At 70.0% G+C, this 56906-nt stretch carries 53 protein-coding genes, 1 tRNA gene and 1 pseudogene (1 of these 55 running past the window's edge); 36 read left to right on the forward strand and 19 right to left on the reverse strand.

The window, feature by feature from the left end; all coding sequences use genetic code 11:
• Positions 1-94: 94 nt before the first annotated feature.
• Genes AV521_RS35250 through AV521_RS35260 form a run of 3 tightly spaced genes read right to left on the reverse strand, consistent with a single transcriptional unit; the run spans position 95 to position 2648 of the window.
• Entirely contained in the window at positions 95-1258 is a 1164-nt protein-coding gene (locus AV521_RS35250; RefSeq protein ID WP_076094437.1) for an oxygenase MpaB family protein, read from the reverse strand.
• A gap of 60 nt (positions 1259-1318) precedes the next feature.
• Positions 1319-2371, reverse strand: a complete 1053-nt coding sequence (locus AV521_RS35255; RefSeq protein ID WP_076094439.1) for a polyprenyl synthetase family protein — start codon at positions 2369-2371, stop codon at positions 1319-1321.
• Positions 2364-2648, reverse strand: coding sequence for a polyprenyl synthetase (locus tag AV521_RS35260; RefSeq protein ID WP_076094441.1), 285 nt, complete (start codon positions 2646-2648; stop codon positions 2364-2366). The genes AV521_RS35255 and AV521_RS35260 overlap by 8 nt, the downstream gene beginning before the upstream one ends.
• A 279-nt stretch (positions 2649-2927) precedes the next feature.
• Between AV521_RS35260 and AV521_RS35265 the strand changes: the two genes are divergently transcribed.
• Positions 2928-3515, forward strand: a complete 588-nt coding sequence (locus AV521_RS35265) for a class I SAM-dependent methyltransferase (protein WP_179023628.1) — start codon at positions 2928-2930, stop codon at positions 3513-3515.
• An 18-nt stretch (positions 3516-3533) separates the two neighbouring features.
• Here the strand turns inward: AV521_RS35265 and AV521_RS35270 are convergent, their stop codons facing one another.
• The 3 genes from AV521_RS35270 to AV521_RS35280 all read right to left on the reverse strand — a co-directional run bounded on the left by AV521_RS35270 (position 3534) and on the right by AV521_RS35280 (position 5398).
• Complete coding sequence (locus tag AV521_RS35270) at positions 3534-4376, reverse strand: DUF6454 family protein (protein WP_079249553.1); 843 nt, start codon at positions 4374-4376, stop codon at positions 3534-3536.
• 59 nt (positions 4377-4435) lie between these two features.
• Positions 4436-4711 (reverse strand): hypothetical protein, encoded by a 276-nt coding sequence (locus AV521_RS51450; protein WP_256725794.1) that lies wholly within the window; start codon positions 4709-4711, stop codon positions 4436-4438.
• 613 nt (positions 4712-5324) lie between these two features.
• Positions 5325-5398: transfer RNA gene (locus AV521_RS35280), tRNA-Gly, on the reverse strand.
• Between the two features lie 611 nt (positions 5399-6009).
• Between AV521_RS35280 and dcd the strand changes: the two genes are divergently transcribed.
• Both dcd and AV521_RS35290 read left to right on the forward strand, forming a co-directional pair.
• Positions 6010-6585 (forward strand): dCTP deaminase, encoded by a 576-nt coding sequence (gene dcd, locus AV521_RS35285; RefSeq protein ID WP_076094448.1) that lies wholly within the window; start codon positions 6010-6012, stop codon positions 6583-6585.
• Positions 6586-6598: 13 nt separating this feature from the next.
• Complete coding sequence (locus tag AV521_RS35290; protein WP_076094449.1) at positions 6599-7117, forward strand: phosphoribosyltransferase; 519 nt, start codon at positions 6599-6601, stop codon at positions 7115-7117.
• Between the two features lie 215 nt (positions 7118-7332).
• Here AV521_RS35290 and AV521_RS48835 read toward each other — a convergent pair whose 3' ends face one another.
• The 4 genes from AV521_RS48835 to AV521_RS35305 form a co-directional block, all read right to left on the reverse strand.
• On the reverse strand, positions 7333-7635 hold the full coding sequence (locus tag AV521_RS48835; RefSeq protein WP_143658702.1) for a hypothetical protein: 303 nt from the start codon (positions 7633-7635) through the stop codon (positions 7333-7335).
• 735 nt (positions 7636-8370) lie between these two features.
• Positions 8371-8754, reverse strand: coding sequence for a hypothetical protein (locus AV521_RS35295; RefSeq protein WP_076094451.1), 384 nt, complete (start codon positions 8752-8754; stop codon positions 8371-8373).
• Positions 8755-8876: 122 nt separating this feature from the next.
• Complete coding sequence (locus AV521_RS35300) at positions 8877-10340, reverse strand: recombinase family protein (protein WP_256725795.1); 1464 nt, start codon at positions 10338-10340, stop codon at positions 8877-8879.
• 213 nt (positions 10341-10553) lie between these two features.
• Positions 10554-11639: a Yip1 family protein gene (locus AV521_RS35305; RefSeq protein WP_179023630.1), complete on the reverse strand. Its 1086-nt coding sequence runs from the start codon at positions 11637-11639 to the stop codon at positions 10554-10556.
• A 227-nt stretch (positions 11640-11866) separates the two neighbouring features.
• On the opposite strand from AV521_RS35305, the gene AV521_RS35310 reads away from it, so the two are divergent.
• From AV521_RS35310 to AV521_RS35325, 4 genes and pseudogenes are all read left to right on the forward strand, one after another.
• Positions 11867-12190, forward strand: coding sequence for an antibiotic biosynthesis monooxygenase (locus tag AV521_RS35310; RefSeq protein WP_076094456.1), 324 nt, complete (start codon positions 11867-11869; stop codon positions 12188-12190).
• Positions 12191-12549: 359 nt separating this feature from the next.
• The gene (locus AV521_RS52905) at positions 12550-12909 is read left to right on the forward strand and encodes a hypothetical protein (RefSeq protein ID WP_079249554.1); all 360 of its coding nucleotides are present in this window, start codon (positions 12550-12552) and stop codon (positions 12907-12909) included.
• An 876-nt stretch (positions 12910-13785) separates the two neighbouring features.
• Positions 13786-14196: pseudogene (locus AV521_RS52910) on the forward strand (serine protease); the annotation flags it as partial.
• 370 nt (positions 14197-14566) lie between these two features.
• The gene (locus AV521_RS35325; protein WP_076094460.1) at positions 14567-14932 is read left to right on the forward strand and encodes a hypothetical protein; all 366 of its coding nucleotides are present in this window, start codon (positions 14567-14569) and stop codon (positions 14930-14932) included.
• A gap of 215 nt (positions 14933-15147) precedes the next feature.
• On the opposite strand, the gene AV521_RS35330 is transcribed toward AV521_RS35325, so the two are convergent.
• Positions 15148-17430, reverse strand: a complete 2283-nt coding sequence (locus AV521_RS35330; RefSeq protein WP_076094462.1) for a (Fe-S)-binding protein — start codon at positions 17428-17430, stop codon at positions 15148-15150.
• A gap of 187 nt (positions 17431-17617) precedes the next feature.
• Here AV521_RS35330 and AV521_RS35335 point away from each other — a divergent pair, with 187 nt between their 5' ends.
• The 5 genes from AV521_RS35335 to AV521_RS35355 all read left to right on the forward strand — a co-directional run bounded on the left by AV521_RS35335 (position 17618) and on the right by AV521_RS35355 (position 22897).
• Positions 17618-18637 (forward strand): MraY family glycosyltransferase, encoded by a 1020-nt coding sequence (locus AV521_RS35335; RefSeq protein WP_076094464.1) that lies wholly within the window; start codon positions 17618-17620, stop codon positions 18635-18637.
• A 94-nt stretch (positions 18638-18731) separates the two neighbouring features.
• Positions 18732-20576: a molecular chaperone DnaK gene (gene dnaK / locus AV521_RS35340; RefSeq protein WP_076094466.1), complete on the forward strand. Its 1845-nt coding sequence runs from the start codon at positions 18732-18734 to the stop codon at positions 20574-20576.
• Positions 20573-21244, forward strand: coding sequence for a nucleotide exchange factor GrpE (gene grpE, locus AV521_RS35345; RefSeq protein WP_076094468.1), 672 nt, complete (start codon positions 20573-20575; stop codon positions 21242-21244). Before dnaK ends, grpE begins: the two co-directional genes overlap by 4 nt.
• A 33-nt stretch (positions 21245-21277) precedes the next feature.
• Positions 21278-22447: a molecular chaperone DnaJ gene (gene dnaJ, locus AV521_RS35350; protein ID WP_076094470.1), complete on the forward strand. Its 1170-nt coding sequence runs from the start codon at positions 21278-21280 to the stop codon at positions 22445-22447.
• Between the two features lie 3 nt (positions 22448-22450).
• Complete coding sequence (locus tag AV521_RS35355) at positions 22451-22897, forward strand: heat shock protein transcriptional repressor HspR (RefSeq protein WP_023547970.1); 447 nt, start codon at positions 22451-22453, stop codon at positions 22895-22897.
• Between the two features lie 181 nt (positions 22898-23078).
• Here the strand turns inward: AV521_RS35355 and AV521_RS51460 are convergent, their stop codons facing one another.
• Positions 23079-23282 carry a type IV toxin-antitoxin system AbiEi family antitoxin domain-containing protein gene (locus AV521_RS51460; RefSeq protein WP_256725797.1) on the reverse strand — a complete coding sequence of 68 codons (204 nt, stop codon included), beginning with the start codon at positions 23280-23282 and terminating at the stop codon, positions 23079-23081.
• A 701-nt stretch (positions 23283-23983) separates the two neighbouring features.
• On the opposite strand from AV521_RS51460, the gene AV521_RS35365 reads away from it, so the two are divergent.
• Both AV521_RS35365 and AV521_RS35370 read left to right on the forward strand, forming a co-directional pair.
• Positions 23984-25090 carry a sugar ABC transporter substrate-binding protein gene (locus tag AV521_RS35365; RefSeq protein ID WP_076094472.1) on the forward strand — a complete coding sequence of 369 codons (1107 nt, stop codon included), beginning with the start codon at positions 23984-23986 and terminating at the stop codon, positions 25088-25090.
• Between the two features lie 333 nt (positions 25091-25423).
• Positions 25424-26470, forward strand: coding sequence for a LuxR C-terminal-related transcriptional regulator (locus AV521_RS35370; protein ID WP_076094473.1), 1047 nt, complete (start codon positions 25424-25426; stop codon positions 26468-26470).
• Here AV521_RS35370 and AV521_RS35375 read toward each other — a convergent pair.
• Both AV521_RS35375 and AV521_RS35380 read right to left on the reverse strand, forming a co-directional pair.
• Positions 26433-27431, reverse strand: coding sequence for a helix-turn-helix transcriptional regulator (locus AV521_RS35375; protein WP_076094475.1), 999 nt, complete (start codon positions 27429-27431; stop codon positions 26433-26435). The two genes, AV521_RS35370 and AV521_RS35375, sit on opposite strands and share 38 nt — an antisense overlap.
• 61 nt (positions 27432-27492) lie before the next feature.
• Positions 27493-28476 (reverse strand): helix-turn-helix transcriptional regulator, encoded by a 984-nt coding sequence (locus AV521_RS35380; protein ID WP_076094477.1) that lies wholly within the window; start codon positions 28474-28476, stop codon positions 27493-27495.
• 143 nt (positions 28477-28619) lie between these two features.
• On the opposite strand from AV521_RS35380, the gene AV521_RS35385 reads away from it, so the two are divergent.
• Together AV521_RS35385 and AV521_RS35390 are read left to right on the forward strand one after the other, a co-directional pair.
• Positions 28620-28844, forward strand: coding sequence for a hypothetical protein (locus AV521_RS35385; protein ID WP_079249558.1), 225 nt, complete (start codon positions 28620-28622; stop codon positions 28842-28844).
• Complete coding sequence (locus tag AV521_RS35390; protein ID WP_076094480.1) at positions 28841-29176, forward strand: hypothetical protein; 336 nt, start codon at positions 28841-28843, stop codon at positions 29174-29176. Before AV521_RS35385 ends, AV521_RS35390 begins: the two co-directional genes overlap by 4 nt.
• A gap of 147 nt (positions 29177-29323) precedes the next feature.
• On the opposite strand, the gene AV521_RS35395 is transcribed toward AV521_RS35390, so the two are convergent.
• Positions 29324-29716 (reverse strand): pyridoxamine 5'-phosphate oxidase family protein, encoded by a 393-nt coding sequence (locus tag AV521_RS35395; RefSeq protein ID WP_076094482.1) that lies wholly within the window; start codon positions 29714-29716, stop codon positions 29324-29326.
• A 117-nt stretch (positions 29717-29833) separates the two neighbouring features.
• Between AV521_RS35395 and clpB the strand changes: the two genes are divergently transcribed.
• Both clpB and AV521_RS35405 read left to right on the forward strand, forming a co-directional pair.
• Positions 29834-32431 carry an ATP-dependent chaperone ClpB gene (clpB, locus tag AV521_RS35400; RefSeq protein WP_076094484.1) on the forward strand — a complete coding sequence of 866 codons (2598 nt, stop codon included), beginning with the start codon at positions 29834-29836 and terminating at the stop codon, positions 32429-32431.
• Between the two features lie 137 nt (positions 32432-32568).
• The gene (locus tag AV521_RS35405; RefSeq protein ID WP_076094486.1) at positions 32569-33123 is read left to right on the forward strand and encodes a YbjN domain-containing protein; all 555 of its coding nucleotides are present in this window, start codon (positions 32569-32571) and stop codon (positions 33121-33123) included.
• A 30-nt stretch (positions 33124-33153) separates the two neighbouring features.
• Here AV521_RS35405 and AV521_RS35410 read toward each other — a convergent pair whose 3' ends face one another.
• From AV521_RS35410 to AV521_RS49625, 3 genes are all read right to left on the reverse strand, one after another.
• A complete protein-coding gene (locus tag AV521_RS35410; protein ID WP_371917091.1) occupies positions 33154-34329 on the reverse strand; it encodes a hypothetical protein in 1176 nt (391 codons plus the stop codon).
• 166 nt (positions 34330-34495) lie between these two features.
• The gene (locus AV521_RS35415; RefSeq protein WP_076094488.1) at positions 34496-35680 is read right to left on the reverse strand and encodes a pyridoxal phosphate-dependent aminotransferase; all 1185 of its coding nucleotides are present in this window, start codon (positions 35678-35680) and stop codon (positions 34496-34498) included.
• A 66-nt stretch (positions 35681-35746) separates the two neighbouring features.
• Positions 35747-35998, reverse strand: coding sequence for a hypothetical protein (locus AV521_RS49625; protein ID WP_179023632.1), 252 nt, complete (start codon positions 35996-35998; stop codon positions 35747-35749).
• A gap of 465 nt (positions 35999-36463) precedes the next feature.
• Between AV521_RS49625 and AV521_RS35425 the strand changes: the two genes are divergently transcribed.
• The 18 genes from AV521_RS35425 to AV521_RS35510 all read left to right on the forward strand — a co-directional run bounded on the left by AV521_RS35425 (position 36464) and on the right by AV521_RS35510 (position 56336).
• Positions 36464-37045 (forward strand): DUF2617 family protein, encoded by a 582-nt coding sequence (locus AV521_RS35425; protein WP_256725798.1) that lies wholly within the window; start codon positions 36464-36466, stop codon positions 37043-37045.
• Between the two features lie 98 nt (positions 37046-37143).
• Positions 37144-38781 carry a polyamine aminopropyltransferase gene (locus AV521_RS35430; protein ID WP_076094490.1) on the forward strand — a complete coding sequence of 546 codons (1638 nt, stop codon included), beginning with the start codon at positions 37144-37146 and terminating at the stop codon, positions 38779-38781.
• A 65-nt stretch (positions 38782-38846) separates the two neighbouring features.
• Positions 38847-39650 carry an SRPBCC family protein gene (locus tag AV521_RS35435; protein WP_076094492.1) on the forward strand — a complete coding sequence of 268 codons (804 nt, stop codon included), beginning with the start codon at positions 38847-38849 and terminating at the stop codon, positions 39648-39650.
• A 33-nt stretch (positions 39651-39683) separates the two neighbouring features.
• On the forward strand, positions 39684-40490 hold the full coding sequence (locus AV521_RS35440) for an aldose epimerase (protein WP_076094494.1): 807 nt from the start codon (positions 39684-39686) through the stop codon (positions 40488-40490).
• A 230-nt stretch (positions 40491-40720) separates the two neighbouring features.
• Positions 40721-41269: an orotate phosphoribosyltransferase gene (pyrE, locus tag AV521_RS35445; protein WP_076094497.1), complete on the forward strand. Its 549-nt coding sequence runs from the start codon at positions 40721-40723 to the stop codon at positions 41267-41269.
• Between the two features lie 143 nt (positions 41270-41412).
• A complete protein-coding gene (fbaA, locus tag AV521_RS35450; protein WP_076094499.1) occupies positions 41413-42444 on the forward strand; it encodes a class II fructose-bisphosphate aldolase in 1032 nt (343 codons plus the stop codon).
• 88 nt (positions 42445-42532) lie between these two features.
• Positions 42533-44023 (forward strand): MFS transporter, encoded by a 1491-nt coding sequence (locus AV521_RS35455; RefSeq protein WP_076094623.1) that lies wholly within the window; start codon positions 42533-42535, stop codon positions 44021-44023.
• Positions 44024-44151: 128 nt separating this feature from the next.
• Positions 44152-44565, forward strand: coding sequence for a DUF3151 domain-containing protein (locus tag AV521_RS35460; RefSeq protein ID WP_076094500.1), 414 nt, complete (start codon positions 44152-44154; stop codon positions 44563-44565).
• Between the two features lie 155 nt (positions 44566-44720).
• Complete coding sequence (locus AV521_RS35465) at positions 44721-45605, forward strand: tryptophan 2,3-dioxygenase family protein (protein WP_076094502.1); 885 nt, start codon at positions 44721-44723, stop codon at positions 45603-45605.
• Positions 45598-46782 carry a kynureninase gene (kynU, locus tag AV521_RS35470; RefSeq protein ID WP_076094504.1) on the forward strand — a complete coding sequence of 395 codons (1185 nt, stop codon included), beginning with the start codon at positions 45598-45600 and terminating at the stop codon, positions 46780-46782. The genes AV521_RS35465 and kynU overlap by 8 nt, the downstream gene beginning before the upstream one ends.
• 193 nt (positions 46783-46975) lie before the next feature.
• Positions 46976-47935, forward strand: coding sequence for a S9 family peptidase (locus AV521_RS35475; protein WP_076094506.1), 960 nt, complete (start codon positions 46976-46978; stop codon positions 47933-47935).
• Between the two features lie 400 nt (positions 47936-48335).
• Positions 48336-49319, forward strand: coding sequence for an alpha/beta hydrolase (locus AV521_RS35480; protein ID WP_076094625.1), 984 nt, complete (start codon positions 48336-48338; stop codon positions 49317-49319).
• Positions 49312-50604, forward strand: a complete 1293-nt coding sequence (locus AV521_RS35485) for an acyltransferase (RefSeq protein ID WP_076094508.1) — start codon at positions 49312-49314, stop codon at positions 50602-50604. The genes AV521_RS35480 and AV521_RS35485 overlap by 8 nt, the downstream gene beginning before the upstream one ends.
• Positions 50605-50617: 13 nt before the next feature.
• A complete protein-coding gene (locus tag AV521_RS35490; protein WP_079249557.1) occupies positions 50618-52093 on the forward strand; it encodes a sensor histidine kinase in 1476 nt (491 codons plus the stop codon).
• A gap of 81 nt (positions 52094-52174) precedes the next feature.
• Positions 52175-52855, forward strand: coding sequence for a response regulator transcription factor (locus AV521_RS35495; RefSeq protein WP_076094510.1), 681 nt, complete (start codon positions 52175-52177; stop codon positions 52853-52855).
• Positions 52856-52982: 127 nt separating this feature from the next.
• Positions 52983-54338, forward strand: a complete 1356-nt coding sequence (locus tag AV521_RS35500; RefSeq protein WP_076094629.1) for a sensor histidine kinase — start codon at positions 52983-52985, stop codon at positions 54336-54338.
• A complete protein-coding gene (locus AV521_RS35505) occupies positions 54335-55000 on the forward strand; it encodes a response regulator transcription factor (RefSeq protein WP_076094511.1) in 666 nt (221 codons plus the stop codon). Before AV521_RS35500 ends, AV521_RS35505 begins: the two co-directional genes overlap by 4 nt.
• 112 nt (positions 55001-55112) lie before the next feature.
• Complete coding sequence (locus AV521_RS35510; protein WP_076094513.1) at positions 55113-56336, forward strand: cytochrome P450; 1224 nt, start codon at positions 55113-55115, stop codon at positions 56334-56336.
• A gap of 12 nt (positions 56337-56348) precedes the next feature.
• Here AV521_RS35510 and AV521_RS35515 read toward each other — a convergent pair whose 3' ends face one another.
• A protein-coding gene (locus tag AV521_RS35515) for an ABC transporter permease (protein ID WP_076094515.1) crosses the window boundary here: on the reverse strand, positions 56349-56906 show its final stretch. The gene runs 1014 nt beyond the window's last position; 558 of the gene's 1572 nt are visible here — the last part of the coding sequence; its start codon lies off the right edge, out of view — the gene reads right to left on this strand; it ends in the stop codon at positions 56349-56351.

Genomic DNA, 56906 nt, shown 5'->3' on the forward strand with positions numbered 1-56906 from the left:
GTGATCATCGCACGACCTTGATCCACTTCTGAAACACGCCCTAGGGGCGCGCGGCTCGTAGGCGCCGTCATGCTCGCCTTCTGCAGCGGCACCGTCAGGGCGCGACGGTGGGTGCGGGAGGAGTCCAGCGATGGGTGGGGGGCACGTTGCCGCTGATGCCGAAGTCCTTCTTCAGCTGTTCGGGGATGGCGTAGTGCATGACGCGGCCGCGGGTGAGGGAGGACAGCTCGAAGACGGTGGTGAGGTGGCCGAGGCGGTCCAGAGCCCAGGCGCCCAGCGGTGAGCTGTCCTCGATGGTCTCCAGCACGCCGAGCAGGCTGGGCAGGATCTTGACCACGCTGTCCCAGCCGGTGCGGGGGACCCGGAGCCAGTCGGCGCAGGTGTCGCCGACGAGATAGCGGAGGAGGGCGGAGACGATGGGGTCGAAGAAGGTGCCGGGGACGACCTCCTCGTAGAGGTCGATCAGCTGTCGTGTCAGATGGGCGCCCTCTTCCGAAGGGCCCATGTGGCGGATCATGTACAGGTCGAGGAACTGCCGGGCCTCGTCCAGGGTTTTGGGCACGGCGCCCTGGTCGACCCCGAGGATGGCGCCGACCACGCGCCATGCGTAGAAGTACGCTTCGGCGCCTTCGGTGGACATGTGGATCCCGAGCCGGTGCAGGCTGTCCAGGACGAGGAGGGAGAAGAACATCTGCCCGCCGATCATGTCCTCCTGGCAGATCGGCGTCCCCATGGCCTCGGTGTCCCAGCGGTTCTCGCGCTTGAGGTGGTGGCGGATGGAGGCATGCAGGAGACGGACCTTCTGCGCGGCGGGGATGAAGCGGCTGCCTGCTTCGAAGGCACCGGGCTGCATCAGGTAGACGGTGAACTGGCCTGTCTCCGCCATCCGCTTGGACGGGTAGTTCAGCCCGTGCGTGGCGGACAGCAGCTTCGCGACGTGCGGCACGACGTAGCAGGCGGGCATGGAGGCGAAGGACAGAGCGGTGGAGATGTGCACGTTGTTGTCGATGAAGAACAGCCGGGCCTTCTCCATCTCGCCCCAGTCCACCCAGGACGGGGGCACGCTGGTGGTCTGGAGGTACTCGCGGGCGACCTCGGGCAGTCCATCGGGCAGGGGTGAGCCGGCGGTGGAGACGTAGCGCATCAGGGTGTTGAACTTGCCGACCTCCCCCCGCTCGAACAGTGTGGCCACGACGGCGTCGGCTAGTTCGTCGCCGGACTGGCGCAGGGCGTTCATCGAGGCTTCGGTGTAGGTCATGTGAGCAGTCCTCCTCGACAGGCTGCACGGGGTGTGCGGGGGCCGTTGCGCGGAGCGGGGTCAGTTGCGGCGGTCGGTGGCGGAGTGGGCCAGAGCGGTCAGCGCCCTCCGCGCTTGCTGAGACGTGTCGAGCCCGCCCAGGCGGCCGACGGCTTCCCGCACTCGGGAGGCGATCATGTTTTCCACTTGTTCCGGGGCCTTGACCGCGACCATCAGCTCGCGTACGTCCCGCAGGTGCTTCTCGTCGAGGTCACGGCGCCCCAGCACGCCGGCCAGACGCTCACGCTGTGCGGGAAGGGCGGCCTGCCAGGTCATGGCCAGCAGCGCGGTGGGCCGGTGGCCGCGGATGTCGTCCAGGCTGGCCTTGCCCGTGCGCTCCGGTTCGCCGAAGAGGCCCAGCAGATCGTCGCGCAGCTGGAATGCCTCCCCCAGCGGAAGCCCGTACGCGGACAGGGCGGCCCGCAGCTCCGGGGAGGCGCCCGCGAGCAGGGCACCGATGAGCAGGGGCTGCTCGACGGTGTACTTGGCCGTCTTGTAGCGGACGACCTTCAGGGACACGTCCGGGTCCGGGTGGGCGCCCGTGCTCAGGATCTCCAGGCATTCGCCCGCGATCAGTTCCCGCGCGAGTTCCGCCCACATCGGCCTGGCCCTGGCCAGGTAGGCGCCGGGAAGGCCACTGGCGGCGAACAACTGCCCCGCCAGCGCCATCAGGTGATCCCCGACCAGCATGGCCAGCGAGCGGGCGGCAGCGCGCGCCTGTGGACGCCCGGTGAGGGCGGCCTGCAGGGAGACGTGAACGGTGGGCAGGTGATGACGCAGTGGGCTGTCGTCGATGATGTCGTCGTGGACGATCGCCGCGGCATGGACGAGCTCCATGGAGGCAGCCGCACGCATCAGGGCGTCGCTGTCGGGCTGGCCGGCCGCACGCCACCCCCAGTAGCAGAATGCCGCCCTCAGGCGCTTGCCGTGCCGCGCGGCCACCTGCAACTGCTCGGCGACCGGCTGCAGAGCGTCGTCGATCGCGAGAAGCTGTTCGGCTTCGCCTGTCAGGAAGTCGTCCAGAAGGGCGTCGATACGGTCTTTGAATCCGGCCGGATCCCAGCGGTCAGACATCGCTGGCGGACGCCGCCTGCCGGGCCACAGCGTGCTGGGCCAGCACCTCCAGGTGGGCCGGGGGAGCAGATGCGATGCGATCCAGGGCGATACGGCCGCGGGCCATCAGGTCCCGCTGCGCATCCCGTGCGAGTTCGGGCCCGTCAGACCGGCGCAGCAGTTGCTGCATGGTTCCGGCGGCCGAGCCGATGGTGCTCACTGCCAGGTCCGCCAGACCCGCGACGAGCAGGACCGCCTGCTCGTCCAGACCCCGGCCGCTTTTCGGAGTGGATGTCATACCGATCCCCCTGCGTTGTCGGTCAGATGCGGCACACGCCGGCTCGCTGCGCTGCCGATCACAGGATGACCGTGTGATCACTCCGCTTTGCCCGAATTACCGCATCGAGTGATCACATGAACGGGTTTGCGATCCGAGCCCGGCCGACCGTAGGCCAGACAGCTCCGGCGGTCGGCGAGCCGGGACAGGTCTCGACTGATCTTGTTCCAGGCGGCTGATCCGATGCCGGGTAACGGCCGGCGGTTTGTGCTGTGTTCACTCGGGGGTAGCTCTCGGGCCATGCGTGACTTAGTGCGGGAGCAGTACTACCGGCATCGTGCCCCGGTCTACGACGAGACCAGCTATCGCGGGGACGAGATGGTGAACGCCGGACTGGACCGGGAGACGGCCGAGATCGGGAAGCTGCTCAACACCCTGCCGGAGGGGCGGGTGGTGGATGTCGCCTGCGGGACGGGCGTGTGGACCCAGTTCCTGCGCGGCGACGTCGTCGCCCTGGACCAGAGTGCGGAGATGCTTCAGCTGACGCACGCCCGGGTGCCGCAGGCCCGGAGAGTGCAGGGCCTGTTTCCGCCGCTGCCGTTTGCTACCGGTGGCCTGGACCGCATCGTCACGGGCAACTTCTACGGGCTGCTCAGACCGCCTGAGCGGGCCGTCTTCCTCGCCGAAGCGCGGCGTACGGCCCGCGAGCTGATCGTGATCGACCTGCGCAGTGACGGCGACCTGCACGAGGAGCAGACGGAGCTGCGGACCGTCGACGGGGCCACCTACCCGATCTTCCGGCGTCGCTTCACCCCCGAGAGCCTGAGCATGGAGCTGGACGGTGAACTGATCTACCGCGGGCGCTACTTCCTGGCCGTACGGGCGTGACCAGCACGGCCCGAAAGGTCATGCAAGCGGTGTCTCCAGCGTGAGCAGATGAGAGTCGCCCGCCGCTTCGCCGTCGTCGGGTGCGGCGAACATCCGTAGGGTGCTGCCGTCGATCTCCAGATGGACCGCGTTGTAAGTGACGACACGGCCGGCCGGAGACAGGGTCGTCACCGGAGCCTCGTGCTCGATCCGGCCCGACTTGACGTCCACGACAGCGATACCGCCGAGACTGAAGACGCCAGTGCCCGCGAGCGGGTACTCCGCGATACCGGTGCACACCATGTGACCGCCGCCGGCCGTGACGCAGGTCTGGTAGTCGACGAAGTGGCTCTTGTTGTCGACCCGATGGACGAGCCGCCCTTCGGCGGTGAAAGTGAGCAGCCGCCTGGATCCCCACGTCACGGCGTGCAGCAGGCCGGTCTCGCGGTCGCGGACGATGCCCCCGATGTGGTCGTCGAAGCGGAACGCCTCGGTGACGGCCAGAGTGCCGGGATCCACGCGGTAGACGATGGAGCGGGAGTCGGGCCGGTACTCAGCGGTCGGCACCCAGAGGGAATCACCGTCGAAGTCGATGCCGCCGGGGTGGTAGACCGTGTCCTCGCCCACGGTGACGTGACCCAGCGCCGCGCCCTCGGCGCTCGTGACGAACACATGCCCGACGCCACGACCGGGCGTGCGGTCGTAGCCGTCCACGGGCTTGTCGTACGGCCTTGTCGCTTCGATGATCTCGGCGGTCGACACGTAGAGCCGGTGATCGTGACCGCGGGTGATGCCCTGGGGGTGATGGGCGGCGAAGTCGAACGGCACCTTGCCCTGCACCGTCCAGACGGTGCTCCGGGAGAGCTGTCGCACGGCTGTCACAACGGCCTCGTTCGAGTCGTCGCGCCCAGTGACGGCAATAGGAGAGTCGTATGGATCACTCATGATTCGTCAACGACCCCTTCGCGGGGGTGTAACGGGGCTCCCTTCACATTCGGCAGGCTCTCCATGGAAGGGAGGAGGCGGGGCCGCGCCACTGTGAGGCCGGAGCCGTGCTGACGGTATTCCTCCACGGGAATGGACTCGACTCCGTTTGGCAGGCCGTCGAGGTGGTCGATTTCGTGGCGGATGAGGAGGGCGACGGCGGAGGCGTCGTCGGGCGGCAGGACGACGGCCGCTGCGCGGGCGATGCCGATCTGCGGGGCGGCGATACCCATGCCCTTGGCGAAGGGGTGTACCTGGCCGATGCGCTCGATGGACGACGCCGAGGTCTCGCATGCGCTGGCTGGGCCGCACCTCGATCACCTGAGTCATGGAGGTCTCGGCGTACTCGATCCACACGGATTCACCAGCGTAGAGCGGGAATCGTCCCCGTTCGTTGTCGAACAGCAGCCAGACTTCCTTGCCCTCTGCTGCCGGCTCAGGTTGTCGCGGCTCAGTGGGTGCACGGCGGACGAGACCACGCCCGCGCCCCGCCCGAAAGAGCCAGTGCATCAGGGCATCACAGGAGTGCTCTGAGGCGTCTGGCTTCAAGGACACCGTCGTCGGTGAGGGCAACCTCGGAGTTCTCACCCGTCAGGACACGCTAGACCCGGACCAGTCCCCGTTGTTCCAGCTGGAGGGCGAGGATCAGACGCGCGAGGTTGGCGTGCGTCTGACGCACTGCATCCTGGCTCGTCCTCGCCGCGCGCGGACCCGCGCGCGAAAGTGGCGTTCGGTAGCCCTTGTGGCTGCCGCCTGGTCTCGGCTTAGGGCACGAAGAGGGCACGCCACCCCCGAATTGGACTAGACAACAAACAAACCCCAGGCCACCGACCTGGGGTTTCTCTCTGGAGCGGGTGACGAGAATCGAACTCGCGCTCTCAGCTTGGGAAGCTGATGTTCTACCATTAAACTACACCCGCGTAAGTACGGACATGATCCTCGCGGAGTCCTTGTCCGGACCTTGCTCACTGTACATCATCGCAGACCCCTGGTGCCCGGACCCTCGGGGGCTGAGTCTGTTTCAGGGGCGGGATCCGGCTGCGGGCGGGGCGAGTTGGGGCGTACCGTGGAGGCCTGGCGGAGGGGTCGGGTGAGGCCGGAGTGCCGCCTGGAAGGCCCTCTCTTTAATCCCGTAATGTGGCTTTTGTCGTCAGGGCGTGGGTAGGCCCGACGAGGCTCTTGGGGAAGGGACTTAAGGGACTTGATGGAACGCACCGTCGTCCGCTGCGCGGACGGGCACGTCTTCAGCACCGCTTCGTTCCCGATGCAGCAGGCCGATCGGCTCGGCCCCGGCCGGCTCATGAGGTGTCCCCGGTGTGCCCGGCTCCGCAGTGTGGTGCCGGTCGCCCTGGAGAAGCGCTAGCGGGCGGAGGCCGTGGCGGACACAGACAGGCCGCAGCGGTGACACCGGTAACAGAAGCAAGCAGGCTTGCGCAGGCAAGCAGCCGTAACACCGGCAGGCAGCGGTAACGCAGGCGCGCGGAGCCGTCACGATTGTCACGGCTCCGCGCGCCTTGCGTATCCTCGCTACGTGCTTCTCTCAGACAAGGACATCCGGGCCGAGATCGACGCCGGGCGGGTACGGATCGATCCCTATGACGAAACCATGGTGCAGCCGTCGAGCATCGACGTACGACTGGACCGGTACTTCCGGGTGTTCGAGAACCACCGGTACCCGCACATCGACCCCTCGGTCGAGCAGCCCGATCTGACCCGGCTGGTCGAGCCGGACGGGGACGAGCCGTTCATTCTGCATCCCGGGGAGTTCGTGCTCGCCTCCACGTACGAGGTGATCTCGCTTCCCGATGATCTCGCCTCGCGGCTCGAAGGGAAGTCCTCGCTCGGGCGGCTCGGGCTGGTCACCCACTCCACCGCCGGGTTCATCGACCCCGGCTTCAGCGGGCACGTCACCCTTGAGCTGTCCAATCTCGCCACGCTCCCGATCAAGCTCTGGCCGGGGATGAAGATCGGCCAGCTGTGCATGTTCCGGCTGACCTCGCCCGCCGAGTTCCCCTACGGCAGTGAGCGCTACGGCTCCCGCTACCAGGGGCAGCGCGGGCCGACCGCCTCGCGGTCCTTCGTCAATTTCCATCGGACCCAGGTATGAGGACGACAGCGGCATGAGTGACACGCAGGGCGTGCGGGAGAACCTGACCTACGAGGCGTTCGGCGCCGCCATCCGCGAGCTGGCGCAGACCGTCGCCGACGACGGGTACGAACCCGACATCGTGCTCAGCATCGCCCGGGGCGGCGTGTTCGTCGCGGGTGGGCTCGCGTACGCCCTCGACTGCAAGAACATCCATCTGGTGAACGTCGAGTTCTACACCGGGGTGGGGACCACCCTGGAAATGCCGGTCATGCTCGCGCCCGTCCCCAACGTGATCGACTTCTCCGACAAGAAGGTGCTGATCACCGATGACGTCGCCGACACCGGCAAGACGCTCAAGCTCGTGCGCGACTTCTGCCTGGACACCGTCGCCGAGGTGCGCTCCGCGGTGATCTATGAGAAGTCCCACTCCCTCGTGAAGTGCGAGTACGTCTGGAAGCGGACCGACGACTGGATCAACTTCCCGTGGTCTGTGTTGCCTCCATGCCGTAAGTCTGGCACGCCGATCACGCCGTCGAAAGATGCTCTCTGACGCTCGTCTGGCACTGGCCCGATCTGGCCTCGGCGCCCCGTTGCCGCCTTGTGTGTGGAGGCGTCGGGCAGATGCAAACGTCTAAGCTCGTGAGATTGTGTCCTGCCGTTGCAACGCGGTGCAGACTTCTCACAATTGGGGCCCCGGCACGCATCCGATCGTAACGTTTACTGAACTCCACAATGAATGGCGGTGTCCGACTGCCTACCGTCGCGCTACTTATCGCTAGGGCTGAATTCCCAGGTGGCGTGAACTGAGATGGTGCCGCGTTCTATAGAATTTCGCAGGGCTTGAATGGCGCTGACGATATCTTTTCCTGCGCCTTCAACCCCCGCACTCCATCGGCGCCCCTGATCGGGGTTGTCAGTGATGCCTTCCACCTTGACGTCCCGAACTCCCGCCTCCCAGATTGCATTTTGCAGATCTTTTTCAACCTGAATAAGCTCGTTGGGATCCGATGTGACGACATGAATCTCGGCGTTCCATCCCCCTGTGAGTACGTCACCGCCAGTGCACATCATTACCCCTTCGCGACAACCGTTCCCAGGATGATGGAGACTTCAGCGATTAGGCAAGCAATGGCCGCCTCGTATAGGAGATTAAACCTTGTTATCTTGCGGCCATTCGCGGTCAGTCGGCCATAGAGTGCTCGCACAGAGCGCTCATCGATGACACGTCTGCCAGCATTCCAGCGGTCAGCGTTGAGCATGTCCTCCAAGTCTGGCCCATGCCACACCTTCACGGGCCACAGGATGGCCATGACGAGGCCCACTTGTAGCGCAATTACAGCCCAAAGCGCGATGGATACCGCCCTAGGGAACGCCGGTGCGGACTTCCCTCCAAGTAGTCCTACAGTTGACGCGAATGTCACAACGAACGCGGATATGACGGATAGTCCACTAGCTCTATTTCTCAGATTTCCGATCGTTGCATCTTGTTCGGAGAAATATCTCATGGCCGTTTCGTGGGCCAACTCCACATACTCGCGTGAAGGGTCAACTGGAGCGCCCATAGGGAATCATCTCCAGGGCAATAGCGCTGCATCTAAGGAGATAGCGCGTGGTCGCTTGCGGATCCGTTTGGGCGACTAGCGGATGGCCAGACGCTGAGCGCCAAGTGACGCTTTAAGCATGGCGCTCAGTTGCATGCGATGCAACTCGGGAAAAGTCACGCCTCGATTCCTCCGGCCAGCCATGAGAAGACTGGATCCTGTTGATATTGAAGCGGAGTCCTACCTAGCTACATGACGCCGCTCAGAATGGCAGCTCCGGCCTGGCGGTTCCTCGCTTGATCGTCATGACCTGCTCGTGGAAGTCGCGTGAGGCGGCTTCGCGGGGGTATCGGGACCTGAGTTCGTTGTCCAGTTCGTCAGCGACTAAAAGCAGGGACGGGAGGGACTTGCGGTCGGCTTCCAGGGCCTTGATGCCCATGCCGATGGCCTCTTCGATCTCGCCCATGCGGGCGGCGGCCACTCCGAGTGTGAGGCGGGCTTCTGCGGCGCGCATGGGTGAGATCTCAGTGCCATCCGGGCCGGTGCTGATACGGATCATCGATCGGGCGTGGGCTGCGGCGCGCTCGTCGTATCCGAGGAGTCGGTAGGCGTCCATCTCGTAGAAGTAGAATGGATCAAGAAGCATCTTGCGCGGGCTCCGGCACGGGACAGGGCGTGGGTAGAACGCGCTCGGCGGCTGCACCGAAGGATCACATGGCAACAGGCCCCGGGCGCTCCGGGGCCTCTCGGCGTTTCTGTGGTCCGACGTCACTCCCGCCAGACAGGCTCGATCAGATCAGGATCGAAGATCCGCTTTCCCCTACCTGCCGGGTGGATGATCACCGCCGACAGGCTGTGAAGGATGATCTCCTGTTGGCGCTCGATGGGGAGATCGAAGAACTCCTCTTCCGTCAGGTCCTCGGTGCGGCCCTTCGCCTCCCTCTGCTTCTGTTCCTTGTAGAACCGGGACCGCTCAAGCTTCAGTTCGTCTCGGAGTCGCTCCTTGGCAGGCAGCAACTGCAAGAGCATCGAAACGCTGATCTGCTTCGTGTTCTCCGCTGTAAGGAGTTGGCGGATGTCGGCGTTCACCTCCTCCAACTCCTGCTCTCGTGGCCACCGCTGATCCTCGGGCGCATCGGAACCTGCGGCCTTCTCACGCTTCTCCTCAAGCACCAACCGGACGATGTGTTTGTCCACGGGCTGACCCACGCGCCCGACCTTGCCGCACCCGCCGTTGACCACTGAGCACTGGTAGCTGTACTTCGATGCCTTGGAGCCGGGCTGCCACTTGCGGTTGAGCTGTCCCCGGATCTTGGTCTTGCACAGTCCGCATCGCGCGATGCCGGAGAGGAGGTACTTGCGGGCGAGTGACTGTCCGGGCCGCTGCTGCTTGCGCTCGGCAATCGTTGCGCACACCGCCTCCCACTCCTCGACGGTGTTGATCGGCTCCCAGTCACCCATGACGGGCTGTCCGTCGTCGCCGTACAGAATCTCGCCGTGATACGTCCGGTAGCCGACCAACCGGGGGTTGGTGAGGATGTGCTCGACGTGGTGGTGGGCCATGCGCTTGGTGCCCTCGCGCGGGTTCCCCAGCCCCTGTTCCTGCCACCGCGTTCGAATTGTTCCGATGCGGACTCCGGCCAGCACTTCCCGCTGTGCTGCCCGGATCGCCTTCGCGGCCTCGGGGTCGACCTTGCTCCGATCGTCCCTGCGCCAACCGTACGGCGCCGGACCGCCGCTGTCCTTTCCCTGCTGGGCCAACTCCAGGTGCTTGCGCCTGATCCGGCGTGAGGCGTCATGGGAAGACTTGTTGGCGAACGCCACCATGATCCGGGCCATGGTGCGGCCGTCCGGCGTCCCCAGGTTCACGTCATTGGTGACCGTCGCGAACTCCAGTCGTGGCCGCTCGTCGAAGATCTCGATCAGTCGCTCAAGGTCGCGCGGCTGGCGGGCGAGACGGTCGAGGTCGTACGCCACGATCCCGTCGATGAGCCCGGCGCGGAGATCCTTCAGCATCAGCTCGAACTCGTCGCGCACCACGTTGCGCTTGAACGCGGACACGTCGTTGTCCTCGTAGACCTTCACGGCCTGCCAGGAACGGAGATCGGCGAGACGCTCGCAGTCCGCTTGCTGCCGGGCGACGCCTAACGCCTCGCCCTCGTCGTCCCGCGAGATGCGGGTGTAGATCCCCACCTTGCGCGCCACTGTCGGGCCCTCCCCTAGCTGCGCCATGCTGCGACGATGGGGAAAGAGCCTACTATCCTCATTCAGTTCAATCAGCTTCGAGCGTCAAGCCGCCCGTCGTGAAGCGGGCCGGGCAGGTTCTCGACGCCTGATCCCGACCCTGATCCTGACCTTGGTCGTTCCTGTTCCGGGTACGGAAAAGGGCCCCGGCTTCCTCGCCGGGGCCCTCTCGTGTGCCGGTCACGAGGACCGGTCCGCGTACTAGAACGTGCCCAGCTTCACTATCGACAGCAGCGCGATCAGCTGGATCGCGGACGCGCCCAGCGCCTTCGGCCAGGGCAGGTCGTGGGAGCGGGAGACCATCAGGGCCAGCAGGGCGCCCGCGCCGATCCAGGTGGCCCAGCCGAGGAGCTGGACGAAGCTCGCGTCGCCGCCGAAGAACATGGCGACGACCAGGCGCGGCGCGTCCGTCAGGGATGTGATGAGCATGGACAGGCCGACCGTCGGCTGCCAGGCGCCGTCGCCGCCGAGCTGGCGGGCCAGGGTGTGCGTGACCACGCCCAGGATGAACAGGCCGAACACCATCACGACCGCCGTGATCAGGACGATCGGCACCGCGTTGGAGAGCGTCGCGCCGATCGCGTCCTTGCGGGCGCCGTCGAAGCCGAAGACGGCGAGCAGGCCGTAGAGGAAGGTGGTGATGAGCGCCGGGGCCCACATCGTGTAGTCCCGCATGCGCAGGAAGGTCTGGTTCGGGGAGAAGATGATCCCCTTCAGCAGTTCCTTCCAGTGCAGCGGCGGGCCCAGTGGAGCCGCGGGCGCCGCGGTCGAACCGGCCTGGTAGGTCGAGCCCTGGGTGTAGCCGGCGGCCTCGTCGACCGAGAACGCCTGGGTGTGGCCCGGGTTGTTGGCCGCGTACGGGTCCTGCCCCGGGGCGCCGGCCGGGTAGCCGCCGTCGTCGCCGAAGTACTCCGGTCCGTCGTCGGCCGGGCCCGGATGACCGTACGACTGCCCGGGCCGGCCGTACGGCTGTCCCTGCTCCGGGTACGACGGCTGCTGCCCCCGGTGCGGGTACGACTGCTGCGGGTACGGCCGCTGCGGCGCCTGCGGGTAGCCGCGCGAGGGCCCCGTGGGCTGCCCGTACGACGGTCCCGCGGGCTGTCCCTGCTGCGGTCCGCGCCGGCCGTACGACGGTCCCTGCGGCGCCTGCTGTCCTTGGGGGGTGCGGTTGTCCCGGCCCCCGCGTCCGATCCTGAATCCAGCCACGTCATCGAACGTACCTGGTCCCGGAGAGTGACGTGCGGGCCCCGGGCGTGCGGGCCCGGCTTTGCGGCCGACCTGTGACATCCCCTAAGGGACTGTCAGGGACAGGGTTCGGGGTTCCTCAGGGGGCTCCCCGGGTTTGGGGCCGCCGTGCCGCCCTGGGAGCCGACCGTTCTGTCCGCGGCCGGGGTTCCCGAGCCCCGAGGTGCCGCTTCGCGCGCCCACGCGGTGGAGAGCTCCGCGGCCCACCGCCACGTCACTCCACCACGTCACTCACGCTCTCCTGATCACCCTTGCGGCAGGATGGGGCCATGAGCGTAGTCAAGATCAACGTACTGACCGTCCCGGCCGAGCAGCGGGAGACGCTGGAGAAGCGGTTCGCGCACCGGGCCCACGCCGTGGAGAGCTCCGACGGCTTCGAGTGGTTCGAACTTCTCCGCCCCGTCGACGGCACCGACAACTACCTCGTCTACACGCGGTGGCGCGACGAGGAGTCCTTCCAGGCTTGGCTTGAGGGCCCCATGAAGGCGGCGCACCAGGGCGGTGAGAGCGGCGAGAAGCCGAAGCCCGCAGCCACGGGTTCGACCTTGTGGTCCTTCGAGGTCGTCCAGCAGGCCGAGCCCAAGAACGCGTAGGGAACCTGCTCGGGGGCGCCTGCATCTCCCTGTCCGGGAGGCAGGAGCGGAGGCGCCCGGCCTCCGCAGGGTGGCCTCACCAGGGGGATGTTCGCATGACACGGCGGACTGCAGCGGTCTCGGCGATCAGTCTGACGGTGGTTCTGGCTGTTGCGGGCTGTGGTGGGGGCAGTGACCACGTTGCCGCAAAGCCGACAACCGGACCGTCACGGACGTCCGCGCCACCGACGACCACCAAACCGTCACAGACGCCGGCGTCCCCGTCGGCAGGCGCCTCACGAGCGACCGCCTGCCGAAGCGAGCAGCTGCGCTGGAGGCTGACCCGCCTCGCCGGCACGTCGGACAAAGCACCGGCGGCCATGCTGAGTGCCACCAATCCCGGCACCACAGCCTGCGCCTTCGACGGCAACCCGGATCTCAACGTGTATGTGGGCAAGGGGGCGTCGGTCTCGTCGGTGCCGAAGACCACCAAGCCGATCCGGCTGGTGCTGAACCACGGCCACGGGGTCGAATTCCCGCTCTTCTACGAGACCTCCGCCTCTCCCCACGGGAGCTGCTTCATTCCGGCCGACAACAACCCCCGTATCGATGTGCGGGTACCGCACCCCGCGAGCGGCGACTACGGCGCCTTCGTGGAGATGCGCGACGTGCATGGCCGACCCGTGCCCGCGCAGGTGTGCGGGATCACCATCCACCTGGGCTCGCCTCGGTCGCGGTAGGGCGCCGGAGCGGATTGTGGGGATGGGGTGTGCATCCTTTACCAGATGTACACATCCTGACGAACCGTGCGATCATGGGGGCAATGACCGTTGACCACGGTCGAGTTGATGCCGCCTCTCGGCGGCACGGGGGAACGCATCGGGGGGTGCGCTGTGATGTGGACCGGCTCGTTCGAGGTGGCCGCACCCGCTCAGGGTGGGTAATCGCCGTCCGGGCACGCCCAGTTGCCGCCTGGGGCCTGACCGTCCTCGGTCCCGCTTCAGCCCCGCTCCAGTCCCAGGCCGGGTCTCGCACGACTGACAGCTCTGGTCGATATGACGCAGTCGCGCCTCGCGCTGCGTGACGGCCCTTCTTCTCGCGCATGTCCGCAAGCCGGCCCGACCAGCCCGCTCGACATGCCTGATCCGGAGTCAATGCACTTGCTCACCAGACGAATACGTTTCACCGCCGCCGCCACACTGTGCAGCGCACTGCTGCTGGGCCACGCGGCAACGGCACAGGCCGCCACACCGGCCCCGGCCGCGACGCCCGGCGGATCCGCGGCAGCCAAGCCGGCACCCACCGGCAAGACCGCCTCCGCGCCGCGGCTCTCGACGTCCACCACGCCGTCGCCGTCCAGCAAGGACAAGGGCAAGGACACCGGTACCGATACCGGTACCGGCAAGGGCACCGCCAACGCCAACTGGACAGTTCAGGACGCCATCCGGTTCTGGACGCCCGAGCGCATGGCCTCCGCCACCGACCCCTCGGGCCGGGCCGCCCGGCCGCAGGGCTGGACGGCACCGCGCAAGACGCGCTCGGGCGTGGCCGCTGTCGACGGTGACCACTTCGAGGGCATCAAGTCCGTCGGCATCCTCTTCCACACGGACAAGGGCATGAAGGCCCACTCCTGCACGGCGAGCGTGGTGCAGAGCGGAGGGCACAACCTCATTCTCACCGCGGGGCACTGCGTCGGTGGCAACGCGGCGTTCGTCCCCATGTACGACTCCGCCAAGACGGCGAGCGCGCAGCAGTTCGGCGTGTGGCCGGTCAAGGAGTGGTTCCGTGACTCGCAGTACGCCGCGGACCGGAGCGCCAACTCCGATCTGGACTTCGCCTTCGCGAGCCTGAAGGACAACGGCGGCCGGAACGTCCAGGACGTCGTGGGCGCCAACACCCTCGCCCGTACACCGGGGTTCGTCAACCAGGTGACCGTCGTCGGCTACCCGATGGTGGCGCACAACGCGCAGGACCGCGCGTTCCGCTGCGCGAACGTATGGACGACTCCGCTGCCGGCCTACAACCAGATGCAGATCGACTGCGCCGGCATGTGGGGCGGGGTCTCCGGCGGACCGTGGTTCTCCAAGCTCGACCCCTCGGGCGACACCGGCGAGATCATCGGCAATGTGGGCGGCTTCCTGCGGGGCGGCCCCGATGTGGACCCCGGGGATCCGCTGTACAACCGGATCACCTACAGCCCCCTGCACGGCGACCGGTTCTTCCAGGACTACGACGACGCCCAGCAGGGCCTGCACGCCGATCGCGGCCCCTACCTCCAGCCGTCCCTGCCCTACTCGATGGGCAGTGGCACGACGTGGGAGCACGCCAAGCTGATGGCCGCCGGCGACTTCGACGGCACCGGCNNGGTCCGACGGCGAACTCACCCTCTACACCAACGTGGGCGCCGGAAGCTTCGGGCAGGAGCACAGGCTCAAGGCCGCCAACTCCACATGGACCCGCGCCACGTTGCTGACCGCCGGCGAGTTCTCCGGCAACCAGAAGTGGGACCTGATGGTGCGGTGGTCGGACGGCGAGCTCGACAACTACGTCGGCACCAGCGCCTCCGCCCTCGGCGCCGAGGCGCGCATCCAGAACCCCAACGGGCTGGGGACCCACAACGCGGTGATGACCACCGGCAACTTCACGGCCGATCACCGTACCGACGACCTGGTCGTCCGCTGGTCCGACGGCGAGACGACGATGTACGCCGACACCGGCAAGAACACCCTGGGCACCGAACAGAACCTGGTTCCCCACGCCTGAGGCCATCCGGAAGCACGCGTACGGCGCCCCGTCGCCGGACGGCCCTGCGAGGGCGGTCCGGATTCTTCGGCGGGGCGCTTCGCCGCGAAGAACCCGAGCCCGACTACGCGCCGGACACCCTGCCCGGCGGCCGCAGTGGCTGGACTGAGCCCGCTCGTACGACGGCGCCCCCTGCCTGTGCGAAGCAGGGGGCGCCGTACGTCAGGGAGCCGTTGTCACTTCACCGGCTCGGGCTCCGGCTCGTTCTCGGCCTCGGTCTCGCCCGCCGGGTCGAGCGGGGTCTTCACCGAGTCGAGGAGCAGCTGGGCGACGTCCACGACCTGGATGGACTCCTTGGCCTTGCCGTCGTTCTTCTTGCCGTTCACGGAGTCCGTGAGCATGACCAGGCAGAACGGGCAGGCGGTGGAGACGATGTCCGGGTTGAGGGAGAGGGCCTCGTCGACGCGCTCGTTGTTGATGCGCTTGCCGATCCGTTCCTCCATCCACATCCGGGCGCCGCCGGCGCCGCAGCAGAAGCCGCGCTCCTTGTGGCGGTGCATCTCCTCGTTCCTGAGGCCCGGGACCTTGCCGATGATCTCGCGCGGGGGCGTGTAGATCTTGTTGTGGCGGCCCAGGTAGCAGGGGTCGTGGTAGGTGATGATGCCCTCGACCGGGGTGACGGGGACGAGCTTGCCCTCGTCGACCAGGTGCTGCAGCAGCTGGGTGTGGTGGATGACCTCGTAGTCGCCGCCGAGCTGCGGGTACTCGTTGCCGATCGTGTTGAGGCAGTGCGGGCAGGTGGCGACGATCTTCTTCGCGGACTTCGGCTTCTTGGTCGACTCGTCCACCTCGCCGTCCTCGTTGAGGGACTCGCCGAACGCCATGTTCAGTGCGGCGACGTTCTCCATGCCGAGCTCCTGGAACAGGGGCTCGTTGCCGAGGCGGCGGGCGGAGTCACCGGTGCACTTCTCGTCGCCGCCCATGATCGCGAACTTCACGCCCGCGATGTGCAGCAGTTCGGCGAAGGCCTTGGTGGTCTTCTTGGCGCGGTCCTCCAGGGCGCCGGCGCAGCCGACCCAGTACAGGTACTCGACTTCGGAGAGGTCCTCGATGTCCTTGCCGACGACCGGGATCTCGAAGTCGACCTCCTTGGTCCACTCCAGGCGCTGCTTCTTCGCCAGGCCCCAGGGGTTGCCCTTCTTCTCCAGGTTCTTGAGCATCGTGCCCGCCTCGGACGGGAACGCCGACTCGATCATGACCTGGTAGCGGCGCATGTCGACGATGTGGTCGATGTGCTCGATGTCGACGGGGCACTGCTCGACGCAGGCGCCGCAGGTGGTGCAGGACCACAGGACGTCCGGGTCGATGACGCCGTTCTCCTCGGCGGTGCCGATCAGCGGGCGCTCGGCCTCGGCGAGAGCCGACGCGGGAACGTCCTTGAGAGCCTCGGCAGAGGCCTTCTCCTCGCCCTCCACGGTCTTGCCGCCGCCGGCCAGCAGGTACGGCGCCTTGGCGTGGGCGTTGTCCCGCAGGGACATGATCAGGAGCTTCGGGGAGAGCGGCTTGCCGGTGTTCCAGGCGGGGCACTGCGACTGGCAGCGGCCGCACTCGGTGCAGGTGGAGAAGTCCAGCAGGCCCTTCCAGGAGAACTGCTCGACCTGGGAGACACCGAAGACGTCGTCCTCGCCGGGGTCGGTGAAGTCGATCGGCTTGCCGCCGGAGGTCATCGGCAGCAGCGCGCCGAGGGAGGTCTCACCGGTGGCGTTGCGCTTGAACCAGATGTTCGGGAACGCGAGGAAGCGGTGCCAGGCCACACCCATGTCGGTCTTCAGGGCGACCGTGATCATCCAGATGAAGGAGGTCGCGATCTTCAGCCCGGCGAAGAAGTAGGTGAGGTTCTGGAGCGTGGAGACGCTCATGCCCTTCAGCCACGCGACGACCGGGTACGAGATGAAGAACGAGGCCTCGTAGCCGTTCACGTGGTGCTGGGCGCCCTCCAGGGCGTGCAGCATGAAGATGCAGATGCCGACGATGAGGATGACGGCCTCGACGAAGTACGCCTGGCCGAAGTTGGAGCCGGCGAAGCGGGACTTGCGGCCCGGCTTGTTCGGCTTGCTCAGCTGCCGGATGACGATGAGGGTCAGGATGCCGAGCGTCGTCATGGTGCCGAGGAACTCGACGAAGACGTTGTACGGTGCCCAGTCACCGATGATCGGCAGGATCCAGTCCGCCTGGAACAGCTGCCCGATCGCGTTGACGATCGTCAGCAGCAGCGAGAAGAAGCCCACCGCCACGAACCAGTGCGCCACACCGACGATGCCCCAGCGGTTCATCCGGGTGTGGCCGAGGAACTCCCTGACCACGGTGACGGTGCGCTGTGCGGGGTCGTTGGTCCGCGTCCCGGCCGGTACCGGCTGGCCGAGCCGCATGAAGTTGAAGATCTGCAGGAGGGCGCGGCCGAACAGTGCCACGCCGACCACGATCAGGACCAGCGACACGATGATCGCGGCGAGTTGCATTGGGGCTCCTGGGGCGGCCTCGAATTAACCGAGCGACATTACTAAGCGGTAACTTATTCAGTCCGTCTGAGACTACCCCCATCTTCCGCCGGGATGCAGCCGAGCGCGGGGTGATGCGCATCATCCCACGGGTCATCGGATCGTGTTATTCGTACCGAATTGCTACATTCGCCCCTACCTTAGGGCTGTGCTCTACGGGATCGCCGCCGCCACCGCAGCCCTCCTTCTCGCCGCCCTCCTCGCGGCGCTGCTCAGGGTGCCCGCGCTGCGGGCGGGCATCGTCGACCGGCGTCTGCACCGGCGGCTGCCGCTGCTCGGCGGGCTCGCCGTGGTGCTCGTCACCTGTCTCGTCGCCGGGGTCGGGCAGTGGACCGGGGTCGCCCCGCTCGGGGAGGGCGTCTGTGAACTGGTCGTCGCGGCCGCTTCGGTCGCCGCGCTGGGCCTGGTCGCCGACGTCTGGCGGCTCCGCCCGCGCGTGCTCGTCGCCGGTACGGCCGTGGCGGCGCTCTGCGTGGTGCCGTACGGCGAGACGGGGGTGCTGGGCGGGATGCTGGCCGTGGGGTGGATCGTCGCGGCCTCGCTGGCCTTCAAGGGGCTCGACCACGCGGACGGGCTGGCCGGCACCGTCGGGGTCGTCACCGCCTTCGGGGCGGGGGCCTGCGCCGCCGCCGAGATCATGGACGGGCTCGCCGTCCTGCTGAGCGTGTTCGCCGCCGCCCTCACCGGCTTCCTGATGCACAACTGGCATCCCGCGCGGATCGGGCTCGGCAACTGCGGCTCGCTGTTCACCGGGTTCCTGCTGTCGTCCTCCCTGGTCTTCACGCGTGCGGGGTACGACCTCGCATCGAGTGCGGCGGTGATGTTCTGCCTCGGTGCGGTGGCCCTCGCCGACGCCCTCCTCGTGGTCCTGGCCCGGGGGCTGGCCCGGCGTCCGCTGCTGCGGCGCGGCCCCGACCATCTCGCGCACCGGCTGCGGCGGCTCGGGCTCACCCCGCCGGGCTCGGTCGTTCTGCTGGGTGCGGGCTCCTTCTCGGCGGTGCTCGTGGGGGTGCTCGTGCACACCGGATGGACGGGCGAGGGGGCCGTGCTCTGGGTGGCCGGAGGGGCGCTGCTGGTGGTGGTCGTACTCCTTGGGATTCCTGTCCAGTCGTCCCAGCAGACGGTATCGACGCAGGTCAGCAGCCAGTTGCGTGTAAGGAACGGATAAGACTTGAGCCCGCCCGACTCAGGTCTGTTGACCCGGCGGGGAGAGTCATGCATGCTTGAGTCCGTTCCACTCAAGTCAGCTGGAGGAATCAACCATGGCACGTGCGGTCGGCATCGACCTGGGCACGACTAACTCCGTCGTCAGCGTTCTGGAGGGCGGCGAGCCCACCGTCATCACCAACGCCGAGGGCGCCAGGACCACGCCGTCCGTCGTCGCCTTCGCCAAGAACGGCGAGGTGCTCGTCGGCGAGGTCGCCAAGCGCCAGGCGGTCACGAACGTGGACCGGACCATCCGCTCGGTGAAGCGCCACATGGGCACCGACTGGAAGATCCAGCTCGACGGCAAGGACTTCAACCCGCAGCAGATCTCCGCGTTCATCCTGCAGAAGCTGAAGCGGGACGCCGAGGCCTACCTGGGCGAGAAGGTGACCGACGCGGTCATCACCGTCCCGGCCTACTTCAACGACTCCGAGCGTCAGGCGACGAAGGAGGCCGGCGAGATCGCCGGCCTGAACGTCCTGCGCATCGTCAACGAGCCGACCGCCGCCGCGCTGGCGTACGGCCTCGACAAGGACGACCAGACGATCCTCGTCTTCGACCTCGGTGGCGGCACCTTCGACGTGTCCCTGCTGGAGATCGGCGACGGCGTCGTCGAGGTGAAGGCCACCAACGGTGACAACCACCTCGGTGGTGACGACTGGGACCAGCGCGTCGTCGACTACCTGGTCAAGCAGTTCCAGTCCGGCCACGGCGTGGACCTCTCCAAGGACAAGATGGCCCTGCAGCGCCTCCGTGAGGCCGCCGAGAAGGCCAAGATCGAGCTGTCCTCGTCCACCGAGACCACGATCAACCTGCCGTACATCACGGCGTCCGCCGAGGGCCCGCTGCACCTGGACGAGAAGCTCACCCGGGCTCAGTTCCAGCAGCTGACGGCCGACCTGCTGGAGCGCTGCAAGACGCCGTTCCACAACGTCATCAAGGACGCCGGCATCTCCATCAACGAGATCGACCACGTCGTCCTCGTCGGTGGCTCCACCCGTATGCCCGCCGTCGCCGAGCTCGTCAAGGAGCTGACCGGCGGCAAGGAGGCCAACAAGGGCGTGAACCCGGACGAGGTCGTCGCCATCGGCGCCTCGCTCCAGGCCGGTGTCCTCAAGGGCGAGGTCAAGGACGTCCTGCTGCTCGACGTCACCCCGCTGTCCCTCGGTATCGAGACCAAGGGCGGCATCATGACCAAGCTGATCGAGCGCAACACCACGATCCCGACCAAGCGCTCCGAGATCTTCACGACGGCCGAGGACAACCAGCCGTCCGTGCAGATCCAGGTCTACCAGGGCGAGCGCGAGATCGCGGCGTACAACAAGAAGCTCGGCATGTTCGAGCTGACCGGTCTGCCGCCGGCCCCGCGCGGTGTCCCGCAGATCGAGGTGTCCTTCGACATCGACGCCAACGGCATCATGCACGTGACCGCCAAGGACCTGGGCACGGGCAAGGAGCAGAAGATGACCGTCACCGGCGGTTCCTCGCTCCCGAAGGACGAGGTCGACCGGATGCGCCAGGAGGCCGAGCAGTACGCGGAGGAGGACCACCGCCGCCGCGAGGCCGCCGAGACCCGCAACCAGGGCGAGCAGCTCGTCTACCAGACCGAGAAGTTCCTCAAGGACAACGAGGACAAGGTCCCCGGCGAGATCAAGACCGAGGTCGAGGAGTCCGTCGCCGAGCTGAAGGAGAAGCTCAAGGGCGAGGACACCGCCGAGATCCGCACCGCCACCGAGAAGGTCGCGGCCGTCTCGCAGAAGCTGGGCCAGGCCATGTACGCCGACGCCCAGGCCGCGCAGGCCGGCGGCCCGGAGGGTGCCACCGCCGGTGGCGCCAAGGCCGACGACGACGTCGTCGACGCCGAGATCGTCGACGACGAGCGCAAGGACGGTGCCGCGTGACGGAGGAGACCCCGGGCTTCGAGGAGAAGCCCGACGTCCCCTCCGGCGCGACCCCCGACGACGCCGAGCCGAAGGCCGCCCCCGAAGAGGGGGCGGCCCCGGCCGGGGACGGAAACGAAAGCGCGGGTCTGGTGGCCCAGCTGGACCAGGTGCGTACGGCGCTGAACGAGCGCACGCTGGACCTCCAGCGCCTCCAGGCCGAGTACCAGAACTACCGCCGCCGCGTCGAGCGCGACCGGATCGCGGTCAAGGAGATCGCCATCGCGAACCTCCTGACCGAACTGCTGCCGGTGCTCGACGACATCGGCCGCGCACGGGAACACGGCGAACTGGTCGGCGGCTTCAAGTCGGTGGCCGAGTCGCTGGAGACCGTCGCGGCGAAGATGGGTCTGCAGCAGTTCGGCAAGGAGGGCGAGCCCTTCGACCCGACCATCCACGAGGCCCTGATGCACAGCTACGCGCCGGACGTCACCGAGACGACCTGCGTGGCCATCCTGCAGCCCGGGTATCGCATCGGCGAGCGCACCATCCGCCCCGCGCGGGTGGCCGTCGCCGAGCCGCAGCCCGGCGCGCAGACCGTCAAGGCCGAGGGCGCCGAGGAGACCACCGAGGCGAAGCAGGCCGGCGCCGCCGACGACAGGGAGAACGGTGGCCCGGACGAGGGCTGACGACGACACTGAGGGGAAGGAGGGACGTCGAGGATGAGCACCAAGGACTTCATCGAGAAGGACTACTACAAGGTCCTCGGCGTCCCCAAGGACGCCACCGAGGCCGAGATCAAGAAGGCGTACCGGAAGCTCGCCCGCGAGTTCCACCCGGACGCCAACAAGGGCAACGCCAAGGCCGAGGAGCGCTTCAAGGAGATCTCCGAGGCGAACGACATACTCGGCGACCCCAAGAAGCGCAAGGAGTACGACGACGCGCGCGCCCTGTTCGGCAACGGCGGCTTCCGCCCCGGGCCGGGCGCCGGCGGCTCCTTCAACTTCGACCTGGGCGACCTCTTCGGAGGCACCGGAAACACCCAGGGCGGAGGCTTCGGCGGCGGAATCGGCGATGTCTTCGGGGGACTGTTCAACCGTGGCGGCGCCACCGGCACGCGGACCCAGCCGAGGCGCGGCCAGGACATCGAGTCCGAGGTCACGCTGAGCTTCACGGAGGCCATCGAGGGCGCCACGGTGCCGCTCAGGATGTCCTCCCAGGCGCCCTGCAAGGCCTGCTCGGGCACCGGCGACAAGAACGGCACGCCGCGCGTGTGCCCGACCTGCGTCGGCACCGGCCAGGTGGCGCGGGGCTCGGGCGGCGGCTTCTCGCTCACCGACCCCTGCCCCGACTGCAAGGGGCGCGGCCTGATCGCCGAGCACGCCTGCCCGGAGTGCAAGGGCAGCGGCCGTGCGAAGTCCTCGCGCACGATGCAGGTCCGCATCCCGGCGGGCGTCACCGACGGGCAGCGGATCCGGCTGCGCGGCAAGGGCGCGCCCGGCGAGCGGGGCGGCCCGGCGGGCGACCTGTATGTGGTCGTGCACGTCGGCGAGCACCCGGTGTTCGGGCGCAAGGGCGACAACCTCACGGTGACCGTCCCGGTGACCTTCGCCGAGGCGGCCCTCGGCGGCGAGGTGCGGGTGCCGACCCTCGGCGGCCCGTCCGTCACCCTGAAGCTGCCCCCGGGCACTCCCAACGGCCGTACGATGCGCGCCCGGGGCAAGGGCGCGGTCCGCAAGGACGGCACCCGCGGCGATCTGCTGGTCACCGTAGAGGTGCGTGTTCCCAAGGACCTGTCGGGGAAGGCTCGTGACGCACTTGAGGCGTATCGCGAGGCGACCGCGGGCGAGGATCCGCGGGCGGACCTGTTCGAGGCCGCGAAGGGAGACTGAGAGATGGACGGCCGTCGACGTAATCCGTATGAACTGACCGAGGAGACCCCGGTCTACGTCATCTCGGTGGCGGCCCAGCTCTCCGGCCTGCACCCGCAGACGTTGCGCCAGTACGACCGCCTGGGCCTGGTCTCCCCGGACCGCACCGCGGGCCGGGGCCGCCGCTACTCGGCCCGCGACATCGAACTGCTGCGCACCGTCCAGCAGTTGTCGCAGGACGAGGGCATCAACCTGGCCGGTATCAAGCGCATCATCGAACTGGAGAACCAGGTCGCCGCCCTGCAGTCCCGCGTCGCGGAGCTGGAGGCGGCCCTGGACGGCGCGGCGGCCGCGATGCAGCAGCGTGAGGCCGCCGTCCACGCCTCCTACCGCCGCGACCTGGTCCCGTACCAGGAGGTCCAGCAGACCAGCGCACTGGTGGTGTGGCGACCGAAGCGACAGCAGGACTGAACACCGGCAGAACGAACACGGCGAGGGCCGGGAGGAACGATCCTCCCGGCCCTTTCCTGTGCCCGTGGAACCGCCGGTCGGTCCAGCTGCTCCGTCGAGCCGTCCGGATGGACCAGGAGGCGGATGGTGCCGCCGTGGGGCGGCGCGGTGACCGGGGCGAAGGGGATCGGTGTCGGTTCGGTCATCGGATCCTCGGTGCGGTGGGGCCGGCGGGGTCCCCGTGCCCGGCCCGTGCGTAGGTGCCGCGCGAAAGCCGTTGCAGGCGGCCCGCCTTGACCAGGGCGGACAGCACGTTGCTGATCGTCTTGGCCGGGTCGCCGCAGACACCCGGCGGCAGCGTGCGCCGCACGTCGGCGGCGGAGAACGGGCCGGGGAACGCCTCCACCGCCCGCTCCACGGCGGCGCGGATGCTGGGCGCCGCGGGCGGACGGCGGTGCGGCTCCGGGGCGGCCGTCCCCGTGCCGTGGCCGGGTGGGTTCGTCCGAGGGCGCCGGGCGGGGCAGGTGGACGCGCAGCCTGTGCACGGCCGTGCGGATGGTCGTCAGCAGGGCGTCGTCGCCGTCGCCGTGGCGGCCAGGTGACGGAGGCGGCCATGCTGCTGCCCTGGCCGTTCCAGCCGCACTCGGGGTCCGCGGCGGCGGCTGTCTCCCGCTGCCCCTGATCGGGTCCCTGGACGCGGCCGCCAACCTATGCCGCCGGCGTGCCCTGCCCGTCCGTGTCCACGGCGGTGGCGTCTGCGACACCCGGTTCCTGGACGACCTGAGCGAGCCGGCGGGCGAGTCCGAGCGGCGCGAGTACCGGACCAGTCGCGTCCGTCCCCGCGCAAGTATGACCCGAGGGCGCTGTGACCGAGAACGTTCGGTCGGGTGTACGAGGCCGGTGTGGGTCGGTGAAGGGTCCGTAAAGGGCGTTTGGCTGTGGATTCACGTGATTTTCCTGGGCCTTCACGCGCTGCGCGGAGCGTGATGTTGCCATCTCGTTAAGTAGTTCACCTTGACGCCGGGTGTGGCATCCGCGTTGTCTTTTCAGACACCTGGGTCGTATAGCAGCCCCCGAGTCCGGAACGCACCTGAAGTGAGCCCTCGAATGCGTCGTATCGCCCTGTCCGTGGCCGCGTCCACGATGACCCTCTCGCTCGCCGGCTGTGGCGTGCTGAACGCGACGGGGAACGGCGCGGACGCGAGCCCGAGCAAGGGCAACGACCTCACCGTGGGCCTGCTGCTGCCGGAGAAGGCCAACACCCGTTACGACAAGTTCGACTACCCCATCATCAAGAGCAAGGTCGCCGAACTCACCGGCAAGAAGGGCGGCGTCGAGTACGCGAACGCGAACGCGGACGCCTCCCAGCAGGCCACCCAGCTGCAGAAGATGATCGACGACAAGGTCGACGTCATCCTGCTCGACGCCGTCGACTCGCACGCCATCGCCCCCGAGGTGAAGAAGGCCAAGGACGCGGGCATTCCGGTCATCGCCTACGACCGTCTCGCCGAGGGCCCGATCGACGCCTACGTCTCCTTCGACAACGAGCTGGTCGGCGAGGTGCAGGGCCGCACCCTGCTGCAGGGCCTCGGCTCAAGCGCCGACAGCTCCAGCAAGGTCGTCATGGTGAACGGCTCGCCCACCGACCCGAACGCCAAGCAGTTCAAGGAGGGCGCGCTCTCGGAGCTGAACGGCAAGGTGACGATCGCGGCGACGTACGACACCACGGACTGGAAGCCGGAGCTCGCCGAGACCGAGATGGCCAAGGCCATCGACGCGATCGGCAAGAACAACATCGCCGGCGTCTACGCCGCCAACGACGGTATGGCCGGCGGCGTCATCAAGGCCCTGAAGGCCGTCGGCGTCACGAACCTGCCCCCGGTCACCGGCCAGGACGCGGAACTCGACGCGGTCCAGCGGATCGTGGCCGGTGAGCAGTACATGAGCGTCTACAAGGCCTACCCGGACGAGGCCGAGGCCGCCGCGCAGATGGCGGTCGCAAAGGTCCAGGGCAAGGACATCCAGTTCGACGCGCTCACCCAGGACAAGGTCGACAGCCCCAGCCAGAAGGGCATCCCGGCCAAGCTGATCCAGCCGGTCGCCCTGACCAAGAGCAACATCAGGTCCACGGTCGTCGCGGACGGCATCTACACCGTGGGCGACATCTGCACCGCCAAGTACAGGACGGCCTGCGCGGCGATCGGCCTGAAGTAGGCCCTTCGCGCACCGCCCTGCCGCCTCGGCCGGGCTTCCCGCATCGCGTCACCCCCGTGGACGCGATGCGGCGGCCCCGACGCGGCGGGGGGTGCCAGGCCGGGGCCACTCCGGGTGTCCCCGGACACCTGGGGAAGCGGGATCAACGATGCCGTGGCGTGATCCGGCCCACCACCTTCAGCTTGTTGCAATGCGAGGGGTGGAGCATGGTCGATACCCGCACATAACGGTGTTTTGCGACAGCCCTGTTGGAGTGAGCCGTGTTGCGGACCCGGTCGGCGCCGCGCATAGTTGCGCTGCGGAAGTGGCAGCACACCGGGGGTGAAATGCACGATGGCCGGGCGCGGGGCGGAGCAGCATCCACACGGCGCCGACCGACTGTGCGCGGCCGGGGATCGGGTGTACTCACGGGCCGTACGCCGCGGGCGTGTGCCCCGCACTGATGCCGAGGCGGTGCCCTGCCTGCTGGAGCTGGCCCTGCTGCACCCGGACCCGGACGACATGGACTGGCTGGTGCCGACCTCCCCGCAGGAGGTCATGACCAGGCTGCTGCGCGGGGTCTACGACGAGGTCAGCGAGAGCCAGCGCCGGGTGGGCTCGGCGGTGGCCGCCTTCGAGTGGTACGCCGGTCTCGGCCGCCAGCTGGGTGCTCTGGCCGCACCGGCCGAGGGCAGCGCGATCCGGGTGCTGGACGGGCTCTCCCGGATCCAGGCCGCGATGGACGAGGCGACCGAGGCGTGCACCACCGAGGTCCTCACCGTGCAGCCCGGTGGCATCCGCCGGGAGGCCGAGCTGACCGAGGGGCTGCACCGGGCGCTGGCCCTGCGCGGCCGGGGCGTGCGTATGCGCGACCTGTACACGCACGTGGCCCGGCACGGGCAGGGGCTGCTCAACTACCTGGAGCTGATGGGCGACACGGTCGAGGCCAGGACGCTGGACGAGGTGATCGACCGCCTGATCCTGTTCGACCGTACGGTGGCCTTCATCCCCGCCAACGCCGACCGCACGATGGCCCTGGAACTGCGCCATCCGGCCCTCGTGGAGTACCTGGTGACGGTCTTCGAGCGACTGTGGCGCCTCGCGATCCCCCTGACGGCCCCCCTCCCCGACACCGGCATCGAGGGCATCTCGCACCGCGAGCAGTCCATCGCCGCGCTGCTCGCCGAGGGCCACCAGGACGCGGTCATCGCCGAACGGCTCGGCATCAGCGTGCGCACCTGCCGTGCGCACATCGCCCGCCTGTCGGAGACCCTCGGCGCCGCCAGCCGCACCCAACTGGGCGTGCGGATCGCCCAGGTCGGCCTGGACGGCCACCGCGGCCGCGCCCTGCCGGCCGGCGCGTTCACGGCTCCTGATCAAGAATCCCCGAGCGTGCGATGAGATAGCCCAGCTGGGCCCGGCTGTCGCTGCCGAGGGTGGCCGCGAGCTTGGCGATGTGCAGCCGGGCGGTGCGGACGTTCATACCGAGGCGGTCGGCGATGACGGCGTCCGTGTGGCCCTCGACCAGCAGGGCCGCGATGGCGCGCTGGCGGGGCGTGACGCCGTCCACCGACGGCGGCTGCACCGCCTTCGGGAACATCGGCGTGGCCAGCCGCCAGAGCCGGTCGAAGGTCGTGACGAAGTACTTGATCAGGGCCGGGTGGCGGACCTCCAGGGCGAGGCTGCCGTCCTCGTTCGCGGGGACGAAGGCGACCTTGCGGTCGATGACGATGAGCCGGTCCGGCACCTCGTCGAGGCTGCGGGCCTCGGTGTCGCCGTGCCGGAAGTGCTCCAACGGCCCGTACACGAGCGGCACATGGCGCACGGTGTGCTGGTAGAGGATGCGGATCCGCCCGCCGCGGTCCAGCAGGGCCCGGTCGCGCGGGAAGGCGGTGTCGCGGGCCGCCTCGCCGCGGGCGCCGATGAGGCCGGAGTGCGGCTGAATGGTGAGGGACTCCTGGGTGGCGTCGACCATCGCGTCGGTGATGGCCCGGTTGATCTGCTCGGTGCCGCTCAGCAGGCGCAGCATCGAGGTGCCGCCACCGGCGCCGGCGCCGGGTGTCCGCTGCCGTACGTCGATCCGCATGAGCGGCTCGAACCGCGCCACCAGCCGGTCCTCGCGTCGACGTTCCTCGGCGACGCGGGCCGCGGAGGTGCGCAGCAGCCGGTGCAGGGCCGCGGCCGGCGCCACCGGTTCGAGCAGTCCGAGGTCGTCGAGGGCGGGGTGGAGCAGGCCGAAGTCGGTCAGACAGGGCACGTCGGCGGCGTCGGTGACGGGGATCCGTCCGTCGCGCAGGGCGCGTTCGTACACCTCCTGGCCGGCGGTGCACAGCTCCTCCACACCGTGCTCCCGATGCGTCACGCGCTCACCCTCCCGTCGCGCAGGGCGCGGCCGTACAGTTCCGGTCCCGTTTCGCCGGGTGTCAGAGGTCCTGCTCCAGCATCCCCGACTGCGCGATGAGGAAGCCGAGTTGGGCCCGGCTGCCGCTGCCCAGCGCGGTGGCGAGCTTGGCGATGTGGGCCCGGCAGGTGCGTACGTTCATGCCCAGCCGCCGGGCGATGGCCTCGTCGACGTGCCCCTCGACCAGGAGCTTGGCGATGGAGTGCTGGATCTCCGTGATGCCGTCGGGGGCGGTCTCGTAGGGGGCGCCGGCGCTCAGTGGGACCGCGCGGGCCCACATGAACTCGAAGACCTTGATCAGATAGCGGACGAGCCCCGGGTGCCGGAGTTCCAGGGCGATCTCCCCGTCGTCGCGCGTCGGGATGAAGGCCACGGTCTCGTCGCAGATGATCAGCCGTTCGACGAGTTCGTCGATGGTGCGGTACTCCACCTTGCCGTCGGTGAACTGGGCCACGTACGCCAGCGTCTCCGGGCTGTAGCGGGCCGGGTGCTGGTACAGCGTCCTTATGCGGCAGCCGCGTTCGATCAGCGGGCGGTCGCGCTCCAGCGCCTTGGTGAGGGTCTGTTCGAGCCGCCGGCGGCTCGGCTGCACGGTGAGCATCTCGGTCTGGCACTGGGTCGTGGCCAGATCCAGTGCCGCGTTGATCCGGTCGAGGCCTTCCAGCACGGTGATCGAGTGCGTGGACGACGTCGGCTGGGCGCTGATGCTCATGAACGGCTCGAAAGCATCGGCCAGTTCGATTGACTGCCGCCTGCGCTGGTTGATCTCGTGCTCGATCGGGTTGAGCCGCTGGGCCAGGGCGATCGAGGGGGGTACCGGGCGCAGCCAGTTCGGGTCGTCGGGGTCGGGATGCAGGAGGGCGAACTCCATCAAACACGGCGCGGGTTCCACATCCGCACGGGCCAGTCGTCCCGTCCGGAGAGCGTTCCCATAAAGGCGGCGCCCGTCCTCGCACAGGTCGGTCAGCCCGTGGGGATGTGTCCGCTTAGTCTCATTTATCGCCAAATCTCCACCCCCCAGGGTCCTGAACGTGCAGGAACATGATGCATCGATTGTGTGGCCATGACGTGCCGGAATGGGCCATCGTCGTATTCGGACGGGGGAGAGGTGACCTTCAAATGAGGACGAAGCCGACTATGCATAAGAGAATGCTTCGCTCGGCGCTTGTCGCCGCCTTCTCCGCCGCACTGGCCTTCGGGGCGCTGACCGGCCACGCGGGGACGAAGAGTGATGTCGCGCAGGACAGCAGTTGGCGCGTGGCTGCCGCCGGTTCGGGTGACAGCAGTTGGGTGATCGCGGCATCCGATGTCCCGGGTGACAGTTCGTGGGTCGCCCCGAGCCCGAGTGACAGCAGCTGGATCGTGCAGTCATGACCACTCCACCCGACGATCGTTCCTTCCGCCGCGAAATGGCCACGGCATACCGCTCCGGCTGGCACTTCATCGACCTGGTCACCGCCATCCCCCACAGTGGTGACTCGCTGATGGTGACCGTGTTCGGTGAGCCGGTCGTCGTGACGCGGAACGAGGACGAGGACGTGCAGGCGTACCGGTGCCTGCGCAAGCCGCGGGGCGCGCCCCAGCCGGTGCGGTGTGCCGTCCGGTACGGAATGATCTTTGTGAATCTTGACCAGCGGGACCACCGGCTTGCCGAGCCGGCGGACCAGGACGTGAGGACCATCTCGGCCACCCCCCGCAGTGCCTGACGCGATTCCCCCGTCGTAAAAGATCGCTCAGGTGCTTCCCCCCGCAGCGGCGTCACCGTGACCTGAACACGGTGACGCCGCTGCAGTTTGCGGGGATATGTATGGGTATGGATGTGCTGCCATGGTGGCTGAAATTTTTCGGTCATCTCAGCCGTTCCCCAGCGCTCGTTCCACCGCGATCTCGATCACCACGCGCGCCGGATTCGGCCTCGGTGCCCGTTCGTAGCGCTCGGCATAGCGCCGCACCGCCTCGGCGACCCGTTCCGGTTCCGTCCTCACCCGTGCGCGCCCTTCCAGCGTCGCCCAGCGCCGGCCGGCCACCTGGCACACCGCCACCCGGGCGCCCTCGGGCCCGGCCGCGCGCACATGCCGCACCTTCGCGCTGGTCCCCGCGGTGATCACTCTGGCCAGTCCGGCCTCCGGGTCGTACGTCACCCCCACCGGCACCACATGCGGGCTGCCGTCGGGACGGAGCGTCGTCAGGGTGCACAGGTGGCGTTCTCGCCAGAACTCCAGGTACTGCTCAGAGTGGATCGCCATGCCCCGCAACCTAGCCCCCGCACGGCTTCCCGCCTACCTTGAGCGGAATAGACTCAACTTTGTGTACGCTGCTTAAGTCAGCAGTGGAGAGTGTGGCCGAGGAGGAGAACGGACGACGTGGACGCCGAGCTGACCAACAGGAGCCGGGACGCGATCAACACGGCGAGCAACCGGGCCGTGACCGAGGGGCACGCGGACCTCACCCCTGCTCACCTGCTCCTGGCCCTGCTCCAGGGGCAGGACAACGAGAACATCATCGATCTGCTCGCGGCCGTCGACGCCGACCAGGCGGCCGTGCGCGCCGGTGCGGAAAAGCTGCTGGCCGCGCTGCCCAGCGTGACCGGATCCACGGTTGCGCCCCCGCAGCCGAGCCGTGAGCTTCTCGCCGTGCTCGCCGACGCCGGCGAGCGCGCCAAGGACCTCGGTGACGACTACCTGTCGACCGAGTATCTGCTGATCGGCATCGCCGCCAAGGGCGGAACCGCCGGTGAGCTGCTGGCAGGCCAGGGCGCCGACGCGAAGAAGCTGCTGGAGGCCTTCAAGAAGGCCAGGGGAGGACGCCGCGTGACCACCGCCGATCCCGAGGGCCAGTACAAGGCCCTGGAGAAGTTCGGCACCGACTTCACCGCCGCCGCCCGCGAGGGCCGGCTGGATCCGGTCATCGGGCGGGACCAGGAGATCCGGCGGGTCGTGCAGGTGCTGAGCCGGAGGACCAAGAACAACCCCGTGCTCATCGGTGAGCCCGGCGTCGGCAAGACCGCCGTGGTGGAAGGGCTCGCGCAGCGGATCGTCAAGGGGGACGTGCCCGAGTCGCTGAAGGACAAGCGGCTCGTCGCGCTCGACCTCGGTGCCATGGTCGCCGGTGCCAAGTACCGCGGTGAGTTCGAGGAGCGGCTCAAGGCCGTCCTCGCCGAGATCAAGGGCTCGGACGGGCAGATCATCACCTTCATCGACGAGCTGCACACCGTCGTCGGGGCCGGCGCCGGCGGCGACTCCGCGATGGACGCGGGCAACATGCTCAAGCCCATGCTGGCCCGCGGTGAGCTGCGTATGGTCGGCGCGACCACGCTGGACGAGTACCGGGAGCGGATCGAGAAGGACCCCGCACTGGAGCGCCGCTTCCAGCAGGTGCTGGTCGCCGAGCCGACCGTCGAGGACACCGTCGCGATCCTGCGCGGTCTCAAGGGCCGGTACGAGGCCCACCACAAGGTGCAGATCGCCGACAGCGCGCTGGTGGCCGCCGCGACCCTCTCCGACCGCTACATCACCTCCCGCTTCCTGCCCGACAAGGCCATCGACCTGGTCGACGAGGCCGCCTCCCGCCTCCGCATGGAGATCGACTCGTCCCCCGTCGAGATCGACGAACTCCAGCGCGCCGTCGACCGGTTGAAGATGGAGGAGCTGGCGATCGGCAAGGAGACCGACCCCGCCTCGCTCGCCCGGCTGGAGAAGCTGCGCCGCGACCTCGCGGACAAGGAGGAGGAGCTGCGGGGCCTGACCGCCCGCTGGGAGAAGGAGAAGCAGTCCCTCAACCGGGTCGGCGAGCTGAAGGAGCGCCTGGACGACCTGCGCGGCCAGGCCGAACGCGCCCAGCGCGACGGCGACTTCGACACCGCCGCCAAGCTGCTCTACGGCGAGATCCCGCAGCTGGAGAAGGAGCTGGAGGCCGCCTCCGAGGCCGAGGAGGAGGCGGCCAAGGACACGATGGTCAAGGACGAGGTCGGCTCGGACGACATCGCCGACGTCGTCGCCGCCTGGACCGGCATCCCGGCCGGCCGTCTCCTGGAGGGCGAGACACAGAAATTGCTGCGCATGGAGGACGAGCTGGGCCGGCGGCTCATCGGCCAGACCGAGGCCGTACGGGCCGTGAGCGACGCCGTACGGCGCTCCCGCGCGGGCATCGCCGACCCCGACCGCCCCACCGGCTCCTTCCTCTTCCTCGGCCCGACCGGTGTCGGCAAGACCGAACTCGCCAAGGCGCTCGCCGACTTCCTCTTCGACGACGAGCGGGCCATGGTCCGCATCGACATGTCCGAGTACAGCGAGAAGCACAGCGTGGCCCGCCTGGTCGGCGCGCCCCCCGGGTACGTCGGGTACGAGGAGGGCGGCCAGCTGACGGAGGCGGTGCGCCGCCGCCCGTACACCGTCGTTCTGCTGGACGAGGTGGAGAAGGCCCACCCGGAGGTCTTCGACATCCTGCTCCAGGTGCTGGACGACGGCCGCCTGACGGACGGTCAGGGCCGCACGGTCGACTTCCGCAACACCATCCTGGTGCTCACCTCCAACCTGGGCAGCCAGTACCTGGTCGAGCCGACGACCAGCGAGCACGAGAAGAAGGAGCAGGTCCTGGAGGTCGTACGGGCCTCCTTCAAGCCGGAGTTCCTCAACCGGCTCGACGACCTGGTCGTCTTCTCGGCGCTGACCCAGCCCGAGCTGGAGCGGATCGCGCAGCTCCAGATCGACCGCCTGGGCAGGCGGCTCGCCGAGCGCCGGCTCACCCTGGAGGTCACCCCCGAGGCGCTGGCCTGGCTCGCCGAGGAGGGGAACGACCCGGCCTACGGCGCCCGCCCGCTGCGCCGCCTCGTCCAGACCGCCATCGGCGACCGCCTCGCCAAGGAGATCCTCTCCGGCGAGGTCAAGGACGGCGACACGGTCCGCGTCGACCGTTTCGGCGAGGGACTTCTGGTGGGCCCGTCGACCGGGAAGACGCTCTAGCGAGGGGTACCCGTAGGCGGAGGGTCCCCGGCGGCTGGAACAAAGTCAGCCCTGGGCTGACACGGGACCGCCGGGGCTTGCCACCCCCCTCCCCGGATGGGGGAGGATGGCGGAATCCGCATGAAGGGAAAAACACGGTGAGCATCGACCCGTCCTCGATTCCGAACTTCGGGGGCCAGCCCGAGCCAGAGCCCCAGGGACCGGCCGGCCCCGTCCTCCCGGATCAGGACCTTGTGAAGCAGCTCCTCGACCAGATGGAGCTGAAGTACGTCGTCGACGAGGAGGGCGACCTCGCGGCTCCGTGGGAGCAGTTCCGCACCTACTTCATGTTCCGAGGGGAGGACGAGCAGGCGGTCTTCTCGGTGCGGACCTTCTACGACCGCCCCCACAAGATCGACGAGAAGCCGCAGCTGCTGGAGTCCGTCGACGACTGGAACCGCCGCACCCTGTGGCCCAAGGTGTACACCCACACCCATGACGACGGCACGGTCCGCCTCATCGGCGAGGCCCAGATGCTGATCGGCACGGGCGTCGACATCAACCACTTCGTCTCCTCCACGGTCAGCTGGGTGCGGGCCGCGATCGAGTTCGACAAGTGGCTCGTCGAGCAGCTCGGCCTGGAGGAGGCCGTCAACGAGGCGGACAAGCCCGAGGGCGACGGCGAAGCCGGATCCGAGGGCGACGCCGAATAGGCCCCGCACGGGGGTGAGCCCCGCCACCGCCTACAGCGGTGCCTGCGCGTACACCACCAGGTACGCGCCGTAGAGATAGCTGAGCCCGGCCAGGGCCGCGACCAGCACGGTCGCGTGCCAGGGCCGGGTTCTTGCCGTCCGGACCAGGCCCTGGGCGAGCGGCAGCAGCAGCGGAAACGCCGGCAGCAGGAACCGCGGCTTGGACTCGAAGAACCCCGAGCCGCCGAGCGCGATCAGCAGCAGCATCCCGCCGTACACGAGCAGCGGCAGCGGAGCGCGGTCCAGCAGCAGCACCACGTACAGCAGCGTCCCCACCGCCACGACGGCGAGCGCCATCGGGACCACGAACTGGCTGCCCTCCAGCAGCATCGCGCGCGTGTACTGCAGCGAACCCCGCCCGAAGTCGAACTTCGACCCCCAAAGCCGCTGCACCTCGAAGTAGCCGCCCAGCACATCGCCCTTGCGCCGGCCCACCCACAGCACATACGCCGTCCAGCCCAGCGGGGCGAGCGCCGCGCCTGTCCACAGCCTGTGGGAAACTTTTCCGCGCGCCCGCCACACCTCGGCTCCGGCCGCGGCCAGCACCGCGGCGGCGACCGCGAACCCGTTCGGCCGGGACAGCCCCGCGAGCGCCGCGAGAACGCCCGCCCACAGCCATTTCCCGGCCAGCACCGCGTACAGCGACCAGGCCGCGAACGCGGTCAGCACCGGCTCGGTGTACGCCATCGACAGCACCACCGAGTGCGGCAGCAGCGCCCACAGCAGCACCAGCGCGATACCGGTGGCCCGCCCGTGCAGCCAGGAGCCGACCGCGTGGATCCCGGCGGCGGCCACGGCGGCCGCGGTCCACGAGAACAGCAGCCCGATCGCGCCGCCGCCGAACGGGGTCAGCGTGGTCATCGCACGGACCAGCGCCGGGTACAGCGGGAAGAACGCCAGGTCGCTGTGCGGGCCGGGGTCGTGCGAGGGCAGGTCATGGCCGTAGCCGTGCGTGGCGATGCCCAGGTACCAGACCGAGTCCCAGGACCGGGCGAGCAGCGTCAGAGGATGCTTGCCGACGTTGTGCGCGACGAGGGCGAGCACGGCGGTCCCGGTGAGCCGGGCGCCGAGGAAGAGGCCCACGGCGACCCAGCTCGCCCGCACGGTACGCTGCGCCGGCTTCGGCGCGGCTACGGGCTGGGCTAGTGCGGTGCTGGCGTGGGTCACACCTGAGCACCTTGCGTGACGATGTGCTGCGACCGTGCGGTGACGCGCCGCTGTGCTGTCCGTCGTCGCCCGTCTGCGGGTGCGTCGTGGCTGGTCGCTCCCACGCGGCGGAGCCGCATGTCGATACGGCCGCGCGCCCCTCGGGGGCGTTCCCCTCGCGGCGCTTCTACAGCGCCCGCAGCCTCTCTGCCGCCTCCCTGAGGACCTCCTCGCGCTTGCAGAACGCGAACCTCACGAACGGTGCCCCGGCCTCCCGGTCGTCGTAGAAGACGGCGTTCGGGATGGCCACCACGCCCGCTCGCTCCGGCAGGGCGCGGCAGAAGGCGAAGCCGTCCTTTTCGCCGAGGGGGCGGATGTCGGTGGTGATGAAGTACGTGCCGGCCGGCCGGAAGACCTGGAAGCCGGCCGCCGTGAGGCCCTCGGCGAGGATGTCCCGGCGGGCCAGCATGGAGCGGCGGAACTCCTCGAAGTAGGAGTCGGGCAGGGCGAGCGCCTCGGCGACCGCGTACTGGAAGGGGCCGGAGGAGACGTACGTCAGGAACTGCTTCACCGAGCGGACCGCGCTGACCAGCTCCGGCACGGCCGTGACCCAGCCGACCTTCCAGCCGGTGAAGGAGAACGTCTTTCCGGCCGAGCCGATCGTCACCGTGCGCTCGCGCATACCGGGGAAGGAGGCGAGCGGCAGATGCTCCGCGTTGTCGAAGACCAGGTGCTCGTAGACCTCGTCCGTGACCACCAGCAGGTCCCGCTCCACCGCCAGCTCGGCGATCGCGGCCAGCTCCGCGCGGGTGAGGACCGTACCGGTCGGGTTGTGCGGGGTGTTGACCAGCAGCAGCCTGGTGCGGTCGGTGACGGCCGCGCGCAGCTCGTCCAGGTCGAGGCGGAAACTCCCGTCGTGGGGGCGCAGGGTCACCGGGACCCGGCGCCCGCCCGCCAGCGCGATGCTCGCCGCGTAGGAGTCGTAGTACGGCTCCAGGGCCACCACCTCGTCACCCGGCTCCACCAGCGCCAGCAGCGAGGCCGCGATCGCCTCCGTCGCGCCCGCCGTGACCAGCACCTCGGTGTCGGGGTCGTACGACAGCCCGTAGCGGCGCAGCTGGTGCGCGGCGATCGCGGCGCGCAGCTCCGGGATGCCCGGGCCCGGCGGGTACTGGTTGCCGCGGCCCTCGCGCAGCGCCCGCACCGCCGCCTCCCTGACCTCCTCGGGGCCGTCGGTGTCCGGGAAGCCCTGGCCGAGGTTGATCGAGCCGGTCGCCACGGCGAGCGCGGACATCTCCGCGAAGATCGTCGTCCCGAACTCGGCGAGCCGGCGATTGAGGTGAGGGCGTGCGCTGGAGGTCATGCCGGCCATCCTCCGCCCAAGCTCTGGAGTTCCTCAACTCTGCTTTGCGCCTCCGGGGGGCCGGGCATCTGCGGGTCACGGCGGTCCACGAGGGGCCGCTTCGGGGGAACGGAAGGAGGGTGACGCCATGGGAATCGGCATCATCTTCATCGTGGCCGTGGCCGCGTTCGTGACCGTAGGGGCGCTGAGGAGCGAGTCCAGGAAGCGCCGGGCGCGGGTGTCGCTCGGCAAGAGCGGCCGCGGCCGCTCCCGGTCGTCCCGCTCTTCGTCCGCGTCGTCCACGTCGTCTTCGTCGTACGACGGCGGCGGCAGCTGGTGGGCGGGCACCGCCGACTCCGGCTCGTCGGGCGGGCATCACGGCGGCCACCACGGAGGGCACTCCTGCGGCGGAGGCCACTCCTGCGGAGGGCACTCCTCCTGCGGCGGGGGTTCGTCGTGCGGTGGCGGAGGCGGATGCGGGGGAGGCAGCTGACACGGGGCAGCTGAGCTTCCGGGGGAACCACATCCGGGTCGCACACGAGCGCCCGCCGGGCGAAGGCAGCCGGCGGGCGCTCGCCGTGCTTTTCCCGCGCCAGGCGTACGCCATGGTTGAACAGTTGAGCAGTGGAGCCCTCTGAGGGATGGAAACCCCACGAAGATGGGTAAAAACGCTGTGGGGGCGCCTCTGTTCATGATTCCCTCTCAATCGCCAACGCAGCCCCTCGGACGTCAATGAGACTCCCCACCCGGCCGAGCCGGCTGGGCTGACATGGCCGATCTCCCCCCTCATCGCGTGTTATGCGGAGCCGATCCATGCTCACGACCCTGAACACCTCCTATACCGATACGCGCGCTGCCGACCTGGCCTGGGCTCTGGGACGCGAGCCGCTGCCCGCCCTGGCCACCCTCGACCTGGAACTCACCGGAGCGAAGCTCCAGTTGAGACTGCTCGGCGCCTCCCACCAGGTGCTGCTGGAGGAGAAGCACGGCAGCTGTTCGGAGACGGTCGCATGCATTCCGGGCTCCAGCACCCCGCTGCCGCTCGGCGTCGCCAAGCGGGTCGGCGACTGGGAGTACGAGTTCGCCGCACGCGTCGAGGTGCTCACACCCGGCTCGTTCGCGGGCCGCGCCCAGGAGTTGCTCGCCCTTGTCTCCGACCACCCGCACGGCCTCGCGGGCGTCTTCCCCGGCAGCCCGCACGCCTTCACCGCGATGCTGGCCCAGTACCACGAGGGCCAGGTGCACTGGCGCACCTGGCACGCCTACCCGCAGGACGGCCAGTTGGTGGCCACCCGCACCCGGGTCGGGGCGCGCGTGCCGAGGGCGGAGCCGGACAGCCGGCCCGAGCACCCCGCACGGAACAAGACCCACCACTCCACGCGGACGCAAAACTGAACACCCCACACGAACATAAACCCCTACGACGTCAACTGCCCCCAGATACACACGTGTGGGTGACGAAGCGTACCGAGCATGTGACGTAACGTCGCAGCGTGATCGAACCGCACGCCCCCGCGCCCCCGGGCGCCCCGGCCTCCTGGACGGGCCCCGCCCGGCTGCCCGTCCGGCCCGGCACCGGGCGGTTTCTGGTCCTCGTGTGTGTCTTCGTCTGCGCGGCCTGCGGGCTCGTGTACGAGCTCGAACTCGTCGCGTTCGCCTCGTACTTGATCGGTGACTCGGTCACCCAGGCCTCCGTCGTGCTGTCCGTGATGGTGTTCGCGATGGGCATCGGCTCTCTCGGCGCCAAGCGGCTGCGCTGGCACGCGGCCGTCGGCTTCGGCGCGATCGAGACCGTCCTCGCCCTGGTCGGCGGGTGCAGCGCGATGGCGCTCTACGCCGTCTTCGCCTGGACCGGCGGCTGGGGCGGGCTGTGGGCCGAGGGCCCGCGCTGTCTGCTGGTCGCCTTCTCCCTCGCCATCGGCCTGCTCATCGGCGCCGAAGTCCCGCTGCTGATGGAGCTGATCCAGCGCATCCGCCACCAGGACGCGGGCGGCGCGGTGGCCGACCTGTTCGCCGCCGACTACGTGGGCGCGCTGGTCGGCGGCCTCGCCTTTCCCTTCCTGCTCCTGCCCTTTCTCGGCCAGTTGACGGGCGCACTGCTCACCGGCACGGTCAACGTCGTCGCGGGCGGCGCCCTGGTGCTCGGCCTCTTCCGCCGCGACCTGACCTGCCGGGCCCGCTGGACCCTGCTGCTCGGCGGCCTCGTCGTCCTGGGCGTCCTCGGCTCCGCCGCCGCTCTGGCCGACGACTTCGAACGCGCCGCCCGGCACGCCGTCTACGGCAAGGACGTCCGGGTCGCCGAACAGACCGACGTCCAGGAGGTCGTCCTCAGCGGCGGCACCGACGGCACGCCCCTCGACCTCTTCCTGGACGGCCGGCTCCGGGTCGGCGGCCGCGACGAACGCCGCTACCACGAGGCTCTCGTCCACCCCGCGCTGTCCGGCGGAGCGCACGCGCGCGTGCTGATCCTCGGCGGCGGCGACGGCCTGGCCGCCCGCGAGGTGCTGCGGCGGCCCGGGGTGCGCCGCCTGGACATCGTCGAACTCGACTCCGGCCTGCTCCGCCTGGCCCGCCACGACCCCGGCCTCGCCGCCGCCAACGCCCACGCCTACGACGATCGGCGCGTCCACACCACCACGGCCGACGCGCTCGGCTGGCTGCGTCAGGCGCGGGGGCGGTCGTACGACGTCGTGATCGCCGACCTCCCCGACCCCTGCATCACCGCCAGCACCAAGCTGTACTCCCAGGAGTTCTACGGGCTGGCCCGCCGCGTCCTCGCCCCCGGCGGCCGGCTCGTCGTGCACGCCGGGTCCGTCGCCACCCGTCCCCGCGTCTTCTGGACGGTCGCCGCGACCCTGCGCGCGGCGGGCTTCGCCGCCTCCCCCTACCGGGTCCTCGGTCATGACTCCGGCTTCCCGGCTGGCCCCGACCGCTCGGCGGGCACCTCCGGACCCCCGCACGACTGGGGGTTCCTGCTGGCGGAGCCGGGGGCCACCGCGCCGTCCCTGCGGCTGGGTCCCTGGCACCCGCGCTCACTGACACAGGCCGGGCTGACGGCGGACGCGCGGGCGGCGCAGCGGACCCGGGTCGGGGGGCTGCCGGCGTCCACGCTGGTCCATCCCCGCTACTGAGCCGGTACTGACGGGCCGGTCAGGTGGGGGTACTTTCCGGTCACACCTGGGTAGGCTCAGCCGACATGGAGCACCAGGTCTTCGTCCCGGTCCCGGTCGAGCAGCTCAAGGACGCCCTGGCCGACCCCGCGCGCGTCGCCCGGGCGGTCCCCGGTCTGCAGCAGGACGCCGGTGCCGAACCCATCGCCGGACGCCTGAAACTGCGCGTCGGCGGACACTCCGTCACCTACCGGGGCAGAGCCCGGGTGGTCGCCCGCGAGGACGGCACGTACGCCGTCGAGGGCGACGCCGCCGAGGCCCGCGGCACCGGCACCGCGAAGCTCGCCCTCACCCTGCGCCTCGCGGAGACCGAGGGCGGTACGACGGTCACGATCGAGGGCACGGCGGACGCGGACGGCCGCATCGCCGAGCTGCCGCCGGACACGGTGGCCACGGCACTGACCCGCCTGCTGAACCGCTTCGTGGAGAGCCTGGCGACGGCCCCGGAGGAGAAGGCGCCCGAGCGCGAGCCGGAGTCCGAGCCGGGGCCCGAGGACGCGGGTGCGGGTGCGGGTGCGGGTGCGGACGAGCACACCTCCGTCTTCGACACCGAGGTCCCTCCGCCCTCGCTGGACCCGGCGGCCGACCGCCTCGCGGACGACTTCGCCGACACCGGCGAGCCCCCGGCCGAGGCCGCACACGCACGCCGGACGATGATCGGCCGCAGCGCGGAGGAGGTCGACCACGCCCCACCCCGCGGCCGCTACGCCCCGGTCCCGGCCCCCCAGACGGTCACGGCGACATCGGCGTTGCGCTGGGCGGCACCGGCGGCGGCGCTGGTGGTGGCATCGGCGATCGTCGTAGGAAGGGCCCTGCGCAAGAGACGTTGAATTCCCGGCCGATCCCCCCAGTACTGTCATCCCGTGAGTAACGAAGACATCACGCTGACAGCAGGCAACGCAGAGGTACACGTCAGCCCTGCCGACGGTGGCCGTATCAGCGGCCTCAAGGTCGACTCCCTGGAACTGCTGAGGCAAGGGCACCGCTACGGCTGCTTCCCGATGGTGCCCTGGTGCGGCCGAATCCGGGACGGCCGCTTCCTCGACGGCGGAGCCCTCCGCCAGATGCCGCTCAACGCCCCGCCGCACGCCATCCACGGCACCGCCCGTGACGGCGCCTGGCGCGTCGCGCGCGTCGCGGAGAACGAAGCGGTGATCACGTACGACCTGGTCGAGCCCTGGCCGCACCCCGGCCGTGTCACCCAGGTCGTCACGCTCACCGAGGACAGCCTGACGCTGACCATGTCGGTGGAGGCGCGGGACGACTCGTTCCCGGCGCAGATCGGCTGGCACCCCTGGTTCAACCGAACCCTCGCGGGCGAGGACGGTGCGGCCGGCGAGGACGTGGCACTGGACTTCAAGCCCGCCTGGCAGGAGGAGCGCGGCGCCGACCATCTGCCGACCGGCAACCGCGTCGACCCGAGGCCCGGCCCCTGGGACGACTGCTTCGGCATGCCCGACGGCGTCGACGTCACCCTCACCTGGCCGGGGCAGCTGGAGCTGAAGGTGACCAGCCGCGAGGAGTGGGTGGTCGTCTACGACGAGCAGGAAGAAGCCGTGTGCGTCGAGCCGCAGACCGGCCCGCCCAACGGCCTGAACACCGCTCCGCGCCTGGTCACCCCGCTGGAGCCGCTGGAGGCGACGACGACCTGGAGCTGGCGGCGCCTCTAGGGCCTGTCCGGCCGACCACGCCGACTCCGACGAACGGCGCCTCGTGATCATCCTGAGCGGGGTCTGGTGCGTGCGGCTGCAAGGCGGAGGAGGGAGCCGACGATGGGGGTCCCCCGCGCGAGTGCGTTCGAGCGTGGGGGAGCGTCGACGAGTGACGACAACGCCGCAGATGCGCGTGCCAGACCCCGCGGCCACGGGTGGTCCGCCGGAGAGGCCCTAGGCTGGTCGGCATGACGGACGTACGCGGCGCGCTGCTGCAGCAGATCAAGGACAAGGCCGTGGTGCACGGCAAGGTGACCCTTTCCTCGGGTCTTGAGGCCGACTACTACGTCGACCTGCGCCGCATCACCCTCGACGGCGAGGCCGCCCCGCTCGTCGGCCAGGTGCTCCTGGACCTGACCGCGGACCTGGAGTTCGACGCGGTGGGCGGCCTGACCATGGGTGCCGACCCGGTCGCGGCCGCCATGCTGCACGCCGCCGCAGCGCGCGGGAAGAAGCTGGACGCGTTCGTCGTCCGCAAGGCGGCGAAGGCGCACGGCATGCAGCGGCGGGTCGAGGGCCCCGAGATCAAGGGCCGCCGGGTCCTGGTCGTCGAGGACACCTCCACCACCGGCGGCTCCCCGCTCACCGCCGTGGAGGCCGTGCGCGAGGCCGGTGCCGAGGTCGTCGCCGTCGCGACCATCGTGGACCGGGCCACCGGCGCCGCCGAGAAGATCGAGGCCGGCGCGGGGGTTTCGTACCGTTTCGCCTTCTCGAAGGATGAACTGGGTCTGGACTGACCGCGCGGTGTGACCTGGACTTGACCGGTGCGTCGACCGGGCCGCCATGTCTGGAAAGATGGGCACGACGATGACGTCACCCCCCAGGTCTAGGTCAGGGCCGTAACGCAGAACCTCTCACCCGCAACACAAGGAGCGGACAGATGCCCATCGCAACCCCCGAGGTCTACAACGAGATGCTCGACCGGGCGAAGGCAGGCAAGTTCGCCTACCCGGCCATCAACGTCACCTCGAGCCAGACCCTGAACGCGGCGCTGCGCGGCTTCGCGGAGGCGGAGAGCGACGGCATCGTCCAGATCTCGACCGGCGGTGCCGAGTTCCTGGGCGGCCAGTACAGCAAGGACATGGTGACCGGCGCGGTCGCGCTCGCCGAGTACGCGCACATCATCGCCGAGAAGTACCCGGTCAACATCGCGCTGCACACCGACCACTGCCCGAAGGACAAGCTCGACGGGTACGTCCGTCCGCTGATCGCGGTCTCCGAGGAGCGCGTGAAGGCCGGCAAGAACCCGCTGTTCCAGTCCCACATGTGGGACGGCTCCGCCGAGACCCTCGCCGACAACCTCGCCATCGCCCAGGAGCTGCTGGAGCGCACCCGCGCCGCCCGCATCATCCTTGAGGTGGAGATCACCCCGACCGGCGGCGAGGAGGACGGCGTCTCGCACGAGATCAACGACTCCCTGTACACGACGGTCGAGGACGCGATCCGCACCGCCGAGGCCCTGGGCCTCGGCGAGAAGGGCCGCTACCTGCTGGCCGCCTCCTTCGGCAACGTGCACGGCGTGTACAAGCCGGGCAACGTCGTGCTCCGCCCCGACCTGCTGAAGGAGCTGAACGACGGCGTCGCCGCGAAGTTCGGCAAGGCTGCTTCTCCTGGTCCCTTCGACTTCGTCTTCCACGGCGGCTCCGGCTCCTCCGAGCAGGAGATCCTCACCGCGCTGGAGAACGGCGTCGTGAAGATGAACCTGGACACGGACACCCAGTACGCCTTCACCCGCCCGGTCGCCGCCCACATGTTCCAGAACTACGACGGCGTCCTGAAGGTCGACGGCGAGGTCGGCAACAAGAAGGCCTACGACCCGCGTACCTGGGGCAAGCTGGCCGAGGCGTCCATGGCCGCGCGCGTCGTCGAGGCCACGCAGAACCTGCGCTCGGCGGGCAACAAGATCAAGTAAGGCGTCGTACGACCTCTGTGGCGGGCCCGGTGACTGTCCAAGTCGCCGGGCCCGCGCCGTTTCCCTCGTGCGGCTGTATACCTGGGGCATGCCCGATGTCCGGCTGGCCTCGCGCCAGGGCAAGTGGATCCTGCTCACCACGGTCCTCGGCTCCAGCATGGCCCTGCTGGACTCGACCGTCGTCAACGTGGCGCTGCCACGCATCGGCCGCGACCTGGGCGCGAGCCTCACCGCGCTGCAGTGGACGGTCAACGCGTACATGGTCACGCTGGCCGGTCTGATCCTGCTGGGCGGTTCGCTGGGGGACCACTACGGGCGCCGGAAGATCTTCGTGCTGGGTGTGGTGTGGTTCGCGGCGGCGTCCCTGCTGTGCGGTGTGGCGCCGAGTCCGGGGATCCTCATCGCCGCGCGGGCGTTGCAGGGCATCGGCGGCGCGCTGCTGACTCCGGGGTCGCTGGCGATCATCCAGGCCACGTTCCACCCCGACGACCGCAGCCGGGCCGTCGGCCTCTGGTCCGGCTTCGGGGGGATCGGCGCGGCGGTCGGCCCGTTCCTGGGCGGCTGGCTGGTGGCCGGACCCGGCTGGCGCTGGGTGTTCCTGCTGAACGTCCCGCTGGCGCTGCTGTGCGTACCGGTGGCACTGCGGCACGTGCCCGAGTCGGCTCAGGGCACCTCCCCGCTCGAACGCGGTCGAGAGCCGGGGGGAGGGGGTGAGCACGCCCGGTTCGACGCCCTCGGCGCGGCGCTGGGCGCGCTGGCCCTGGCCCTGCTGACGTACGCGCTGATCGAGGCGAGGGCCGGTTCACTGGTGGTGGCGTTGAGCGCGGTCGCGGGTCTGGCGGCGGCGGTGGCCTTCGTGTACGTCGAACGGCACCGCACGGACCCGATGCTCCCGCCGGACATCTTCGCCTCGCGCCAGTTCACGGCGGTCAACCTGGTCACCCTGTGCGTGTACGCGGCGTTCGGCGGCTACTTCTTCCTCACCGCGCTGCAACTGCAGGTGGTGTCGGGCTACTCGCCCCTGGCCGCCGGTACGGCGTTGCTGCCGACGACGGCCCTGATGCTGCTGTTCTCGGCCCGCTCCGGCGCCCTGGCCGACCGCACGGGCCCCCGCCTGCCCCTCACCGCCGGCCCGCTCCTCTGCGCGGCGGCGATGCTCCTGATGCTCCGGGTGGGCCCGCACGCCGGCTACCTGACGGACGTCCTGCCGGCCGTCCTGGTCATGGGCGCCGGCATGGTCACGCTCGTCGCTCCCCTGACCGCCACGGTCCTGGCCTCGGTGGACACCACCCGGGCGGGCCTGGCCAGCGGCATCAACAACGCGGCGGCCCGGGCGGCGGGCCTGATCGCGGTCGCGGCGCTACCGCTGCTCGCGGGGATGGGCCCGGAGGCGTACCGCTCCCCGTCGGCCTTCAACTCGGCGTTCGACAGGGCGATGCCCATCTGCGCGGGTGTGCTGGTGCTGGCCTCGGCCCTGGCTTTCGCCCTGGTCCGGCGTCCGGCTCCGGGGTGCCGCCGCCCGGAATGCCGCACGCATGGAAGCGTCACGGCTCCGCCGTTGGAGGGGCGAGGCCGATAGGGGCCCGGGTCCCGCCCCGCGCCCCCAGGGGCTTGCAGCGCCGTCGGCCTGACAGCGCACCCACCAGCACAGCCCGCCTGCACACGGCAGCAGCACAGCGCAGCGCCACGTGAGCCAGACTGGACTCCATGACGATTCACGAAAACCTCCTCGGCGGCCCGCCCCCGACCCACCTCCCCCACGACCCGGAGCCCCGCGAACTCCTCGCGACCGGCACCGCCCCCGCGGACGTCGCCGCCAAGTACCCCACCTCCTCCCTCGCCTGGGCCCAGCTGGCCGACGACGCGTTCGAGCGCGGCGCGGTCGTGGAGTCGTACGCCTACGCCCGTACGGGCTACCACCGCGGCCTCGACGCCCTGCGCCGCAACGGTTGGAAGGGCCACGGCCCGGTCCCCTGGGAGCACGAGCCGAACCGCGGCTTCCTGCGTGCCCTGCACGCCCTCGCCCGCGCCGCGCAGGCGATCGGCGAGCAGGAGGAGTACGAGCGCTGCGCGCAGTTCCTGAAAGACTCCTCGCCCACGGCCGCCCAGACCCTGGGCTGACCCCTACGGGGAGTTCCCCCGATGTGGCCCGTCTGGCAGCAGACGGGCCTTGCCGTATCCGGTGGGATTGCGGAGGATTCCGCTTGGGGACCGGGGCCCCCGTGCCGGAATCGGCAGGGGCGGACCGCTACCCGGAGTAACAACAGGAGACAGCGATGTCCCAACAGGCTCACCCCCCTCTCCAGGCCGCTGAGCCCGAGGCCCCGCATCTCGCACAGAACCCCGACGGCACCCTCGACCCGAACCTCGACTTCGCGGGTACGACGCCGTACGAGGACTACGTCAGAGCGGACGTGCTCACCCACCTCCAGCACACCCTCTCCGACGACCCCGGAGAGATGGTCTTCCTGGTCACCACCCAGGTCATGGAACTGTGGTTCACGGTGATCGTGCACGAGTGGGAGACCGCCGCGAACGCCCTCCGCTCGGACGACGTCCCGACCGCCGTCGCCGCGCTCAAGCGCTCCGTACGGGAGCTGGAGGCTCTGAACGCCTCCTGGAAGCCGCTCGGCCAGCTCACTCCCGCCCAGTTCAACTCCTACCGCTCCGCCCTCGGCGAGGGCTCCGGCTTCCAGTCGGCGATGTACCGCCGGATGGAGTTCCTGCTCGGTGAGAAGTCCGCGTCCATGCTCGTCCCGCACCGCGGCGCCCCGCGCGTCCACGCGGAACTGGAGAAGGCGCTGCACGAGCCGAGCCTGTACGACGAGGTCGTCCACCTCCTCGCACGCCGCGGCCACGCGATCCCCGAGTCCGTCCTGAACCGGGACGTTTCCCGGCGCCACGACGCCGACGCCGCCGTCGAGTCCGCCTGGACCGCGATCTACTCCGCCGACCAGGACACCGAACTCGCCCGCCTGGGCGAGGCTTTGACCGACGTGGCCGAACTGGTCTGGCGCTGGCGCAACGACCACCTGGTCGCCACCCGCCGCGCGATGGGCGCCAAGCCCGGCACGGGCGGCTCGGCCGGCGTGGCCTGGCTGGAGAAGCGCGCCCGCAAGAACGTGTTCCCGGAGCTGTGGACGGCGAGGTCCCATGTCTGAACTGACGCTGCGGGCAGAGAAGCTGGACGCCGCGGACGACCTGGCCCCGCTCAGGAACCGCTTCGTCCTCGACGACGTTGTCTACCTGGACGGCAACTCGCTCGGCGCGCTGCCCGCCCACGTCCCCGACCGCGTGGCCGATGTGGTCCGCCGCCAGTGGGGCGAACTGCGCATCCGCTCCTGGGACGAGAGCGGCTGGTGGACCGCGCCCGAGCGGATCGGTGACCGGATCGCCCCGCTGGTCGGCGCGGCGGCCGGACAGATCGTCGTGAGTGACTCCACAAGTGTCAACGTTTTCAAGGCACTTGTGGCGGCGGTACGGATGTCGCACGAGACTCGGACCGAGATCCTGGTCGATGCGACGACCTTCCCCACGGACGGCTACATCGCCGAGTCGGCGGCCCGTATGACCGGCCGCACCCTGCGCGCGGTGACACCGGCGGAGGTGCCGGCCGCCCTGAGCGACCGTACGGCGGCCGTACTGCTGAACCACGTCGACTACCGCACCGGCCGCCTGCACGACCTGCCGTCCCTGACGGCCTCGATCCACGAGGCCGGAGCCCTGTCCGTCTGGGACCTGTGCCACAGCGCGGGCGCGCTGGAGGTGGGCCTGGACCGGCACGGGGTCGACCTGGCGGTCGGCTGCACCTACAAGTACCTGAACGGCGGCCCGGGTTCACCGGCGTACCTGTACGTCCGCAGGGACCTGCAACCCCGCTTCGACTCGCCCCTCCCCGGCTGGAACTCCCACACCGACCCCTTCGGCATGAGCCCGTCCTACACCCCCGCACCGGGCGCCCTGCGCGGCCGCGTAGGCACCCCGGACATCCTCTCCATGCTGGCCCTGGAGGCGGCGCTGGAGATCTGGGACGACGTCTCGATCTCCGCCGTCCGCACCAAGTCCCTCGCCCTGACGGACTTCTTCCTGCGCTGCGTGCGGGCGTACACCGAGCCGGGCCGCGTCGAGTCGGTGACGCCCGAGCGCCATGCGGAGCGCGGCAGCCAGATCGCCCTGCGCTGCCCGGACGCCGGCGAGGTGATGCGACGCCTGATCAGCCGAGGCGTCGTGGGCGACTTCCGCCACCCCGACGTTCTCCGCTTCGGCTTCACCCCGCTGTACGTGACCTTCGCCGACACGGAACGAGCGGCCAGGATCCTGAGCGAGGAACTGGCGTAGGGGAGGGGCCGGGGGCCGGACCTTCCCGCCCGGTCCCCGGCCCCCTCGTGGAGAACCGTTTATCCCTAACCCTGCGTCACATCCCCATGCCCCCGCACATGACTGGCCTGATACCGTCCCGCCAACGGCGAACGAAAATTCCTCACCTGGTCCGCCACACGCCAAACACGTTCCATCGCTGAGAGGTTGGAGCATGCCGGACGACGCCGCAGCTGCCCGCGCTGCCGCCGAAGAGGAGTCGGCCTTCTCGCACCCCCCGGTCGACCCCGACGTGACCTCCATGTACGGCGACCACCCCGACCAGGTGATCGACTTCTACGCTCCCCGAACCGCCCCGGACTCCCTCGTTCCCCTGGTGGTCGTCCTGCACGGAGGCGCCTGGCGGGCCCGCTACGACCGCCGCCACATCACACCGTTCGCGGACTATCTGGCCCGCAGGGGCTTCGCGGTGGCCAACGTCGAGTACCGACGCGGCGGCGCCCCCTTGATCCCCGACCAGGACAAGGGCGACCAGGACACGGGCGACCAGGACAAGGCCGATCAGCGCACGGGCGCGGAAGCCACCCCTCCGGCCGCCGAAGCCACGCCTCCGGCCGGCTGCTGGCCAGACACCTTCGACGACGTCGCGGCCGCCCTGGACGCGCTGCCCGCGCTGATCCGCGAGGCGCTCCCGCAGGCCGACCCGCGCCGTACCGTGCTCACCGGCCACTCCGCCGGCGGCCACCTCGCCCTGTGGGCCGTGGCCCGCCACGTCCTGCCCGCGGACTCCCCTTGGCGCACCGGCCGCCCGGCCCCGCTGCGCGGTGTCGTCGCCCTCGCCCCGATCGCGGACTTCGAGGTGGCGGAGAAGCTGGACGTCTGCGGCAACGCGAGCCTCCAACTCCTCGGCGGCCACGACACGTTCGCCGAGCGCCGCCCCTACGCCGACCCCGTCCTCCTCCTCCCGACGGGCATCGCGACGACACTCGTCCAGGGGCGCACGGACCTGGTGGTACCGCATACGGTGGCCGAGTCGTACGCGGACGCGGCGGCGAAGGCGGGCGAGGTGGTGGGCCTGACGCTCCTGGAGGACGTGGGCCACTTCCCGCTGATCGACCCGGCGGCGGACGCGTGCGCGGTGGTGGCGGAGGAGATCGCCCAACTGGCGTGGTGAAGCGGGTGGTCCGACCCGTACTGCTCGCCCCGGGTGATACCCGTAGTACCTGAGAGCTACCTCGTAGGACAGCTCCCTGGCGGGACGCCGACGACAGGCCCGGATCCCTAATTTTCCTTCTCAGAGAAGCCCGACGGCCGGGCCATCTGAAAGGACCCCGCCCATGGGCCACCCTCCCACGCCCTCCTCCACCCCCCGCCACTCACCAGCGGACACAAACCCCCTCACCCCCGAGCGCCGGCAGCCGGCACTCACAGCCCCCGCCTCCGGCAACCGACAGCAGCTGACGAGCACGGATTCCTCCTCCACGGACCCGCAGTCGCCGGCGGCGAGGTTGCCCCGCGGGGGCCACCCGCATCCGACGACGAAACTGTCACGGCTGGTGCGGGCGGGAAACCGGATCCCGTCGAAGGCGCCTCGGGCCACCCGCACCCAAAGATGGCGCCGCACCCTACTCGCCGCCTTCCTCACGGCAGCCATCGCCGCCCCCCTCTCCGGCGCAGCCCGCCCCCAGATCCCCGCCCCCGCCCCCGCAACGCTCCCCTCACTCACAGCCACCACTCTCCACGCCGCCTACGAGACCAGCCGAGCCAACGCCACCCAGGCCGCCCACATGGCCGCCACTCACGGCGACTCCCACCGCGCCGCCGCCGACCAGGCCCTCGCCGCCCCGTCCCGAAACCTCCTGACCTTCGACGGCCGAGGCACCGGCCGGGCCACGGAGGTCCTCGGCGACCTCGCCCACGCCGACCACATCGCGGTCCTGGTCCCCGGCTCGGACACCTCCCTGGACACCTACTCCCGCTTCCACACGGCGGCCACGGCCCTGTACGCGGACCTCACCCACCGCGCACCCCACGGCACCACGGTGGCCGTCATAGCCTGGCTCGGCTACGAAGCACCGGCCACGGTCAGCACCACGGTCACGACGACCGCCCGAGCCGACGAAGCCGCCCCCCACCTGCGCGCCTTCATACGCCACCTGCGCGCCGCGACCCCGCCGCAGGCACACATATCCCTGCTCTGCCACTCGTACGGCACGGTGGTCTGCGGCCGCGCCGCCCCCGGCCTGGACGCCGACGACATCGCCCTCGTCGGCAGCCCCGGCACCGGCGCGGACTCGGCCGCGGCCCTGCACACGCACGCCCGCATCTGGGCAGCCCGTGGCAGCGGCGACTGGATCCGGCACGTCCCGCACACCAGCGCCGACCTCTTCGGCACCACCATCGGCTTCGGCACCGACCCGGTCTCCCGCGCCTTCGGCGCCCAGGTCTTCGACGCGGCTGACGCCGACCACAGCGGCTACTTCACCCCGGGCTCGGCCTCCCTCGCCAACCTGGCCCGGATCACCCTCGGCGAGACCTCGGAGGTGACCCGTGCCTGAGCAGACAGCCGGCACCCGCCGTACCCCTCCGCACGACACCGCGCCCGCCACCTTCACCCCCACTGCCCCGCGCCGTACCCACGCTCCCCTCACCCCTGCCACCGCCGTCCACGCCCTCCGCCGAGCCGCCGACCAGGTCGACGCCGCCACCCCCGCGTCCCGGGACCGCGCGATCGACGCCCTCCGCGCCCTCGCGATCCTCGGGGTGGTCCTCGGGCACTGGCTGGTGACGGCGCTGGTCGCACAGGACGGCGGACTGCACACGGTGAGCCCGCTGCAGCACCTGCCCTGGCTGGCGCCGGTGTCCTGGCTGTTCCAGACGCTGGCCGTGTTCTTCCTGGTGGGCGGCCAGGTGGCGACGCGAAGCCTGGCCTCGGCCCGCAGCAGAGGCGACACATACGCCTCCTGGCTGCGCGCCCGTCTGACCCGCCTCCTCCGCCCGGTGGCCGCGCTGCTCGGTCTGTGGTCGGTGGCGGCCGTGGCCCTCCTTCTCACCGGCGCACCCCTGTCCACGATCCACACGCTGCTCAAGCTGGCGCTGTCCCCGCTGTGGTTCCTGCTGGTCTTCGCCGCGCTGACGGCAGCCACGCCCCTGGTCGCGCGCCTGAACCCGCTCTGGCCGCTCGCCGTCGTCCTGCACGTGGACGTCCTCCGCTTCGGCCTGCACCTCGGCCCGTCCTGGCTCGGCTGGGTGAACGTGGCGGCGGGCTGGCTGGTCCCGTACACCCTGGGCGCCGCCTGGGCCCGGGGCGAGCTGCGCAGCCGCCGCTCGGCCTGGGCCCTGCTGCTCGGCGGTACGGCGGCCACGGCCCTGCTGGTCACCTGCGCGGACTACCCGGCGTCCATGGTCGGCGTCCCCGGCGCGGCGATCTCCAACCTCAACCCGCCGACCCTGGCGGCCGTCACCTTCGGCCTGGCCCAGTGCGGCCTCGCCCTCCTGCTCCGCGACCGCCTGCGCCGCGCGATGGCCCGACCCCTGGCCTGGGCGGCGACGGCCTTCGTCAATCTCTCCGCGATGACCATCTTCCTGTGGCACCAGACGGCCATGATGGCGACCACGGCGACCGGCCTGCTGGCCGGCCGGCTGCCCGGCCTGCACACCCCGCCGGACTCCGTCGCCTGGGTGGGGTCCCGCCTCGCCTGGCTCCCCGTCTTCGCGTTGGCCCTCGCGTTGTGCTGGACGGCGTTCCGCCACCACGAGCAGGGCCCCGCCCGCCCCCGGAACCGCGCATCGCACGTGGTCCGGCGTCATGTGCCCCCGACGAGGTCCTCGCGCCATGCCTAGAGTTACGTCCGTGATGTCCGTGGATCCCGAGAACCTGACCGGCCGTCCCGGCGACGCCGGCCGCGCGACCTCACCCGCTTCCCGGCTCCCGTCCGAGACCGAAACCGAGACCGAGACCGAGACCGAGACCGCCCCGGTCACCCCTTCCCGTGCCGCTCGCCTCGGTGCCTGGCTGGGTGAGACCCCCTCGCCCCAGTCACCCCCCTTCTCGAAGTACCGCTGGCTGCGTCTCCTCACCTATCTGCTCATCAGCTGGCTGGCCCTCGGCATCGCCCTGGCCGGCGCCGAGGAACTGTCCAACAGCTACGGCTTCACCTACGCCGTGGCCTTCCTGAGCACGTTCCTGCAGGCCGGAGCCGTCGTCCTGGCTGTCCGGCGCCCGGTCCCCGCCTGGGCCCTGTCCCTGGCGGCCGCCACCGCCACCGCGCTGCTGGCCCGCCAGAACCTGGCCTCGCTCGTGCTGCCGAGCCCCAACTGGCCCTGGCCCGCGCCCATTCTGCTCGCCCACATGGCCGTGTTCCTGCTCCTCGCCCTGCGTGTCCGCCCCCGCAGCACCCTCGCGGCTTTCGCCGTGACCGCCTTGACGACCTACGTCGTCGAAGGCGGCATCGGAGCGCAGAAGTACTCCGCGACGGGCCCCGTCGCCCTCGCCCTGTTCGCCGTCGCCGCCGTCATCGGCGCCACCCTGCGCAGCCGGAGCGAGGCCCGTACCGAACTGGTCCAGCAGACGACGATCACCGCGGAGGAGCGGGCCCGTCGCACCCTCCTGGAGGAGCGCAGCCGTATCGCCCGGGAGCTGCACGACGTGGTCGCCCACCACATGTCGGTGATCTCCATCCAGGCCCAGGTGGCGCCCCACCTGGTGGAGAACCCCTCGGAGGAGCTGAAGGAGAACCTCGCGGGCATCCGCAACAACGCCCTGGAGGCCCTGACCGAGCTGCGTCGCGTGCTCGGCGTGCTGCGTTCCGAGAGCCCGGACGAACCGGAGGCCGTCGAGGACTCCACTCGGCTGCCCGCGCCCGGCACCGGCCCGGCCCCCGACGCCCCGCAGCCGAACCTCGCCCGTCTGGACGCCCTGCTGGAGAACACCAGGGCGGCCGGCCTGGACGTGGTGAAGGCCGAGGAGGGGGATGCGCGCGGCTACTCGCCGGGGGTGGAACTGTCCGCGTACCGGATCGTCCAGGAGGCCCTGAGCAACGTCCTGCGGCACGCGCCGGGGGCGAAGGTCCGCGTGGACATCGCCCACCTGCCCAACGGGATATACCTGAGTGTCAGCAACTCCCGCCCCAGCCGTCCGGTGCCACCGTTCCGGGGCAGTGGTCACGGCCTGCTGGGCATGCGGGAGCGCGCGGCGATGCTGGGCGGGCAGGTCGAGGCGAAACCGACCCGGCACGGCGGTTTCCTGGTGACGGCGTTCCTCCCCCGCGGGGGCGCCCCCGAACCGGCCGAGCCCGGACCGACCGGCCCCGCACCTCCCGCGCTGCCCTGACCCCGGCCCTGGCCGCCCCTTTGGTATCCGACCCGTACAGCCCCGAGCCCCGAGCCCGAGCCCCGACAGGAGAACAGACCCATGACGAGCGGCGCCGGCACCATCCGCGTACTGATCGCCGACGACCAGCAGATGGTCCGGCAGGGCTTCACCGTGCTGCTCAACACCCAGCCCGACATCGAGGTGATCGGGCAGGCGGTGGACGGTCTGGACGCGATCGCCCGGACCGCCGAGCTGGCGCCGGACGTGGTGCTGATGGACATCCGGATGCCCGAACTCGGCGGTATCGAGGCGACCCGGCGGATCACCGTGGAGCATCCCGCGGTGAAGGTGCTGGTGCTGACCACGTTCGACCTGGACGAGTACGTGTACGAGGCGCTGCGGGCCGGGGCCTCCGGCTTTCTGCTCAAGGACGCCTCCGCGGACCAGCTGGCCGAGGCGGTACGGGTCGTGGCCGCGGGCGACGCCCTGCTCGCGCCCGGCATCACCCGCCGTCTCATCGCCGAGTTCTCCCGTCTGGACGGCAGCCGCCGGGCCCCGCTCAAGCAGCGCGTCGGCGACCTGACCGAACGGGAGACGGAGGTGCTCGCGCTGATCGCGCAGGGCCTGTCGAACGCGGAGATCGCCGAGCAACTGGTGGTGGCCGAGCAGACCGTGAAGACGCACGTGGGCCGCATCCTGGTGAAGCTGGGGCTCAGGGACCGTACCCAGGCGGCGGTCTTCGCCTACGAGTCCGGCCTGGTCCGCCCCGGCGGCCGCTGACTCCTCCGTCGCCCCCTTCGCCCCTCTCGCGCCCTTGCGGGGCGACCCGTAGTACCTGAGAGGGACCCCCGAGGACCCCCCTCCAAGGTGACGACCGCGCCCCCGGCCTCCGCCTACCGTTTTGTACGTGACCGAGACGACGCACACGCAGACGACGACGCCGGGCCCGGCCGGCCGGCCGCGCAGCCCGGAGTTCCGGCTCGCCGCGGACGCCCTGCGGGGCCTGCGGCAGGACCTGTTCCAGGACGCCTTCGCCTACCGCCCGCTGCCCCGCACGGGCGTCGACGGCGCGCTGACCCGCCGCCTGTCCGGCCGTCCGCGGTGGTACGCGGGCTGGACACCGCACGCGGTGGTGGCCGCCCTGGGCGTGATGTCGATGATGCTCGCCCTGTCGGGCTCCTTCGATTCCGGTCCTTTCGTCCTGCTGTGCGGGTTGCTGGCGCTGGCGCCGGTGCTGCTGACGCTGGTCCGTCCGGTGGGGGCGTTCTGGATCTCGCTGGGCGCGAGCACGGTTGCCGCCGTGCTCGGCCGGGGCGGCTGGTCCGACTGGCCGTGGCTGCCGGGCAGCTTCCTGGCCCACCTGGTGGTGCTCACGGTCGTCGCCCTGCGCACCCGCCCGCGTGTCGCGGCCTCGATGTGGGTGATGACCGCGGTCTACGGCTTCGTCTTCGGCAACGCCATCGGCGGGCACCGGTACGACACCAATGTCACCCCGATGCTGTTCCTGTCCGCGCTGAGCCTGCTGATCGTCGCGGTCTGGCACATACGCCGGGAGGCCGCGCAGGAGGTGACCGCCCAGCAGACGGTCACCGAGCACGAGCGCTCCCGCCGCACCCTGCTGGAGGAGCGCACGACCATCGCGCGGGAGCTGCACGACGTGGTCGCCCACCACATGTCGGTGGTCGCCATCCAGGCGGAGGCCGCGCCCTACCGGGTGGAGAACCCGCCGGAGGAGCTGGAGAAGGCGTTCGCCACCATCCGGGAGAACGCGGTGGCGGCCCTGAACGAGCTGCGCCGGGTCCTCGGCGTCGTGCGCGCGGAGGGCTACGCGGCGCCGGACGCCCCGCAGCCGACCCTGGCCGACCTGGACGGACTGCTCGCCAATGTGCGCGAGGCGGGCCTCACGGTGGAGAAGGCGGTGACCGGAGCGGTGCGCGAACTGCCGCAGGGTGTGGAGCTGTCGGCGTACCGCATAGTCCAGGAGGCTCTCAGCAACACTCTGCGACATGCGCCGGGAGCGAGCGCCCGCGTGGAGATCGGCTATGTTCTGGGCGGGCTGGGCCTGCGCATAGTCAACACCCCGCCCCCCGCCCCCCACCTGATAAAGCCCTCGCCGGGTGCCGGACACGGCATCACGGGCATGCGGGAACGCGTCTCGATGCTGGACGGCGAGATGACGACGGGCCCGACGGAGGACGGCGGTTACGAGCTGACGGTATTCCTTCCCGTAGCGACCGCCACGGTGATCGAAGAGGACGCATGACCATCCGCGTACTGATAGCCGACGACCAGATGATGGTCCGCGAGGGCTTCTCGGTCCTGCTGAACGCGATGCCGGACATCGAGGTCGTCGGCGAGGCCGTCAACGGAAGGGAGGCGGTGGAACGGGTCCGTGAACTCGCCCCGGACGTCGTTCTGATGGACATCCGGATGCCGGAGCTGAACGGCATCGAGGCGACCCGCGAGATAGTCGCCGCGGACGACGGGGCGAAGGTACTGGTCCTGACGACGTTCGACCTGGACGAGTACGTGTACCAGGCGCTGCGGGCGGGAGCCTCCGGCTTTCTGCTGAAGGACGCCTCGGCGCGCCAGCTGGCGGACGGCGTCCGGGTGGTGGCGTCGGGCGAGGCCCTCCTGGCCCCCTCGGTCACCAGACGTCTGATCACGGAGTTCTCCCGCCTGGCGGAGCCTCCGCGGCTGATGCCGTCGGCCCAGGCGTCCTACGGCGAGCTGACGGAACGGGAGACGGAGGTGCTGGTCCTGATCGCGCAGGGCCTGTCGAACGCGGAGATCGCCGAGCGGCTGGTGGTGGCGGAGTCGACGATCAAGACCCATGTGAGCCGCATCCTGGTGAAGCTGGGCCTCAGAGACCGCACCCAGGCAGCGGTGTTCGCCTACGAGGCCCGCCTGGTGACACCGGGCTGACGGCGGGGCGCGCACCCGAGGGGCCGCCACGCGGGCCGAGGCTGAGCACATCAGGGCTGTCCAGGCCCCCAGACCCTGGCCAGGTGCTGGTCCGGCGGGTTAGCGTCCCGGCATGGCTGGCTCCACCGACCCGAGCTTCGACCCCTGGGACCCGGCGTTCCTCGCCGACCCGTACCCGGCCTATGCCGAGCTGCGGGCTCGGGGCAGGGTGATCCGGTACGAGGCGACAGACCAGTGGCTGATCCCGCGCCACGCGGACGTCTCGGCGCTGTTGCGTGACCGGCGGCTGGGGCGGACGTATCAGCACCGGTTCTCGCACGAGGAGTTCGGCCGGAGCGCGCCTTTGCCGGAGCATGAGCCGTTCCACACGCTCAACGACCACGGGATGCTCGACCTGGAGCCGCCGGACCACACCCGGATCCGGCGCCTGGTCTCGAAGGCGTTCACACCGCGCACGGTGGAGCGGTTGCAGCCGTATGTCCAGGACCTGGCGAGCGACTTGGTGGCGGCGCTCGTCCGCGACGGCGGCGGCGATCTCCTCACCGATGTGGCGGAGCCGCTGCCGGTGGCGGTGATCGCCGAGATGCTGGGCATTCCGGAGGAGGACCGGGGGCAGCTGCGCCCCTGGTCGGCGGACATCTGCGGGATGTACGAGCTGAACCCGTCCGAGGAGACGGCCGCGAAGGCGGTGCGGGCCTCGGTGGAGTTCTCGGAGTTCCTGCGTGAGCTGATCGCCGCGCGGCGCAAGGAGCCGGGGGAGGACCTGATCTCCGGGCTGATCGCGGCGCACGACGAGGACGACGACCGGCTGACCGAGCAGGAGATGATCTCCACGGCGGTGCTGCTGCTCAACGCGGGGCATGAGGCCACGGTCAACGCCACGGTCAACGGCTGGTGGGCGCTGTTCAGCAACCCCGCCCAGCTGGCCGCCCTCCGCGCCGACCACTCCCTGATCCCCTCCGCGATCGAGGAGCTGATGCGCTACGACACCCCGCTCCAGCTCTTCGAACGCTGGGTGCTGGAAGACATCGAGATCGACGGCACGACGATCCCGAGGGGTGCGGAGATCGCCATGCTCTTCGGTTCCGCCAATCACGACCCGGCCGTCTTCACCGACCCCGACCGCCTCGACCTGACCCGCACCGACAACCCGCACATCTCCTTCAGCGCGGGCATCCACTACTGCATCGGCGCACCCCTGGCCCGTATCGAACTGGCCGCCTCGATGACGGCCCTCCTCCAGCAGGCCCCCACCCTGGCCCTGGCGGCGGAGCCGGAGCGCAAGCCGAACTTCGTGATCCGGGGGCTGCGGGGGCTGAGCGTCGAGGTCGGGTGATCACCCGCCGCCTCAGGAGGCCAAGTCCCTCCGGCGTACGCCCGCGAGCCCCGTCGCCACCAGCACGGCGGCCAGCGCCAGCAGGAGTGACACCGGCCCCCACTCCATGCCCCCGCCCGGCAGCTTGGGCAGGTGGGCGAAGGGGGAGAGGTCCAGGACCGGCCGGGGAGCGTTCAGGGCGGGGCCGATCCAGCCGATCAGGAGGACCGCGCCGGCCACACCCCAGGCTGCCATGGCCCCCTGCGGCAGGACGCCGAAGAGCAGGACGGCGATTCCGCCGATGACCCAGACGGCGGCGACCTGGAGCAGGCAGGCGCCGATGACCGGCCCGATCTGCTTGCCGTAGCCGACGGCGAAGCCCAGCCCGGCGAGCAGCATGATCAGGGCCGAGCCGCCGAAGGAGATCAGCAGATGGCCGGACACCCAGCGCAGCCGGCCCACAGCGGCGGCCAGGACCGGCTCGGCGCGGCCCGAGGTCTCCTCGCCGCTCAGCCGGAGCACGGACGAGACGACGTAGAGCGCGGCGACCAGGCCGAGCACGCCGACCATCGCGGCCAGGAAGGCGTCCGT

Origin of the sequence: Streptomyces sp. IMTB 2501, from assembly GCF_001953885.1 — a bacterium.
In the GTDB taxonomy this organism is placed as follows: Bacteria; Actinomycetota; Actinomycetes; order Streptomycetales; family Streptomycetaceae; genus Streptomyces.

Excerpts from the sequence above, each read along its gene's own strand:
- AV521_RS35250 (WP_076094437.1), bottom strand. The coding sequence starts at position 1,258 with ATGACCTACACCGAAGCCTCGATGAACGCCCTGCGCCAGTCCGGCGAC.
- AV521_RS35255 (WP_076094439.1), bottom strand. The coding sequence starts at position 2,371 with ATGTCTGACCGCTGGGATCCGGCCGGATTCAAAGACCGTATCGACGCC.
- AV521_RS35260 (WP_076094441.1), bottom strand. The coding sequence starts at position 2,648 with ATGACATCCACTCCGAAAAGCGGCCGGGGTCTGGACGAGCAGGCGGTC.
- AV521_RS35265 (WP_179023628.1), top strand. The coding sequence starts at position 2,928 with ATGCGTGACTTAGTGCGGGAGCAGTACTACCGGCATCGTGCCCCGGTC.
- AV521_RS51450 (WP_256725794.1), bottom strand. The coding sequence starts at position 4,711 with ATGGGTATCGCCGCCCCGCAGATCGGCATCGCCCGCGCAGCGGCCGTC.
- AV521_RS35290 (WP_076094449.1), top strand. The coding sequence starts at position 6,599 with ATGAGTGACACGCAGGGCGTGCGGGAGAACCTGACCTACGAGGCGTTC.
- AV521_RS48835 (WP_143658702.1), bottom strand. The coding sequence starts at position 7,635 with ATGTGCACTGGCGGTGACGTACTCACAGGGGGATGGAACGCCGAGATT.
- AV521_RS35295 (WP_076094451.1), bottom strand. The coding sequence starts at position 8,754 with ATGCTTCTTGATCCATTCTACTTCTACGAGATGGACGCCTACCGACTC.
- AV521_RS35300 (WP_256725795.1), bottom strand. The coding sequence starts at position 10,340 with ATGGCGCAGCTAGGGGAGGGCCCGACAGTGGCGCGCAAGGTGGGGATC.
- AV521_RS35305 (WP_179023630.1), bottom strand. The coding sequence starts at position 11,639 with ATGTCACAGGTCGGCCGCAAAGCCGGGCCCGCACGCCCGGGGCCCGCA.
- AV521_RS35310 (WP_076094456.1), top strand. The coding sequence starts at position 11,867 with ATGAGCGTAGTCAAGATCAACGTACTGACCGTCCCGGCCGAGCAGCGG.
- AV521_RS52905 (WP_079249554.1), top strand. The coding sequence starts at position 12,550 with ATGCTGAGTGCCACCAATCCCGGCACCACAGCCTGCGCCTTCGACGGC.
- AV521_RS35330 (WP_076094462.1), bottom strand. The coding sequence starts at position 17,430 with ATGCAACTCGCCGCGATCATCGTGTCGCTGGTCCTGATCGTGGTCGGC.
- dnaK (WP_076094466.1), top strand. The coding sequence starts at position 18,732 with ATGGCACGTGCGGTCGGCATCGACCTGGGCACGACTAACTCCGTCGTC.
- dnaJ (WP_076094470.1), top strand. The coding sequence starts at position 21,278 with ATGAGCACCAAGGACTTCATCGAGAAGGACTACTACAAGGTCCTCGGC.
- AV521_RS35355 (WP_023547970.1), top strand. The coding sequence starts at position 22,451 with ATGGACGGCCGTCGACGTAATCCGTATGAACTGACCGAGGAGACCCCG.
- AV521_RS35365 (WP_076094472.1), top strand. The coding sequence starts at position 23,984 with ATGCGTCGTATCGCCCTGTCCGTGGCCGCGTCCACGATGACCCTCTCG.
- AV521_RS35370 (WP_076094473.1), top strand. The coding sequence starts at position 25,424 with ATGGCCGGGCGCGGGGCGGAGCAGCATCCACACGGCGCCGACCGACTG.
- AV521_RS35385 (WP_079249558.1), top strand. The coding sequence starts at position 28,620 with ATGCTTCGCTCGGCGCTTGTCGCCGCCTTCTCCGCCGCACTGGCCTTC.
- AV521_RS35390 (WP_076094480.1), top strand. The coding sequence starts at position 28,841 with ATGACCACTCCACCCGACGATCGTTCCTTCCGCCGCGAAATGGCCACG.
- AV521_RS35395 (WP_076094482.1), bottom strand. The coding sequence starts at position 29,716 with ATGGCGATCCACTCTGAGCAGTACCTGGAGTTCTGGCGAGAACGCCAC.
- AV521_RS35415 (WP_076094488.1), bottom strand. The coding sequence starts at position 35,680 with ATGGCCGGCATGACCTCCAGCGCACGCCCTCACCTCAATCGCCGGCTC.
- AV521_RS35425 (WP_256725798.1), top strand. The coding sequence starts at position 36,464 with ATGCTCACGACCCTGAACACCTCCTATACCGATACGCGCGCTGCCGAC.
- AV521_RS35435 (WP_076094492.1), top strand. The coding sequence starts at position 38,847 with ATGGAGCACCAGGTCTTCGTCCCGGTCCCGGTCGAGCAGCTCAAGGAC.
- pyrE (WP_076094497.1), top strand. The coding sequence starts at position 40,721 with ATGACGGACGTACGCGGCGCGCTGCTGCAGCAGATCAAGGACAAGGCC.
- fbaA (WP_076094499.1), top strand. The coding sequence starts at position 41,413 with ATGCCCATCGCAACCCCCGAGGTCTACAACGAGATGCTCGACCGGGCG.
- AV521_RS35455 (WP_076094623.1), top strand. The coding sequence starts at position 42,533 with ATGCCCGATGTCCGGCTGGCCTCGCGCCAGGGCAAGTGGATCCTGCTC.
- AV521_RS35460 (WP_076094500.1), top strand. The coding sequence starts at position 44,152 with ATGACGATTCACGAAAACCTCCTCGGCGGCCCGCCCCCGACCCACCTC.
- AV521_RS35465 (WP_076094502.1), top strand. The coding sequence starts at position 44,721 with ATGTCCCAACAGGCTCACCCCCCTCTCCAGGCCGCTGAGCCCGAGGCC.
- kynU (WP_076094504.1), top strand. The coding sequence starts at position 45,598 with ATGTCTGAACTGACGCTGCGGGCAGAGAAGCTGGACGCCGCGGACGAC.
- AV521_RS35475 (WP_076094506.1), top strand. The coding sequence starts at position 46,976 with ATGCCGGACGACGCCGCAGCTGCCCGCGCTGCCGCCGAAGAGGAGTCG.
- AV521_RS35490 (WP_079249557.1), top strand. The coding sequence starts at position 50,618 with ATGTCCGTGGATCCCGAGAACCTGACCGGCCGTCCCGGCGACGCCGGC.
- AV521_RS35495 (WP_076094510.1), top strand. The coding sequence starts at position 52,175 with ATGACGAGCGGCGCCGGCACCATCCGCGTACTGATCGCCGACGACCAG.
- AV521_RS35505 (WP_076094511.1), top strand. The coding sequence starts at position 54,335 with ATGACCATCCGCGTACTGATAGCCGACGACCAGATGATGGTCCGCGAG.
- AV521_RS35510 (WP_076094513.1), top strand. The coding sequence starts at position 55,113 with ATGGCTGGCTCCACCGACCCGAGCTTCGACCCCTGGGACCCGGCGTTC.